Annotated in this window: 51 protein-coding genes (2 of these 51 cut by a window edge); 12 read left to right on the forward strand and 39 right to left on the reverse strand. The window is 46.4% G+C overall.

Features of this window, described 5'->3' with window-relative positions; translation table 11 throughout:
* The 3 genes from NE638_RS00590 to NE638_RS00600 all read right to left on the reverse strand — a co-directional run.
* Nucleotides 1-816 carry the 5' portion of an ABC transporter permease gene (locus NE638_RS00590; protein ID WP_092071774.1) on the reverse strand. The gene continues 177 nt to the left of window position 1, outside the view, so 816 of the gene's 993 nt are visible here — the first part of the coding sequence; the start codon lies at nucleotides 814-816; its stop codon lies off the left edge, out of view.
* Nucleotides 817-1,232: 416 nt separating this feature from the next.
* Complete coding sequence (locus NE638_RS00595) at nucleotides 1,233-2,150, reverse strand: LysR family transcriptional regulator (protein WP_161209158.1); 918 nt, start codon at nucleotides 2,148-2,150, stop codon at nucleotides 1,233-1,235.
* A gap of 4 nt (nucleotides 2,151-2,154) precedes the next feature.
* Nucleotides 2,155-4,596 carry a methyltransferase domain-containing protein gene (locus tag NE638_RS00600; RefSeq protein WP_173745607.1) on the reverse strand — a complete coding sequence of 814 codons (2,442 nt, stop codon included), beginning with the start codon at nucleotides 4,594-4,596 and terminating at the stop codon, nucleotides 2,155-2,157.
* A 256-nt stretch (nucleotides 4,597-4,852) separates the two neighbouring features.
* Between NE638_RS00600 and NE638_RS00605 the strand changes: the two genes are divergently transcribed.
* Together NE638_RS00605 and NE638_RS00610 are read left to right on the forward strand one after the other, a co-directional pair.
* Nucleotides 4,853-5,488 (forward strand): endonuclease III domain-containing protein, encoded by a 636-nt coding sequence (locus tag NE638_RS00605; RefSeq protein WP_022427162.1) that lies wholly within the window; start codon nucleotides 4,853-4,855, stop codon nucleotides 5,486-5,488.
* A gap of 47 nt (nucleotides 5,489-5,535) precedes the next feature.
* The gene (locus NE638_RS00610) at nucleotides 5,536-6,069 is read left to right on the forward strand and encodes a DUF3877 family protein (RefSeq protein WP_161209162.1); all 534 of its coding nucleotides are present in this window, start codon (nucleotides 5,536-5,538) and stop codon (nucleotides 6,067-6,069) included.
* 142 nt (nucleotides 6,070-6,211) lie between these two features.
* Here NE638_RS00610 and NE638_RS00615 read toward each other — a convergent pair whose 3' ends face one another.
* The 5 genes from NE638_RS00615 to NE638_RS00635 all read right to left on the reverse strand — a co-directional run bounded on the left by NE638_RS00615 (nucleotide 6,212) and on the right by NE638_RS00635 (nucleotide 11,375).
* Nucleotides 6,212-8,023 carry a DUF6320 domain-containing protein gene (locus tag NE638_RS00615; protein WP_059086220.1) on the reverse strand — a complete coding sequence of 604 codons (1,812 nt, stop codon included), beginning with the start codon at nucleotides 8,021-8,023 and terminating at the stop codon, nucleotides 6,212-6,214.
* A complete protein-coding gene (locus NE638_RS00620; protein WP_330383264.1) occupies nucleotides 7,989-9,278 on the reverse strand; it encodes an alpha/beta hydrolase in 1,290 nt (429 codons plus the stop codon). The genes NE638_RS00615 and NE638_RS00620 overlap by 35 nt, the downstream gene beginning before the upstream one ends.
* 19 nt (nucleotides 9,279-9,297) lie before the next feature.
* Entirely contained in the window at nucleotides 9,298-10,104 is an 807-nt protein-coding gene (locus NE638_RS00625; protein ID WP_021652785.1) for a DNA-3-methyladenine glycosylase family protein, read from the reverse strand.
* Complete coding sequence (locus NE638_RS00630) at nucleotides 10,101-10,637, reverse strand: AraC family transcriptional regulator (protein ID WP_147603203.1); 537 nt, start codon at nucleotides 10,635-10,637, stop codon at nucleotides 10,101-10,103. The genes NE638_RS00625 and NE638_RS00630 overlap by 4 nt, the downstream gene beginning before the upstream one ends.
* 294 nt (nucleotides 10,638-10,931) lie before the next feature.
* Nucleotides 10,932-11,375: an HD domain-containing protein gene (locus tag NE638_RS00635; protein ID WP_161209168.1), complete on the reverse strand. Its 444-nt coding sequence runs from the start codon at nucleotides 11,373-11,375 to the stop codon at nucleotides 10,932-10,934.
* Nucleotides 11,376-11,840: 465 nt separating this feature from the next.
* Between NE638_RS00635 and NE638_RS00640 the strand changes: the two genes are divergently transcribed.
* Complete coding sequence (locus NE638_RS00640; protein ID WP_015525547.1) at nucleotides 11,841-12,119, forward strand: type II toxin-antitoxin system HicB family antitoxin; 279 nt, start codon at nucleotides 11,841-11,843, stop codon at nucleotides 12,117-12,119.
* 141 nt (nucleotides 12,120-12,260) lie between these two features.
* On the opposite strand, the gene NE638_RS00645 is transcribed toward NE638_RS00640, so the two are convergent.
* The 14 genes from NE638_RS00645 to NE638_RS00710 form a co-directional block, all read right to left on the reverse strand.
* Entirely contained in the window at nucleotides 12,261-12,701 is a 441-nt protein-coding gene (locus tag NE638_RS00645; RefSeq protein ID WP_022427168.1) for a MarR family winged helix-turn-helix transcriptional regulator, read from the reverse strand.
* A 135-nt stretch (nucleotides 12,702-12,836) separates the two neighbouring features.
* The gene (locus tag NE638_RS00650) at nucleotides 12,837-14,591 is read right to left on the reverse strand and encodes an acetyl-CoA carboxylase carboxyl transferase subunit (protein ID WP_015525546.1); all 1,755 of its coding nucleotides are present in this window, start codon (nucleotides 14,589-14,591) and stop codon (nucleotides 12,837-12,839) included.
* On the reverse strand, nucleotides 14,581-15,945 hold the full coding sequence (locus tag NE638_RS00655) for an acetyl-CoA carboxylase biotin carboxylase subunit (protein ID WP_015525545.1): 1,365 nt from the start codon (nucleotides 15,943-15,945) through the stop codon (nucleotides 14,581-14,583). Before NE638_RS00655 ends, NE638_RS00650 begins: the two co-directional genes overlap by 11 nt.
* Nucleotides 15,946-15,954: 9 nt before the next feature.
* Complete coding sequence (gene fabZ / locus NE638_RS00660) at nucleotides 15,955-16,383, reverse strand: 3-hydroxyacyl-ACP dehydratase FabZ (protein WP_015525544.1); 429 nt, start codon at nucleotides 16,381-16,383, stop codon at nucleotides 15,955-15,957.
* 57 nt (nucleotides 16,384-16,440) lie between these two features.
* Nucleotides 16,441-17,022 carry an acetyl-CoA carboxylase biotin carboxyl carrier protein gene (gene accB / locus NE638_RS00665; protein WP_110925794.1) on the reverse strand — a complete coding sequence of 194 codons (582 nt, stop codon included), beginning with the start codon at nucleotides 17,020-17,022 and terminating at the stop codon, nucleotides 16,441-16,443.
* 4 nt (nucleotides 17,023-17,026) lie between these two features.
* Entirely contained in the window at nucleotides 17,027-18,268 is a 1,242-nt protein-coding gene (fabF, locus tag NE638_RS00670; RefSeq protein WP_114001521.1) for a beta-ketoacyl-ACP synthase II, read from the reverse strand.
* A 32-nt stretch (nucleotides 18,269-18,300) separates the two neighbouring features.
* Nucleotides 18,301-19,041, reverse strand: a complete 741-nt coding sequence (fabG, locus tag NE638_RS00675; protein WP_015525540.1) for a 3-oxoacyl-[acyl-carrier-protein] reductase — start codon at nucleotides 19,039-19,041, stop codon at nucleotides 18,301-18,303.
* Between the two features lie 115 nt (nucleotides 19,042-19,156).
* Nucleotides 19,157-20,077 (reverse strand): ACP S-malonyltransferase, encoded by a 921-nt coding sequence (gene fabD / locus NE638_RS00680; RefSeq protein WP_173745608.1) that lies wholly within the window; start codon nucleotides 20,075-20,077, stop codon nucleotides 19,157-19,159.
* Between the two features lie 3 nt (nucleotides 20,078-20,080).
* Nucleotides 20,081-21,025 (reverse strand): enoyl-[acyl-carrier-protein] reductase FabK, encoded by a 945-nt coding sequence (gene fabK / locus NE638_RS00685; protein ID WP_173745609.1) that lies wholly within the window; start codon nucleotides 21,023-21,025, stop codon nucleotides 20,081-20,083.
* 121 nt (nucleotides 21,026-21,146) lie between these two features.
* Complete coding sequence (locus tag NE638_RS00690) at nucleotides 21,147-22,112, reverse strand: beta-ketoacyl-ACP synthase III (RefSeq protein ID WP_015525537.1); 966 nt, start codon at nucleotides 22,110-22,112, stop codon at nucleotides 21,147-21,149.
* Between the two features lie 277 nt (nucleotides 22,113-22,389).
* Complete coding sequence (locus NE638_RS00695) at nucleotides 22,390-22,662, reverse strand: DUF1294 domain-containing protein (RefSeq protein WP_022427174.1); 273 nt, start codon at nucleotides 22,660-22,662, stop codon at nucleotides 22,390-22,392.
* A 56-nt stretch (nucleotides 22,663-22,718) separates the two neighbouring features.
* Entirely contained in the window at nucleotides 22,719-23,285 is a 567-nt protein-coding gene (locus tag NE638_RS00700; RefSeq protein WP_015525535.1) for a class I SAM-dependent methyltransferase, read from the reverse strand.
* A gap of 23 nt (nucleotides 23,286-23,308) precedes the next feature.
* Nucleotides 23,309-23,800, reverse strand: a complete 492-nt coding sequence (locus NE638_RS00705) for a GNAT family N-acetyltransferase (protein ID WP_021652772.1) — start codon at nucleotides 23,798-23,800, stop codon at nucleotides 23,309-23,311.
* A 14-nt stretch (nucleotides 23,801-23,814) separates the two neighbouring features.
* Nucleotides 23,815-24,453, reverse strand: a complete 639-nt coding sequence (locus NE638_RS00710; protein WP_173722343.1) for a Crp/Fnr family transcriptional regulator — start codon at nucleotides 24,451-24,453, stop codon at nucleotides 23,815-23,817.
* Nucleotides 24,454-24,744: 291 nt separating this feature from the next.
* On the opposite strand from NE638_RS00710, the gene NE638_RS00715 reads away from it, so the two are divergent.
* A complete protein-coding gene (locus tag NE638_RS00715; protein WP_173745610.1) occupies nucleotides 24,745-26,538 on the forward strand; it encodes a flavin reductase in 1,794 nt (597 codons plus the stop codon).
* 227 nt (nucleotides 26,539-26,765) lie between these two features.
* On the opposite strand, the gene NE638_RS00720 is transcribed toward NE638_RS00715, so the two are convergent.
* Nucleotides 26,766-27,896: a glycerate kinase family protein gene (locus tag NE638_RS00720; RefSeq protein WP_147603195.1), complete on the reverse strand. Its 1,131-nt coding sequence runs from the start codon at nucleotides 27,894-27,896 to the stop codon at nucleotides 26,766-26,768.
* Nucleotides 27,897-28,097: 201 nt separating this feature from the next.
* Between NE638_RS00720 and NE638_RS18170 the strand changes: the two genes are divergently transcribed.
* Nucleotides 28,098-28,250, forward strand: coding sequence for a helix-turn-helix domain-containing protein (locus NE638_RS18170; RefSeq protein ID WP_255363779.1), 153 nt, complete (start codon nucleotides 28,098-28,100; stop codon nucleotides 28,248-28,250).
* Between the two features lie 13 nt (nucleotides 28,251-28,263).
* On the opposite strand, the gene NE638_RS00730 is transcribed toward NE638_RS18170, so the two are convergent.
* Entirely contained in the window at nucleotides 28,264-28,536 is a 273-nt protein-coding gene (locus NE638_RS00730; protein WP_015525529.1) for an acylphosphatase, read from the reverse strand.
* 249 nt (nucleotides 28,537-28,785) lie between these two features.
* On the opposite strand from NE638_RS00730, the gene NE638_RS00735 reads away from it, so the two are divergent.
* Complete coding sequence (locus NE638_RS00735) at nucleotides 28,786-29,304, forward strand: nitroreductase family protein (protein ID WP_110102715.1); 519 nt, start codon at nucleotides 28,786-28,788, stop codon at nucleotides 29,302-29,304.
* A 184-nt stretch (nucleotides 29,305-29,488) separates the two neighbouring features.
* Here the strand turns inward: NE638_RS00735 and NE638_RS00740 are convergent, their stop codons facing one another.
* Both NE638_RS00740 and NE638_RS00745 read right to left on the reverse strand, forming a co-directional pair.
* Nucleotides 29,489-30,400, reverse strand: a complete 912-nt coding sequence (locus NE638_RS00740; RefSeq protein ID WP_015525527.1) for a LysR family transcriptional regulator — start codon at nucleotides 30,398-30,400, stop codon at nucleotides 29,489-29,491.
* Nucleotides 30,401-30,477: 77 nt separating this feature from the next.
* Nucleotides 30,478-31,431: an SH3 domain-containing protein gene (locus NE638_RS00745; protein ID WP_242981812.1), complete on the reverse strand. Its 954-nt coding sequence runs from the start codon at nucleotides 31,429-31,431 to the stop codon at nucleotides 30,478-30,480.
* A gap of 364 nt (nucleotides 31,432-31,795) precedes the next feature.
* Here NE638_RS00745 and NE638_RS00750 point away from each other — a divergent pair, with 364 nt between their 5' ends.
* On the forward strand, nucleotides 31,796-32,887 hold the full coding sequence (locus NE638_RS00750; RefSeq protein ID WP_059086226.1) for a DnaJ C-terminal domain-containing protein: 1,092 nt from the start codon (nucleotides 31,796-31,798) through the stop codon (nucleotides 32,885-32,887).
* Nucleotides 32,888-32,978: 91 nt separating this feature from the next.
* Here the strand turns inward: NE638_RS00750 and NE638_RS00755 are convergent, their stop codons facing one another.
* Both NE638_RS00755 and NE638_RS00760 read right to left on the reverse strand, forming a co-directional pair.
* The gene (locus NE638_RS00755; protein ID WP_015525523.1) at nucleotides 32,979-34,070 is read right to left on the reverse strand and encodes a PTS transporter subunit IIC; all 1,092 of its coding nucleotides are present in this window, start codon (nucleotides 34,068-34,070) and stop codon (nucleotides 32,979-32,981) included.
* 49 nt (nucleotides 34,071-34,119) lie between these two features.
* Complete coding sequence (locus NE638_RS00760; RefSeq protein ID WP_021652764.1) at nucleotides 34,120-35,244, reverse strand: aldo/keto reductase; 1,125 nt, start codon at nucleotides 35,242-35,244, stop codon at nucleotides 34,120-34,122.
* A gap of 362 nt (nucleotides 35,245-35,606) precedes the next feature.
* Here NE638_RS00760 and NE638_RS00765 point away from each other — a divergent pair, with 362 nt between their 5' ends.
* Complete coding sequence (locus NE638_RS00765; RefSeq protein ID WP_044962271.1) at nucleotides 35,607-36,452, forward strand: AraC family transcriptional regulator; 846 nt, start codon at nucleotides 35,607-35,609, stop codon at nucleotides 36,450-36,452.
* Between the two features lie 15 nt (nucleotides 36,453-36,467).
* Here the strand turns inward: NE638_RS00765 and NE638_RS00770 are convergent, their stop codons facing one another.
* On the reverse strand, nucleotides 36,468-38,099 hold the full coding sequence (locus NE638_RS00770) for a glycoside hydrolase family 36 protein (RefSeq protein ID WP_243164922.1): 1,632 nt from the start codon (nucleotides 38,097-38,099) through the stop codon (nucleotides 36,468-36,470).
* A 515-nt stretch (nucleotides 38,100-38,614) separates the two neighbouring features.
* Between NE638_RS00770 and NE638_RS00775 the strand changes: the two genes are divergently transcribed.
* Both NE638_RS00775 and NE638_RS00780 read left to right on the forward strand, forming a co-directional pair.
* Nucleotides 38,615-39,067, forward strand: coding sequence for an Hsp20/alpha crystallin family protein (locus NE638_RS00775; RefSeq protein WP_015525518.1), 453 nt, complete (start codon nucleotides 38,615-38,617; stop codon nucleotides 39,065-39,067).
* A 368-nt stretch (nucleotides 39,068-39,435) separates the two neighbouring features.
* Nucleotides 39,436-40,080, forward strand: a complete 645-nt coding sequence (locus NE638_RS00780) for an orotate phosphoribosyltransferase (protein WP_118607879.1) — start codon at nucleotides 39,436-39,438, stop codon at nucleotides 40,078-40,080.
* 69 nt (nucleotides 40,081-40,149) lie between these two features.
* Here the strand turns inward: NE638_RS00780 and NE638_RS00785 are convergent, their stop codons facing one another.
* Nucleotides 40,150-41,091 (reverse strand): hypothetical protein, encoded by a 942-nt coding sequence (locus NE638_RS00785; RefSeq protein WP_118607880.1) that lies wholly within the window; start codon nucleotides 41,089-41,091, stop codon nucleotides 40,150-40,152.
* A 749-nt stretch (nucleotides 41,092-41,840) separates the two neighbouring features.
* On the opposite strand from NE638_RS00785, the gene NE638_RS00790 reads away from it, so the two are divergent.
* Entirely contained in the window at nucleotides 41,841-43,055 is a 1,215-nt protein-coding gene (locus NE638_RS00790; RefSeq protein ID WP_092072040.1) for a DUF4317 domain-containing protein, read from the forward strand.
* Nucleotides 43,056-43,065: 10 nt separating this feature from the next.
* Nucleotides 43,066-43,863, forward strand: coding sequence for an HAD family hydrolase (locus NE638_RS00795; protein WP_244091937.1), 798 nt, complete (start codon nucleotides 43,066-43,068; stop codon nucleotides 43,861-43,863).
* A 106-nt stretch (nucleotides 43,864-43,969) separates the two neighbouring features.
* Here NE638_RS00795 and NE638_RS00800 read toward each other — a convergent pair whose 3' ends face one another.
* From NE638_RS00800 to NE638_RS00840, 9 genes are all read right to left on the reverse strand, one after another.
* Complete coding sequence (locus tag NE638_RS00800) at nucleotides 43,970-45,229, reverse strand: hypothetical protein (protein WP_049946995.1); 1,260 nt, start codon at nucleotides 45,227-45,229, stop codon at nucleotides 43,970-43,972.
* 213 nt (nucleotides 45,230-45,442) lie between these two features.
* Complete coding sequence (mfd, locus tag NE638_RS00805) at nucleotides 45,443-48,769, reverse strand: transcription-repair coupling factor (RefSeq protein WP_173745612.1); 3,327 nt, start codon at nucleotides 48,767-48,769, stop codon at nucleotides 45,443-45,445.
* A 7-nt stretch (nucleotides 48,770-48,776) separates the two neighbouring features.
* Nucleotides 48,777-49,355 carry an aminoacyl-tRNA hydrolase gene (gene pth, locus NE638_RS00810; protein WP_173745613.1) on the reverse strand — a complete coding sequence of 193 codons (579 nt, stop codon included), beginning with the start codon at nucleotides 49,353-49,355 and terminating at the stop codon, nucleotides 48,777-48,779.
* A gap of 79 nt (nucleotides 49,356-49,434) precedes the next feature.
* Nucleotides 49,435-50,385 (reverse strand): TIGR03943 family putative permease subunit, encoded by a 951-nt coding sequence (locus NE638_RS00815; protein ID WP_092072052.1) that lies wholly within the window; start codon nucleotides 50,383-50,385, stop codon nucleotides 49,435-49,437.
* A 122-nt stretch (nucleotides 50,386-50,507) separates the two neighbouring features.
* Nucleotides 50,508-51,650: a CobW family GTP-binding protein gene (locus NE638_RS00820; protein WP_173745614.1), complete on the reverse strand. Its 1,143-nt coding sequence runs from the start codon at nucleotides 51,648-51,650 to the stop codon at nucleotides 50,508-50,510.
* A 212-nt stretch (nucleotides 51,651-51,862) separates the two neighbouring features.
* Entirely contained in the window at nucleotides 51,863-52,096 is a 234-nt protein-coding gene (locus NE638_RS00825) for a hypothetical protein (RefSeq protein ID WP_015525508.1), read from the reverse strand.
* A 136-nt stretch (nucleotides 52,097-52,232) separates the two neighbouring features.
* Nucleotides 52,233-53,345, reverse strand: a complete 1,113-nt coding sequence (locus tag NE638_RS00830; protein WP_173745615.1) for a DUF3878 family protein — start codon at nucleotides 53,343-53,345, stop codon at nucleotides 52,233-52,235.
* The gene (locus NE638_RS00835; protein ID WP_173745616.1) at nucleotides 53,329-54,261 is read right to left on the reverse strand and encodes a GTP-binding protein; all 933 of its coding nucleotides are present in this window, start codon (nucleotides 54,259-54,261) and stop codon (nucleotides 53,329-53,331) included. The genes NE638_RS00830 and NE638_RS00835 overlap by 17 nt, the downstream gene beginning before the upstream one ends.
* A gap of 225 nt (nucleotides 54,262-54,486) precedes the next feature.
* Nucleotides 54,487-57,671, reverse strand: the 3' portion of a protein-coding gene (locus NE638_RS00840; RefSeq protein ID WP_173745617.1) for a TRAP transporter large permease subunit. 148 nt of this gene lie beyond the right edge of the window; 3,185 of the gene's 3,333 nt are visible here — the last part of the coding sequence; its start codon lies off the right edge, out of view — the gene reads right to left on this strand; the stop codon is at nucleotides 54,487-54,489.

Below are 57,671 nucleotides of genomic sequence, written 5' to 3' on the forward strand. Positions count from 1 at the left end.
GAAAACAGCTTCCACAGTTACAGTCCCACCCGTTACATGGGGTACCGAAACTGCCATAATACTCACGATCGTCGGCATTACATTTCGAAGACAATGCTTCCACAGGATCTTTCTTTTGGAAAGTCCCTTGGATCTGGCAAGAAGTACATAATCCTTCCGCACCTCATCCAGGAATTTGTTACGTATCATATATGCGTAATACCAGAGATGGCTGAAGATCATTACTACCAGCGGAAGGATCATATGCTTCATACGATTGCCGATACTATCTGCCATTCCCACATCATAGGCACCGCTGCTTGGAAACCATCCAAGATTTACACTGAAGATCAGGATCAGTACCACACCAAGCCAGAAAGCCGGCACATAATAGGCTGCTGTTCCGATCTTGCAGATCAGCCGGTCGATCCACTGATTCTCATGAAGCGTACAGAATATGGCGATCAGAACTGCCAGTATAAAGATCACAATATAAGCAATTCCTCCCAGCACCAGAGTATTTCCGATCAGCGGTCTAATCACATTCATAACCGGCTGCCTGTATTTCAGCGACAATCCGAAATCACCATGGACTACATTGGTAAACCACCTTACATACTGTACCCCGATCCCCTGATCCAGTCCTAGTCTCGTTCTGGCCGCAGCCACCTCATCGCTGGTCATCATTTCCAGGGAATCTCCGTAAAAGGACTGCAGGGGATCTCCCGGTGCCAGTCTCGCCAGCCAGAACACCACCACAGACAGCAGAAACATAACCACAGCAAGCAGAAGGATCCGCTTCAGGATCCGGATGACGAGTTTATTTTCTTTGTTCATAATTTTCCTTTCCCACTGCCCTTTACAGTTCAGACAGACATTCGCATTCCGCTCTGCTGCATGCTCATGAACACAAATCGTGGAGCGATTTGTGTTCATATTTCAAAAGCAGTTATGGCATCCAAAACCATAACTGCTTTTGAAAGGGTCGTGTTATTATTCGACAAAACATTTGTATGCACAAATAGGAGTGCGCGGAGGTTATGTGCATCACAGTGTTTTTATATTCAGCACGCGGAGTGTGCTGCTGATATTATTTTATCATTTAACAGCTTTCGGACAACCCCGGTACGGGGATATTGGACAGTCGGTTTTAGCATGGATGTGTATTCCATATAAAAAACGGGACTTTTCTGTATCAGGAACCTGTGTCCCGTGCAGAAAAATCCCGTCTGGTCTTTTGCTTTATTCTTTTATCACTTCCCGGAAATCTGAAGTCTTTCCTTCACGAATCCCAGAAAATCCTTTCCCTGTTCACTGAGCTCTTCACCTCTCCGGCAAATGCACCCGTAAACAAGTTTCTGGCCTTCTCCCGGAAATGTATATTTCACGGAGGAATATCCCGGATCACGGCCGGAAAGATCCGCACCACTGATATTACACAACTCTCCGGACCCAAGAAGACGTTCCACGATATAATCACTGTTTGTTACGACTACGGTCTCTGCCTCCACTGCGGAATGACCGTTTTCCTCTACAAGGTTCCGGTAATTATCCGGGGAAAATTCATCGGGAAATCTCTGGATCAGCCTGAGCTGGGACATATTAAAAGCTCCCTCATCTGCTGTATCTGCTTTCCTTTTCCCGGTATAAATATTTACCTCGGTTTCCGTCAGCAGCTCAAATTCCAGGTAATTCCGGGAAAGAAAATACTGGAACGCTGCCAGCTGATTCTGCATCACATAGGCGAATCCCATATCATCCTGTCTGGCTTTCACACGTTTTATGATCTCATGGGTATCTGCTGCGTAAACCTGATAATGAAGATCATCGCACTTATGTGCTTCATAATACGTTACGAAGGTATCCGCAAACCAGGAGCTGGGATGAAAGCATACACACAGGTTGCTTTTTGCAAGTGGCTGTGCCTGCATTTCCAGTTCATCTATATTTTCCAGGATCCTCTGCACATGGATATATGCACGCTCTCCTTCCGGTGTCAGCTCTATGCCCTTTGCATGACGGACAAACAGCTGGGTACGCATATCATCTTCCATGGAACGGATTACCTTGCTTACATTTGACTGCGTGGTAAAAAGCAGCTCTGCAGCCTGGCTGAAGGAGCCTGTTTTGGCACAGGCCGCAAAATACTGGATCTGTTTTATATTGAGCATGATCCTACCTCGGTTTCTTCGCAAAGATCAAAAACATCGGGGTCGGATTATAAAACTCGTCTTTTTCTGTATAAATACGTTTGCTGATACCAAGATCAAAGAAAAATTCTTCCACACCTATACGGCTCAGCGTTTCCAGATCCCATGCCGGACGCAGAAAAGAACTGATGGGCAGCTGCCGCTTGATATCCTCGCATTCCTGCATCAGCTCATCCTGGATCTGATGATGGGCATGATTCTCCGGAAGATCCGCAGTGTCCGCAAAGTCTGCTGCTCCGTAGTTTGCATCCAGATTGATCATCACTCCGCCCGGTTTCAGTACGCGGAACCATTCCTGATAAGCATGCTCCGCGTCCGGAAGTGTCCAGGTAAGGTTTCGTGATACGATCACGTCAAATTCCTCATCCGGAAAATCCGGAGCTTCTGCATCCATCACCATAAACTGACAGTCTGCTTTTTCTTCCTCCGCCAGCTCCTTTGCATGAGTGATCATATCCGGTGTCAGATCGATCCCGGTTACCTGATGGCCTTCCTTTGCAAGAAGAATGGTAAAAAATCCGGTTCCGCAACCTACATCCAGGATTCGGAGATTCTTTTTCTCAGGCAGATACTTCTTAAGCTCAGTCATCCAGCGGCCTGCAAGTGCACTGTGAAGCTCTGCTCTTCTCTGTTCCAGAAAGCTGTCGCTGCGCCTGGTCCAGTACTGGGCGATCCTTGTTTTCCGCTCGTCTTTTTCTCTTACGATATTTCCGTAGGTGATCACAGGGCCGCCTTCCACAACCTGAAGACTGGATACCTGATAAAGGATCACACCATCCATGTCTGCACGACAGATTTCCTGTACATTTCCCTCATAATCACGGATCTCGCCAAGATACTCATCCTGATGAACAATATCGCCTGGTTTCTTCACCGGGTACCAGAGACCGTTGACACTGGCGCACTGATAACGCACATCATCCATTTTCAGCGGATAGTACGTACTGTGGGAACGGATTCCGTTATAGGCTCCGATGCTGCAGAGGATATTTCTTACATCTCTTCGCATGGAATCCACTTCCTCCCGTTCCCAGGTTCCCATACAGCCGCGTTCCAGAAGGACCGCCGGAATATGGAAGGTACTTGCCGCATAATTGTAGGCGCCGCCTGTACTCACATTTGACTGTACCATATATGGGACATCAACCTGCTCTGCCATTTTTCGGGAAGCTTCCACGATCTCTGGCTTTGCCACGCCTGCAAAATATACATACGGAGTCAGCTCCTCATAATCATCACCGCCGTGAAGATCGATATAATAATCTGCCTTCCGGATCAGGGATTCTGTGATGGCCGCTGCCAGTCGTTCCATTTTTGTGCCATCTTTTCTGCCAGGGAAAACACGGTTCAGATTTTTTCCGTCTTCCCAGCTGATGCTGCCTGCACGCTTCTCAAAGTCTTCCCGGTTCAGTACCTTTACCAGAACCAGCTGGCCCTTTACCTTTTCCGGTTTCAGCCGCTTCGACAGCTCGATCAGAGTCTGGATCCCTACATACTCTCCTGCATGAAGACCTGCTGTGACGAGAACGGTTTTTCCAGGATCTTTTCCACGGATGATGGTTGCAGGAAGGACAAATTCTCCATCTCCGAGCTCAAGAAAGCCTTCTGTTTTTTCTCCTGCCGCAACCGGAAGATTCAGGAAATGATCCGGCTTTACACCAGTTACCATAAACATTGGTGTGGACTGATAATTTAATCTCTCCTCCTCACTCCAGACCGTTTTCCATATTTCTGTGTCTGTGCGAATCCCAAGAAGTCCTGCTTCTCTGAGAGTTTTTACATCCCACTGGGGACGACTGATCTTTGACAGCGGTACCTGGAGGGCAATCCGCTCCATGCGCTCAATATCCGTACAGAGATAGTGATCATCCAGGCTGTTGTTTTCCACATTTTTCCGGTCGTTTTCGTAGGCCTTACGCTGCTCTTCCTCATAAAGATAACCGTACCAGTTGGCATCAAAATTCAGAAGTCTTCCTCCTACCTTCAGTACACGGACCCACTCTCTGTAAGCAACATCAGGATGCTCCAGATTCCAGGTAAGATTTCGGGAAATGACCACGTCAAAGGTATTATCCTCAAAATCCAGCTTCTGTGCATCCATCCTCAAAAAGCGGATATTCCGGCAAAGGTCTCCTGCATTTTCCTTTGCCTTTTCCAGCATTCCTTCCGTATAATCCACTGCATCTACATGATATCCGGCTTCTGCCAGGATCACAGGAAAAAATCCGGGGCCTGTTCCGATATCCAGGATACGGATCTCTTCCTTGGGTTTGTCCGGAAACTGACTGGTCAGCACCTTAAGCCATGCGTTTTTCTGCGTTCCTGCAAGCTCTTTATGATTCACTTCGGAGTACCCTTCTGTACGGGTGCTCCAGTAAGATTCGATTTCATCGAGAAGTTTTTCCACGTTGATTCCTCCGCACTTTTCTATTCACGTGAGGGAGATCAGGTCCCTCACAGGTCACGTTTAATGTACCAAATTGTCAGGGTATTAACAAGCCCCTGGGGGGGATTCCCAAAATTGCTCTGCTGATAAAATTCCCAAATGCCACACACTGCTTCTGTACTCCTGTCCACCTTGTAATTCTCCGAATGCTGTGGTATCATCCTGGCTGTAGTAATTCAGTAATATAACCGAAATTGAAAGGATGGTTCATATACAAATGACAACACAGGAACTGGCCTATGAAGTTATCAGCCGTTTAAAAAAGGAATATCCGGATGCAGACTGTACACTGGATTATGATGATGCCTGGAAGCTTCTTGTAAGTGTCCGTCTGGCAGCTCAGTGCACCGATGCCCGGGTCAATGTAGTTGTTCAGGATCTCTATGCAAAATACCCAGATGTGGCAGCCCTGGCAGCAGCAGAGCCGGAAGCGATCGAAGCCATTGTACGTCCCTGCGGCCTTGGAAAAAGCAAAGCCCGGGACATCAGCGCCTGTATGCGCATTCTCCACGAACAGTATCACGACAAGGTGCCGGAAGACTTTAACGCGCTTCTGAAACTTCCCGGTGTGGGCCGAAAAAGCGCAAACCTAATCATGGGTGACGTATTCGGCAAGCCCGCCATTGTAACAGATACTCACTGTATCCGCCTTTCCAACCGCATCGGCCTTGTCCATGACATGAAGGATCCAAAAAAGGTGGAAATGGCTCTCTGGAAGATCATCCCTCCGGAAGAAGGCAATGATCTCTGCCACCGTCTTGTCAATCATGGAAGAGAAGTCTGTACAGCGCGGACAAAGCCTTACTGTGACCGCTGCTGTCTCAATGATATCTGCGAAAAAAATGGGATCTGAATGTATGCAGTTCAATAAACCTTCAGACCCCGGAAAGGAAAAACATAATGAATTTCAAAAAACTGGAAAATAATCTCCTGGATATGATCCAGGAACAACAGGTAAAGATCGGATACATGAGCGGAGTTACCCGTTTTTATTATCCGCTGCAGTCTCTGAACCGCCTTCTTGGCACAGAGCTTACGGAAGAAGAAATGCAGCATGCAATGGAAGAATTCTCAGATCATGCCTGTGACCGTCTTGGAAAAGTAACGGCTTCTTCCAAAAACGGGCGTTTCTGCATCACCCTGCCGCCTCAGGCCTCGGACTACGTTCACGAAAACCGGAAGCCGAGTGAATTTCTGGTACGCTTTATAGGCACGGTTGCCCGTCATGGCTGTACTCTGGATGAAGTGATGGACGTTTTTCATGCTTATTCCGACCATGTACACATGGAAAAAACAACCGGAACCGGATTTGATTATCTTGTATATTTCGAAGACGGGATTCCGGATGACTACCGGTATTGTCTGTCCCTGGAGGGTGAGCATATGATCTATCATAAGTTCACACCTGAGGACTATGAGGACTTCGGATTCTGATCTCCGAACACCGGGCAAGTTTTCCCCTCTGCTTATTGCTTTTCGCAGCTCTGCAGGGAACTTCCTTTATTTGCTAAACAACCGCCGGTCTGCAGACAGATCTTCAAAAAGTCCTCTGCAGATCGACGGTTGTTTTTATTTTCTATGCACGGAATTTCTTCTGCATCTCCCGCACCATATCTTTCCTCTTAAACAGGAACAGCCATACCAGCATCAGAAAGCTGACGCATATACAGATCAGCGACGGATACAGCACCGTTACCACACCGGCAGCCAGCAGGATCACAGGGATCACTCCTCCGAAAGCTCCTGCTTCCAGAAGATAGATCATATATTCCGCCACCTCCAGCTTCTGTACCGCAGTGATCACCCACATGGAGCAGATCACAGCAAGCGAAGCCAGAGGAAGCAGATAATCCACAGACCAGCCACGCCAACCGGTAAACACATCCCAAAGCACTCCTGCAACAGCTGCGATCACCAGCTGCCACATCTCATTCTTCAGAAGATTCCGCCGCTTCACATAAGCCACTGAAACCATCAGCCAGGTGCAGAACGCCCCTGCAGTCACAAACCAGGCCCAGCCTATATGACTATCCAGCAGATAATCGATCAGATTACATACCACAGCCAGCACAATACACAGAAATGTAAAGCTCTCAAAAAGCTTCATCTGCTGTTTCTGCTCCTCTTTTTGTCCCGGAAGATCATTCTCCCGAATTTTACAGGATACCTGCTCATTTTTCAGTCTCTCCACAAAATTCCGCTCAATATTTCCATTGGGGATCTTGGACGTAAAGCTTAAAACCATCTCATCTCCAAAAGAACAGGAACACAGCTGCAGACTGTCCGTGCTTGCAAAAAGTCCGAATCTCTGAATATATTTCCGATATTCCTCCGGCATCCGGATGATCCCCACATTGGAATAGATCGCCGTGATAGACCTCCCTCCGAGAGTTGTCCCGGCAAGAAGGAACGGGGTTTTGATCTCCAGTGGTACCAGACGCAGGATCGGATTTTTCTCCAGGCTTACCAAATCATTCAGCTTTGCTTCGATCACGTCCTTACTCAGTTCCTTTGCAAACTGCTCCTTTACGGAGCTCAGAATATCCTCAAAGGCTGTATCAGGCTGAAAATAACAGCTGATCTCGATCCATCCGAAAAAATTTGCCATAGACCGGGACGGAAAATAATTTCTCAAATTTACCGGGATCATCAGACCAATGGGCTTTTTCGCCTGATTCTGAGGTACTTCTTCATGGATCGCCCAGATAAGTGCTGCCGTAAGGAAAACCGTGATCGATACACCGGCCGCTTTTGCACGGGCGTGGATCTCTTTTACCGGAACACAGACTTCCGTGATATTCATATCCTCCTGCCTGAGCTTCTCGCCTTTTAACTGGAAAGCAGGCTTCTTGGACTCTCTCTTTCTTGGCGCATCGGAGGAATAATACTGGGAAAAGCTGTCCTCCTCCATATCCCTGCCCGTAATGTTTTCATCCGAAAAAAGCTCCGGAAGCTCTGCGGATGGGTGCGTCTCCTGAAGATAATTTTTCACCAGCTCCATCAGAAAATGCATGGCTCCCGTTCCATCCGTCAGCGCATGAAATACCTCGAAATTAATCCTGTTCTTATAATAGCTCACCCGAAAAAGAAGCGTTTTTTTGTCCGGAATATAAAGTCCGCTGCAGGGTGCACCTGCTTCTTTCTTTACCACTGCCGGAATATCACGTCTCTCCAGATAAAACCAGAACAGTCCCTTTCTTAAAACTGCACGGAAAAGAGGATATTTTTCCAGTGTCCTCTCCAGGGCTTCCTGCAGGTTTTCTTCTTTTATCTCTTCTTTAAGTTCACAGTAAAAACGAAATACCCTGGTGTCATTCTTTCCTGTCACCGCCGGGAACGCCAGCGCCGCATTGTCAAGTTTTCTCCACTGTGCATATTCGTTCTTCATGATGCTTTCCTTCTTCCTGTTCCTCTGTTTCCAGAAAACGATTTACATATGCAAAGCTCTCCTGCACATGCAGAAATTTGATCCCCAGTGCAAAATACCCGTGAAACGCACCTGCGATCCTGTGCACTTCCACACGATTTCCCGCTTCCTTCAGTTTTTCACCAAATGCCTCACCTTCATCCCGAAGAGGATCGAACTCAGCGGTAAGTATCAGTGTATCCGGCATATTTCGAAAATTCTTCTCCAGGATCGGCGCAAAATAGGGATTCCTCCTGTCTTCCGGACAACTCTCATAGAATTTCAGATAATCTTCCATCTTCTCCGCTGTGAGAAGATAACCGGTTCCATTTGTTTTTACGGATTCAAAAGGAGAGTCTTCCGTATAACAGTTGTTCAGTGCCGGATAAATAAGGATCTGTTTTTTGGGAAAAAAATCTCCGCGGTCTCTGGCCATCATACATACAGCCGCTGCCAGATTTCCGCCTGCACTATCTCCCATAATGGTGATACGATCCGGATCCGTATTCAGAAGAAAACGATTGGTGTAAAAAGTCTTCGCAGCTGCATAACAATCCATCAGTCCCACCGGGAAACGGTATTCCGGTGCCAGCCTGTATTCAACAGACGCCACGATCTGACCGGTAGACTGTGCCATTCTGGCACAAACCCGCTGATAATTCTCTACACTTTCCGTAACCCAGCCACCGCCATGGAAAAACAGGATCACCGGTGGTTTTTTTCCGGAGGCGGCACCGTTTTCCATGTCCTCTTCTGTTGGAAAAAACAGACGGATCGGCACTTTATAGTCTCCGTTATAAACTTCCGCATCCAGTGTCCTGTAAAAGATCCTCATAGGATCCATCTTCTTAAGATCTGCCAGCTTTCTGGAAGCCTCCACTTCGATCCCGCCATAGGAAAGAGCATGGAGCACTGTCCGCACGGCACGTGGCATAGCCGCTTCTCTCCCGGTCGGAATGCCCGGAACTATGACTGGGCGGCTTCTTCTGTTTTCTTTTCTTGTATAGATATATTTTGTTTCTGTTTCGTATCTTCCAGGAATGCAGACTTGTTTCACGCAGGTACGCCTGTAGGCAATCCTCTTCAGGATCTCATGATCTGTACGGATGATCACTTCCGTTCCCTTATAGCCCCGGATATAATATCTGTTTTCTTTCTTTTTTATACGTGGTTGTCTCAATCGCAGTAAATATTTTTTGATTACTTTTTCCTCCGTGGATTTTTCCTTTATTTTCACCTATGATAGCATCCGCAGTCTATGAGTACAAGTCATAGTAAAAAATATACTGCTGCATGATCCCACGCATTCCTCTGTATCTGCGGTTGGGAAATCCTCTTTTGTAATGCACGTCCATGACCTGACGGATGTGGGTATCTATGGGAAAAGCATCCATATGATGCAGTGCAAACAGGCAGATACATTCAGCTACCTTTTCTCCCACACCACAGAGCTTCATCAGCTCCTTCTTTGCCTGAGGGTAACGCATATCATAGATTTTTTCCAAGGAGATCTGACCGGATGCAATGGTCCTGGCCGTTACTGCGATATATTTTGCCCGGTATCCCAGGCCGCATCCTCTTAACTCCTCTTCCGTTGCCTGACTCAGCGCCTCTACAGTCGGAAAAGCGTAGTATTCCACACCTGCAGATGAATTTTTTCGCTCTCCGTACTTCCGGCAGATGGTTTCGATACATTTGCGGATACGCTTGATATTGTTCTGCTGAGATATCAGAAACGTAACGATCATTTCCCAGAGATCCTGTCTTAATATCCGTATCCCGTCTCCTGCCTTTATTGCGGCACCCAGATATTTATCCCGTGGATTAGCAGCATTCATGTAAGCTTCATAATCCGTATCCAGATCAAAATAAAGCACCCAGTAACAGATAAATTCCTCCTGAGAGCAGCAGAAATCCACCACTCCGTCTTTCTGATACATTTCCAGATACTGGTCTCCCGCCACCATGGAAAAATGTCCGTCTCCAAGCTTTCTCATCCGGAAGCACTGTCCGGAATCGCATATTTTATCAAGGCTGAAATGTTCCAGCTCTACTGTGATCATGTCTGTTCCTCTCGTAAATATTTTTCCTTATATAATATTCTGTATTCTCTTGGTGTCATCCGGTACCGTTCCCGGAATACCCGGTTAAAAGTCCTCTGACTTTCAAATCCCGGGATCTGCACATACGCCTGTTCCACTGCAAGATTATCATCCTTCTCCTTGCGGTTTGCCCTGAGACACCGTACCGCATTTACAATATCCGGATGCACCTGCTCCTTTTTTATAACCGGGTCTTCCGGACAGCTGTTCTGAATGATATCCGCAAACTGACCAGTCAATACCGGCTTTGCCCAGAGATAGACTGCTTTGTTTTCTCCCGTAGAGAACACCTGATAGTGATGGATCACATCCGGAAAGATCACTGCAAAATCTCCCTCTTCCATATGATAAAGCTCCTGTCCCATACCAAGCTCCAGAGTTCCCTCTGTGATATAGATAAACTCTATGGAGTTATGAAGATGGGGTGAAGCATGGGCTGAGGTCCGCAGATGAATATGGAGATTCTTCTTTTTTTCTTCGTATACTGGAAACATGGATTTTTCTCTCCGCAATATTTGACTACTTTTTCTGTGTTTTTGGCACGTAATATTTCCGAGAGTTTATTATAATGCATTTGTAAGTTAAAGAAAAGAGGAGGAAAATAAAATGAAAAAAATCATAGAATTTATCAAATATGCGATCAAATGCTACGTGGAGATCAATGCAAGAAATCCATATTTCCGCTAAGAAGATCCTCAATAATATCTGAGGTCACGGATATTTTGTGTGGATCATGCGCATGAAAAAAACTGAATAAAAGTCAATAAATGACTTGTGCGAAAATAATATCACCTGGCATCATGAAGTATCTCCAAAGCCCGTTTATATCTTCCATGCAGCCGTGATATCTGTTCAGCAGACATATTTTCGCAGTCAGAAAGACGTGTTACATCAGAATTGTGGAGCAGATCAGCCTGCTTCACTTTTTTTGCGATCGGATTCTTCCGGAGCTTCCGGATATAATCGAAATAATTCATATTCTTATCTCTTGTAAGACAACGTAAGGCCTCCACAACCTCTTCCGGAAATTCTCCGGCAAGATCCTCAAATGTGATCTCTGTATCTTCTATCACATCGTGCAGAAGTGCCGTACATACACTGAGTTCATCATCCATCTGCTCCGCTACGTGAAATGGATGAAAGATATAAGGTGTCCCGCTTCGATCTGTCTGTCCATGATGTGCCTCGTACGCCACCTTCATAGCTTTTTTCGTCAAAGCTGTATAAATCATAGCTGTGCCTCCCGTCAGGTCTTTCGAACCCCCGTTCATACTCTGTATTACACAGTATAGCATCTATATTTCCTACATACAAGGATAAAAAGTTTTATATATCTATCATTTTTACTTATATACGACAATTTTCTGATTATAATATTCCCCAAATTCTGCTGTTCTTATTTGGAGCTTTCATTCGATCATGAACTCGCTTGCCCTCATTCTGAAATTAGTATATACTTACTAGTACAGCGAAAATTAAGTTTCTGCCATATTGACGCAGGATGATTTCTTCATCTGCAAGGCGGAGGAATGAGGCGTAGCGGTGGCTACGACGATTGACGACAACGCAGCAGATGAAAAATCAGACAAGTCAATATGGCGGTTACTTAATATTCGCTGTACTAGGTCAGGTAAAACTATCCATATTCATGGTATTACACGGATCACTTCATTTTAAAAAAGAAAGGAATCTTACCTATGAAATTTATATATCCCGCAGTTTTCCGTCCCACAGAGGACAAAAAATACAATGCTTTTTTTCCGGATCTTGCCTGCTGTGAAGCCAACGGTGACACGCTGGATGATGCCATCGAAAATGCCAATGCAGCTGCATACGACTGGATCTACACAGAGCTTATGGAATTTGAGGGAAAGCTTCCTCCGGTTTCCGATGAGAGCGATCTGGAGCTTCAGGAGGGAGACGTTGTCCGCAATATCTCTGTAAATATCCGCTTCCAGGATGGCTGGGACGAATAAACTCTCGTATCACAAAAACAAAGGCGACATTTAATATCATTTTCAATAAATGTCCGTGTCGAAAATGCCTGTTATGCAAAAAGCATCCGGATCGGTAATTGTCCTTTATTACCGATCCGGATGCTTTTATTATACATTTCTTCATTGTTCGTGATACTGTCTGAAAAATTTACGCAGTCCGTCCAGTGCTTTTACCAGCACTTCTGTCTCATTCTCATTCAGCTCTGCGATCACCGCTTCTGTCATCTGCCTATGAAACTCCGCATGATGATGATATGCCATACGTCCCTTATTTGTAAGCTGGATAAATACCACACGCCGGTCCTTCTCACTTCGCTCTCTCTTCACATAGCCTTTTTTTACAAGACTGTTCATAGATGTTGTGAGGGAGCCTACGGTGATCTTAAGCTTGGCTGCAATGGAGGACATGTTCCCCCCTCCAAGGCCTACAGCCTCGATAATGTGCATATCATTGTTGGAAATATCTTTATATTTATCTGTGATGATGGCTTCCTCCTCCAGTCGGAGGATCTCATTGAACAGATTCACCAGCACGTCATTTATAACTTCCCGATTGTCCACTCTACCCGCTCCTGTTTCTCCGGAGCAAAAAGGCTTCTCCGGTTCTCTGTTTATGAAGCCATCGTAACATAAATATGGCATTTTTTCCACTGGATTTTTACTTTGCGGGCTACAAAATCACTGCCCTTATTGCTTCTACATTTTCCGGAAACGTTCATAGCGATGTTCCAGAAGCTTCTCCGGCTCTTCTTCGCCATATTTCTCAAGAAAATCCGCAATTCCGTTTTCCAGATAACCTGCGATATCATTTATGTTCTCACGGCTTACAGGCTCTGCTTCCGGAATCACATGCTCGATCATCCCCATCTGGTAAAGGTCTGCAGCTGTGAGCTTCATCACTGCTGCTGCTTCCTTTGCCTTTTTGCTGTCTTTCCAGAGAATGGAGGCAAAGCCCTCCGGGGACAGGATGGAATAAACGGAATGCTCCAGCATCCATACCTCATCTGCCACCGCCAAGGCAAGGGCACCTCCGCTTCCGCCTTCACCGATCACAACGGAAAGCACCGGCACTGTGAGACCTGCCAGTGTATAGAGATTTTTTGCAATGGCTTCACCCTGTCCACGTTCCTCTGCTTCCAGCCCGCAGAATGCGCCTGGTGTATCTACAAGGCAGATCACCGGACGGTGAAATTTCTCTGCCTGCTGCATCAGGCGCAGGGATTTCCAGTACCCCTCCGGAGATACCATTCCGAAATTCCGGGTAATGTTTTCCTTTGTACCCTCTCCTTTTTCCTGTGCAAGGACAGTTACCGGCTGTCCGTGGAAAAATGCCACACCACCGATCACTGCCGGATCATCCCCGCAGTGACGGTCTCCGTGAAATTCCATGAAATCGTCAAAAAGCGCTTCGATGTAGTCCTTTCCTGTAGGACGTGTTTTGGCTCTGGCAAGCTGAACATGTTCCCAGGGAGTGAAATCTCCGGATGGAACGAAGTCCGGCCAGATCCTATTATCTTCCTCAACAGTTTTCATCGATTCCTGATTGTCAGACTTGAACCCATTTTTAATATCCGTATTATCGGACTGTACATTATTCAGGACTTTATCCTGATGTAATCTCAGAATATCCGCCAATACGATCCTCTGCTCCTCACGCTTTACGATCTTGTCCACAAAGCCGTGTTCCAGAAGAAATTCCGCTCTCTGGAAGCCTTTGGGAAGCTTTTGTCCGATGGTCTGTTCGATCACTCTGGGACCTGCAAAACCGATCAGCGCTTTCGGCTCTGCCAGGATAATATCTCCCAGCATAGCAAAGCTTGCCGTCACGCCGCCTGTTGTCGGGTCTGTGAGGACCGGCACATAAAGAAGTCCAGCATCGCTGTGCTTCCGGATGGCCATACTGGTTTTTGCCATCTGCATCAGGGAAACCAGGCCCTCCTGCATTCTGGCACCGCCGGAACAGATATAGAGGATTACCGGCAGCTTCTCCTCTGTGGCACGTTCAAAAGCCCGCGTGATCTTTTCCCCCACGACTTCTCCCATACTGGACATCATGAAACGGCAGTCACAGACACCAAGTGCCACAGGTGTCCCTTTTATAGTACATTTTCCGGTAACTACAGCCTCATCAAGCCCTGTCTTTTCACGAAGCCCCTGAAGCTTTTCTTCGTAGCCTCTGTACTGAAGGGGATTCTTTTCTTCCATGTGAGCATCCCACTCCACAAAGCTCTTTCTGTCTGCGATCAGTTTGATCCGACGATAAGCGGGTACATGGAAATAATTTCCGCAGTGGGGACAGATGTATTGATTCTGCTTTACCTCGTCTACAAAAACCGCCGCTTTGCAGGCGTTGCATTTACGCATCAGGTTATCCGGCACCTCCGGAATGTTTTCCTGTTCCTCACCCCGGATATCCCTGACTGTTTTTTTGAACATGTGCTTAATTCTCATTGATCTTCACTCCCGCAATGATATGGCTGGCAAGAAAGCCAGTGTCAAAGTTTCCGGACTGATAATCCTCATCTTTCAGGATTTCGTACTGATAGTCAATATTTGTATCGATTCCGTCAATGATCACCTCACCAAGAGCACTCTGCATTTTTGCAATGGCTTCTTTTCGGTTACCTGCATGAACGATCAGCTTCGCAAGCATGGAATCATAATATGGCGGGATCTTACAGCCGTTATACACACAGGTATCCACACGGATCCCGTTTCCTCCCGGAAAATGCGCTCCCTGGATAGTTCCCGGCGAAGGACGGAAATTTTTTTGAGGATTTTCAGCATTGATCCTGCACTCAATGGCGTGTCCCTGGATCCGGACATCCTCCTGAGCGATCTCAAGAGGCATTCCGGAAGCGATCTTCAGCTGCTCCTTTACAAGATCGATACCTGTTACCCACTCTGTCACCGGATGTTCCACCTGGATCCTTGTATTCATTTCCATAAACCAGAATTTTCCATCCGGTTCCAGAAGAAATTCAATCGTTCCCGCATTTACGTAACCGGCTGCTTTCGCCGCCGTCACCGCCGCATGCCCCATTTTTTCTCTTAATTCCGGAGAAACTGCAGCACTTGGAGATTCCTCGATCATCTTCTGATGATTTCTCTGGATGGAGCAGTCACGCTCTCCCAGATGGATCACATTTCCGAAGCTGTCTGCAAGGATCTGAAACTCAATATGTCTCGGATTTACCACGAAATGTTCAATATACATGGTACCGTCGCCAAAAGCGATCTCAGACTCTTTTCTGGCGGTTGCATAGGCTTCTGGAAATTCCTCCGGTGTGTTTGCCACACGCATGCCTTTTCCGCCGCCGCCAAGAGCTGCCTTGATGATCACCGGATAACCGATCCTCTCAGCTTCCTTAAGACCGGTTTCAATATCCTCCACATCCCCTTCGCTGCCCGGGACTACCGGAACACCAGCTGCGATCATGGTGCTTCTTGCAATTTTTTTGTTGCCCAGCATACGGATGACCTTTGATGGAGGACCCACAAATGTGATCCCGCATTTTTCACAGAGCTCCGCAAATCTGGCATTTTCAGAAAGAAAGCCAAATCCCGGATGAATGGCATCCGCACCGGAAACCATGGTTGCACTGATGATCTGTTCCATATTCAGATAGCTCTGTGCAGATGGTCCCGGTCCGATACAGATTGCTTCGTCCGCCAGCTGTGTGTGAAGGCTTTCCTCATCTGCCTCAGAATAAACCGCCACTGTGGCAATTCCCATTTCTCTGCAGGCACGGATAATACGCACCGCGATCTCGCCTCTGTTGGCGATCAGTAACTTTCGAATCATACAATCACCTTACCCGATCATAAATGTAAGCTCAGCCTCTACGGCAACCTCGCCATCCACAGATGCCACTGCAGAACCAATGCCTACAGGACCCTTTCTGCGGATGATCTTTGTTTCAAGACGGAGCTTGTCTCCCGGAGCTACCTTTCTGCGGAATTTACACTTGTTGATACCTCCGAAATAAGCGGTTTTTCCCTTCATGTCCTCCAGGGAAAGAATGGCTACCGCACCCACCTGTGCCAGCGCTTCTACCATCAGAACACCCGGCATTACCGGCTCCTGGGGAAAATGTCCCCGAAAAAAATCCTCGCGGAAGGTCACACATTTATATCCGACAGCAAATTCACCCGGCTCATAATCTTCAATATAGTCCACAAGCAGAAACGGATGTCTGTGTGGAATGATCTCCTCGATCTGTTTTACATCAAGATGCTTCATTCTCTATCCTCCTGAAACAATAATTTTTCTTATTCTCTGATTCTGATCTGAAGGTACTTATCGGATACGGAAAAGCTTCTGACCGTATTCTACCGGCTGTCCGTTCTCCACATAGATCTCTGCGATCTCGCCGTCAAAATCACTTTCGATCTCATTCATCAGCTTCATAGCTTCCACGATTGCAAGAACCTGGCCTTTTTTTACCTTGTCTCCCACCTGAACGTAAGGAGGAAGATCCTGGGACGGTGCAGCATAGAAGGTTCCTACCAGCGGAGATGTTACCAAGCTGCCTGTCTGATCTTCCCCGCTCTGTGGTACGGTTTCCGACTGCTCAGTACCTTTCACTCCCTGTGCTTCTGCCACAGTTTTTCCTGTCACTGTCACTGCCATTTCATCTGTTGAAGCCGGTACCACAGGATCTTTGCCTGCCACCGGTGCTGTATTCACTGCCCTGCGGACTTTTCCACCGGTCATTCCTACTGCCGGAATGTTTTCCACAGTTTCTCCCATAACCCCCTGGATGATCTGTGGCTTTCCATGCTCCATACTTAAGGTCAGATCTGCTGTCTCATATGTAAAGGCAGTAAGCTCTGATGCAGATACGTGATCGATCAGTTCAAGAATCTGGTTAAATTCCATAGCTTCAGTCCTCCTCATACTTCTTTACAAGCAATGTTCCGTTGTGTCCTCCAAATCCAAGGGAATTGCTCATTGCATAACGAACTTCCTGTTTTGCCGGAGCGCCGATCATATAGTTCAGATCAAGCTCCTCCTCTGTTTCTGTTGTTCCCACTGTCTGATGGATAAATCCGTCCAGAATGGATTTTACGCATACGATAAACTCAACAGCTCCTGCTGCGCCAAGAAGATGGCCCACCATGGATTTTGTGGAATTGATCTTTACATCCTTGGCAGCGTCCTTAAACGCAAGCTTGATAGCTCTTGTTTCAAACAGGTCATTGTGATGTGTTCCGGTTCCGTGTGCATTGATATAATCCACCTGCGCCGGTACAACACCTGCTTCCTTCATGGCATTTTCCATAGCACGTGCGGCGCCGCTTCCGTCCTCGGCCGGAGATGTGATATGGAAAGCATCTGCAGTTGCACCGTATCCCACAACCTCTGCCAGGATATTGGCATTTCTCTTTTTGGCATGCTCAAGCTCTTCCAGAACAACCACACCTGCACCCTCGCCCATAACAAAACCGCCTCTGTCTTTATCAAACGGAATGGATGCACGCAGCGGATCCTCACTTGTGCTCAGTGCAGTAAGGCTTGCAAAGCCTGCGATACCGATAGGGCAGACAGCTCCCTCTGTACCACCGGCAAGCATTACATCTGCATCACCATACTGAATGGCACGGAAAGCATCTCCGATACAATGTGTTCCTGTCGCACATGCCGTTACCACGTTGGTGCATTTTCCTTTTGCGCCGGTAGCGATAGAAACATTTCCGGCTGCCATATTTGTGATCATCTTCGGAACAAGAAGCGGATCCACTCTTGAAGGACCTTTTTCCATAAGCTTCTTCTCATTGGTCTCGGTAGCCTGAAGACTTCCCACACCGGAGCCGATGATAACGCCTACCATGTACGGATCTTCCTCTTCCATCTTAAGCCCGGAATTTTCCACTGCTTCCAGTGCAGCTGCTACCGCATACTGGGAAAAAGGCTCCATTCTTCTTGCAGTTCTCGGATCCATGCGATCCTTTGCCACAAAATCTTTAAGCTCTGCTGCCAGTGTTGCCTTGTATCCGGTCGTATCAAAACGGGTGATCGGTCCGATCCCCACCTTTCCTTCTTTTACTCCGTTCCAGAAGCTTTCCACATCATTTCCGATCGGTGTTACTGCTCCAAGTCCTGTTACTACTACTCGTCTTTTCATCAATCTATCCTCCTGACTCCGGGGAGCCTTCTTTACATTGCCATTCCGCCGTCTACGCGAAGTACCTGTCCTGTGATGTAACGTGCACCGTCTGATGCCAGAAATGCAGCTGCCTTTGCCACGTCTTCTGTTGTTCCCATGCTTCCCATGGGGATAGATGCCGCAATATTTTCTTTTACTTTGTCAGAAAGCACGTCCGTCATATCTGTTTTGATAAATCCCGGTGCAATGGCGTTGACCGTGATCCCTCTGGATGCCAGCTCCTTTGCAGCGGATTTTGTAAGACCGATGATCCCGGCTTTGGATGCCGCATAATTGGCCTGTCCTGCATTTCCACGAAGGCCTACCACCGATGAAAGGCTGATGATCCGGCCGCTTCTCTGCTTCAGCATCATTCTGGACACATGACGGATGCAGTTGAAGGTTCCTTTCAGATTGATGTCAACAACTCTGGAAAAATCTTCCTCACTCATTTTCATGAGAAGTCCGTCCTTCGTAACTCCGGCATTATTTACCAGGATATCAACACGTCCGTATTTCTCTGCAACAGCTTTGAAAAAAGCTTCACATGCATCAAAATCTGCCACATTGCACTGCAGGATATCTGCCTGGCCGCCGGCTGCCTCGATCTCTGCTTTTGTTTCCCGGGCTTTTTCTTCTGAGCCGTTATAATTGATCACTACAAGGTTTCCTGCTTTTGCAAGCTCCAGGGCGATGGCTTTCCCGATCCCACGTGCACCGCCTGTTACAACTGCGATTTTTTTCTCTGACATATGAATTCCTTTCTGATGTTATGCGGTCATCCGTGATCCGCATTTGTTACCTGGCATTTCTGTCTGTTGCACTATGCCTGCTTTATTTTTGATTCTTTATCTTTTTTTCCAATATTTATACTAGTTCCTGGCAGACCTTCTCTGCATCTTCTACGGTCTGGATGTTATATACTTTTACATTTCTGTCGATCTTTCTCATAAATCCGGCAAGGGTTCTTCCCGGTCCGATCTCAATAAATGTATCTACTCCCTGACGGATCATATTTTCCACACTCTGCTGCCAGCGCACGGAAGAAGAAATCTGTTTTTCCAGAAGTGCTTTTGTTTCCGCCGGATCTTCCACATACTCTGCGGTCACGTTTGTCACATACGGGATTTTAAGTTCATGAAGTGTGACACCCTCCAGAACCTTTCCCAGTTCTTTTCCTGCAGTGGCAAGCATTGCGGAGTGGAACGGTCCGCTGACATTTAACGAGATCACTCTTCTTCCTCCGGCTGCCTTCAGCTTTTCAGAGGCTTCCGCAACAGCCTCCGCAAGGCCTGTGATCACGATCTGGCCGGGACAGTTGTAGTTTGCAATGCTTACATCTGCAATGTCTGCAAGCACTTCCTCGATCTTCTCTGTCTCCATTCCCATAACTGCTGCCATGCTTCCCTTACCTGCCGGAACTGCCTGCTCCATAAGGATTCCCCTTTTTCTCACGGTAGTAACAGCATCCTTCAACTCCATGCCGCCGGCAGCTTCAATAGCGCAGTACTCGCCAAGGCTTAATCCTGCAGTTACATCCGGATGAAGTCCCATCTCCTCTACCACCTTCTCCATGGCAAGACAGGTAGTGACCAGTGCAGCCTGTGTATATTCAGTCAGGTCAAGCCTGTCATTTTCTTCAAAGCAAAGTGCTTTCATATCCAGATCCAGCCACTCACCGGCAGAGTCGAAAACATCCTTTGCTGTATCGTATTTCTCATAAAAATCTTTTCCCATTCCGGCCTTCTGTGCACCCTGGCCCGGAAAGATGAATGCTGTTTTTCCCATTTATTATTCCTCCACAAGAAAACTGTTTTTCTTTACAGTCTCTTTTGTCTCTCTGATCAGTCTTGCCATCAGCTCCTTACAGGTCGGTACATCCTTTACCATACCTGCGATCTGTCCGGACATAACGCTTCCGGTTTTTACATCGCCGTCAACAACAGCCTTCCTGAGGCCACCAAGTGTCAGCATTTCCAGTTCTTCAAAGGATGCACCTGCAGCTTCTTTCTCCAGATATTCCTTTGTCATAGGGTTTCTTAAGGTACGGACCGGATGACCTGTGGTACGGCCGGTTACTCTTGTGTCGATATCCCTGGCTTTCAGAAGGAATTGTTTGTAATTCTCATGTACGTGACATTCCTCTGTTGCCACAAATCGGGTTCCCATCTGTACGGCTTCTGCACCCAGCATAAAGGCTGCCGCGATCCCACGACCGTCTGCAATTCCACCTGCTGCAATTACCGGGATCTTTACTGCATCCACGACCTGCGGTACCAGCGCCATAGTGGTTGTCTCACCGATATGTCCGCCAGACTCGGTTCCCTCTGCTACCACTGCATCTGCGCCACAGCGCTCCATTCTTCTTGCAAGAGCTACAGATGCAACAACCGGGATCACCTTTACTCCGGCAGCTTTCCATGCTTCCATGTATTTTTCCGGGTTTCCGGCACCGGTTGTTACTACCTTGATTCCTTCTTCTACTACGATCTTCGCAACCTCATCGGCACTTGGACTCATCAGCATGATGTTTACACCAAAAGTCTTATCTGTCAGTTTTTTCGCCTCACGGATCTGCTCACGCACCCACTCTGCCGGTGCGTTTGCCGCTGCGATCAGTCCCAGGCCGCCTGCCTCGGATACTGCTGCCGCAATGTGATGATCTGCCACCCAGGCCATACCGCCCTGGATGATGGGATATTCAATACCAAGTAATTCTGTAACTCTTGTTTTCATCTTTTACCTCCGGAAAATTAAATCAAGCGGATAAAAGCATCCGCGGTTTATTTGGATCAAGCGGATAAAAACATCCGCATTCACTACGTAGCCTTATTTTAACAATTCATTAACAGGGGCTTTAATACTCGATCAGGCTTGCTCCGTACGTCAGTCCGCCGCCGAAGCCTGCAAGGACCATTCTGTCACCCCGCTGCAGTTTTCCGCTTTTTTTCATCTCATCCAGGAGGATAAGAAGACTTGCGGAAGAAGTATTGCCGTATCTGTCCATATTCATAGGGAACTTGGAAATGTCTTCTCCCAGCCGCCTTGCTGCGGAACGGATGATCCGCTCATTTGCCTGGTGGAGAAGATAATAACTGATATCTTCACAGGAAACCTGCTCTCGGGAAAGAAGCTCCTTCACAGCCTCCGGTACCTTGCTCACGGCAAAGCTGAACACTTCCTTTCCGTTCATCTGTATGTAGGTTTCCTTTGCCTTCGGATCATTTTCATAACGGATCTGATTTCTGCTCTGTAAAGTAAGTGCACCGCCTTTTTTTCCAATGGAATGGGTTACCTGTGCATAGCTTCCACCCTCTTCTGCTCTCAGCACGACTGCTCCCGCACCATCCCCGAAAAGAATGCAGGTGCCACGATCTGTCCAGTCCGTTAAACCGGACAGCTTTTCCGCACCGATCACAAGGGCATTCCTATATATTCCCTGGGCCAGGTATGCCTGCGCAGTGTTCAGTGCCAGAAGAGATCCTGTGCAGGCGCCGTTCAGATCAAAACAGGTAGCCTTTTCCGCTCCGAGCCGCTCCTGCACCCCACATGCCACACAGGGCATGATCTCTGTTGGAGAAATGGTTGCCACAAGGATCAGATCGATTTCTTCTGCCTTCATTTCTGCGTCTTCCAGAGCTTTTAATGCTGCCCCCGCTGCCATCGTCACAGTATCTTCGTCCTCTTTTGCAATATGTCTCTGTACCACACCGGTTCTTTCCCGAATCCACTGATCACTGGTTTCCACCATCTTTGCCAGATCGTTGTTATCCCACACTCTGTCCGGTGCCCACGAACCGGTTCCACATATTTTACCTGTCATATTTTTCTCCATGATATCTGTCTTAAATCAGTCTGTATAAATCTGTACTGCTGTTCTCTGAATTATCTTTTATCTTAAAATATTTTGATTATCAAATTATATCATCATAAAAGTATTTGTCAAGAAGGAATTTTTGAGCATCCTTTTATGAAAAAAATAACAGCTGCCCCAGGCGTGGAGTATTGGTCTCTCCTCTGTCCTGTGACAGCTGTCTTATTTTTTTCAGACAGGTATTGTATTTATGGTTATTGCATTTATAGTTATTGCCTTCATAGTTTTACTTCATCGCCCACTGTACCAGGCACACCACACCAATCTGCACCAGCAGTATCACCGGTACACCAATTGCAAATCTGGCTTTTCGGGTTTTGTGGTGAAAAAATCTCATGCCAAGGATCGCCCCGACGCTGCCACCGATGACAGCACTTAAGATCAAGGTCTTCTCCGGGATCCGCCATTTATTACGACGGGCTTTCTGCTTGTCAACTCCGAAAAGCACAAAGGCCAGGATATTGACTGCAAGCAGATAATAATATATGTAATCATTCATGATAGCTCCCTCCGGGCTCTGTGTCCTGTATTTCGGACAGTAACCGATTTATGTATTCATTGCAGTTTGATGATCAGCACCGGTATGGGCGGATCATTAGGCCGGTTTGCATATTCCGACAGGATCACCAGATATTTATGAGGATCCAGCTGACGGATAAACGCAAGCATCTCATCCCGTTCCTGATATCCCGTATCCCCGCCACTGTAAATGCAAAGTGTCATAAGTCCGCCTTTTTTCAGAAGCTTAAGTCCGCTTTCTACCGCTCTTTTGCTGCTGTCTGCTCTGGTCGCCACCGAATGGTCTCCGCCGGGAAGATATCCCAGATTAAAGGTGATGCAGGACACGGTTTCTTCTTCTGCATAAACATCCATATTCTCATGAGACTCCAGAAGAAGCTGATAATTTTCCGGACAGTTATCTCTTTTCAGTCGCTCCTTCGTATGTTCCAGTGCCTGCTTCTGAATGTCAAAAGCCAGAACCCGTCCCCTTTTTCCTGCAAGCTGGCTTAACAGAGCCGTGTCATTGCCATTTCCCATTGTTGCATCGATACAGATGTCTCCCGGCATGACCTGCTGCCGTATAAAATGCTGCATGTATGCAGTGATCTGAAGATTTTTCATTTAAAAATCCTTTCAAAATTCTCTTACAGTTCATGATAATACGGACAGATATCCTCATAATGTCCATCCTTCATACGGAACCCCTTCGGGATCACGCCAAGCTGGGTAAATCCAAGTCTCTCATAAAGATGTCTTGCAGGAACATTGCAGGCCACAACCGCATTAAACTGCAGGACACCAAAACCATGCTCTTTTCCCCGGGTCAGACAGTCGGATACCAGCTTTTCTCCTATGTGAAGTCCTCTGGAATCTCTGCTTACCGCATAGCTGGCGTTACAGATATGACCGCATCTTCCGATATTATTCGGATGAAGAATGTAAAGTCCGTAAACTTTTCCGCTTTCCGCATCTACTGCTGCAGCTGTATAGGTCTGTTCTGAAAAAAAAGCTTTTCCTGTCTCTTCGTTAAGGCATTCTTCCTGTGGAAAAGCCACACCGTCTTCTACAACCTCATTCCATATCCGGATCAGATCCGGAAGATCTTTTTCTTCGTATTTTCTTACTGTAACATTCATGATGATCTTCTCCTCTATTTAAGCAGCTCCACATTCCGTCCATTTCTTTGGATCACACCCTCATCCGAAAGATTTTTGATCTCCCGCATCATGGCACTACGGTCCACACTTAAGTACTGGGCCAGTGCAGTATAGGACATGGGCAGCTTGAATTTCCCGGCATTTTTTTCCGCAGCCAGAGAATGCAGATAGGCTATCAGCTTCTTTCTGGTGGAGGATCGTGAAAGCATGTATATCCGATCCGTCTGCTGCCTGGAACGGAGGGCTGTCATCTGCAGAAGATTACTGACCATCTGGCTGTGATGATGACAGGCATTTTCACAGCGCTTGATCACATGCTCATAATCAATAAACAGCACCTTCGTCACGGTAGTAGCACATACATAATAATGCTGGGAATCTGACGGAAGCAGAAACGGTTCGCCAAATACACTGTCCCTATTCAGTTCATCGATGACATACTCATTTCCATCCTCGTCACAGCAGTAGAGAACTGCTCTTCCCTCCTGGATCAGACCGATCTTTTTCATGGAGCTGGAATATTCCATGATGGTTTCTCCATTCTGAAAAACTTTCTCCCGGACTTTAAAGCAGACACGCATTCTTTCCTGTTCTTCGGGCAAAATATCCGTAAATAAAGTGATATGCTCCATAAATTTTCCTCCCACCGGCAAAATACTCTTCCGCATATCTGTACTTTCCTCTTTGTATACAAGACTATGTAAGAGGACTCTCAAAGCAACTATCCGCATTTTATTTTGCTGCATGTTTCTGATTTTATACCAGCACGAAAAAAATGTAAAGTCTGGAAATTTTTCCTGTTTTGTTGTATTTGCAACAGTTTTTGCCATCAATTTCTGTTATATTTTTATCAAAGTTAAGAAACAAACAAATCACTGAAGCATATAAATAAATCCACCATAGAAAGAAAAGAGGAATCGCTCATGAAAATCACAGATACCATCAAATATGTAGGCGTTAATGATCATCAGGTTGACCTTTTTGAGGGCCAGTACAAAGTTCCGAACGGCATGTCCTACAACTCCTATGTGATCCTGGACGAAAAAATTGCGGTTATGGATACGGTAGATGCAAATTTTACTCACGAATGGCTTGATAATATCCAGAAAGTTCTGGGTGACCGGAAACCGGATTATCTGATCGTACAGCATATGGAACCGGATCACGCAGCCAACATCGCAAACTTCCTGAAGGCTTATCCGGACACCATCGTTGTTTCCAACAAAAAAGCCTTCGCCATGATGCAGAACTTCTTTGACCTGGATCTGGAAGGTCATCAGATCATCGTAGATAACGGCAGAACCCTTTCCCTTGGAAAACACGATCTGACTTTTGTATTTGCACCGATGGTTCACTGGCCGGAGGTTATGGTCACTTATGACAGCACAGAAAAGGTTCTTTTTTCCGCAGACGGCTTCGGAAAATTCGGCGCCCTGGATGCAGAGGAACCATGGGACGATGAGGCAAGAAGATACTATATCGGCATCGTTGGAAAATATGGTGTGCAGGTGCAGAACCTTCTGAAAGTAGCCGCAGCTCTGGATATCCAGACCATCTGCCCGCTCCACGGACCGGTTCTTACTGAAGATCTTGGACATTATATTAGCCTCTATGATACCTGGTCTTCCTACACACCGGAGGATGACGGAATCGTGATCGCCTACACTTCTGTATACGGTCATACAAAAATGGCCGTTCAGCAGTTGGCCGATAAATTCCGCAGCAAAGGATGTCCAAACGTTGTTGTCTATGATCTTGCAAGAGACGATATGTCCCAGGCACTGAGCGATGCTTTCCGTTACTCCAAGCTGGTTCTCGCAACCACCACATATAATGCAGGCATCTATCCGTTTATGAACGACTTTATTACCCGTCTGACAGAGCACAACTTCCAGAACCGCACGGTAGGACTGATTGAAAACGGAACCTGGGCACCGCTGGCAGCGAAGGTTATGAAAGAAATGCTTTCCAAATGCAAAAAGATCAGCTGGCTGAATACCACAGTTAAGATCATGTCTGCAGTAAACGAAGAAAACCGCAGGCAGATGGAAGCTATGGCTGATGAGCTCTGCCAGGAATACATTGCAAAAAGCGATGATCTTGCCAACAAGAATGATATGACTGCTCTGTTCCGCATCGGTTACGGCCTCTATGTGGTAACCTCCAACGATGGCAAAAAGGACAACGGTCTGATCGTCAATACCGTTACACAGCTTACCGACAACCCATATCGCGTGGCTGTCAACATCAACAAGGCAAACTACTCTCACCACGTGATCCAGCAGACCGGTATCATGAACGTAAACTGCCTGTCCACAGATGCTCCGTTCTCTGTTTTTGAGCAGTTCGGCTTCCAGTCCGGCAGAAGCACCGATAAATTTGCCGGACAGAAAGTAAACCACTCCGACAACGGCCTGGTATTCCTGGACAAATATATCAATGCTTTCATGTCCCTGAAGGTAGAAAACTATGTGGATCTCGGCACTCACGGAATGTTCATCTGCAGCGTCACAGAGGCCCGTGTCATGAGCGATCAGGATACCATGACTTACACCTACTACCAGAAACATGTAAAGCCAAAGCCACAGACCGAGGGCAAAAAAGGCTGGGTATGCAAAGTCTGCGGATACATCTATGAAGGCGATGAACTTCCGGAAGATATCATCTGCCCGCTGTGCAAGCATGGCGCTGTGGATTTTGAGCCGATCGAAGGATAAGACTGAAATCCCCATAACATAAATTGATTTAATCCGGTTACAGCTCCCTTATTTTTACAAATTATAAACCACAAAAAAGACAGGCTTCTGAGGTGGCCTGTCTTTTTTGTATTATCATCCAATGTCTTCGCAGCGTCTTTCACCAAATTTATTCTTACAGCAGATCAGACACTCACGCTCTGTATTTCTGCAGGAATCCTGAAATTTACGGATCATATGCCTTTTATTTATTTCATCAGTCTGATAACCTGCTCTGCAGTATCTGCCAGATTCTGCTTGGCATTCTCATTTTTCATGGCCTCCTCCAGAGTTACCACTCCGCGGAGGATCGGGAAAAAGGCATCGATCCCTGCATCGTTGCAGGCTCTTGCGTCACGCTGTACGGCACCTGCAAAGGCGATCACTTTTTTGCCATATTTCTTTGCAAGCTTTGCAACACCTACCGGCGCTTTTCCCATGGCTGTCTGTCCATCCATACGTCCCTCACCTGTGATCACAAGATCCGCGTCTTTGATGTAGTCCTCAAGTTTTGTCTCATCCAGCACGATGTTGATCCCGGATTCCAGGACTGCATCGGTAAAGGTCAGGAATGCAAATCCCATTCCGCCGGCAGCACCTGTTCCCGGATACTTTGCATCTGCTTTCGGAAAACGCTCCTTTGCAAGCTCTGCGTAAGCACCCAGCCACTGATCCATGTCCTGGATCATCTCCGGCGTAGCACCCTTCTGCGGTCCGTAGATGGAACTGCATCCAAGCTCTCCGCAAAGAGGATTTGTGACATCACAGGCAACACGGAATTTACATTCTGCAAGCTCCGGGATCACATAGGCAGCTGTGATCTCTGTGATGTCTTTCAGGCCCCTTGCTCCCGGAAGGACCTGCTTTCCGTCTTTATCCAGAAATGCATAGCCAAGTGCCTGAAGCATTCCCACACCACCGTCATTGGTGGCGCTTCCGCCGATACCCACAATAAATCTGCGGCAGCCTTTTTCGATGGCGTCCTTGATCACCTCACCGACACCGTAGGTTGTGGTATAAAGAGGATTTCTTTTTTCGTCCGGCACCTGCGTGATCCCTGCTGCACCAGCCATTTCGATCACTGCGGTCTTTGTGCTTTCGATGATGCCATACTCACAGATCACCGGCTCGCCAAGAGGCCCCGTAACCTTTACGTGCTCTGTTTTTCCGTTCATTCCTGCGACAAGGGCTTCCACGGTTCCCTCTCCACCGTCTGCCAGTGGTCTTACCTGAACTTCTGCGTCCGCATCCACACGATGGATACCTTCAGCAGCTGCAAAGCCTGCCTCCATGGATGTCATACTGCCCTTAAAAGAATCGATCGCTGTTACTACCTTCATTTTATTTTCCTCCTGTATGATTTTTATGTAAAGCTGATATCCGTACTCTCCGTTCTATCATTCCGTGTACCGGAAACGTGAAATGTTCATTTACGTGTCAGGCGGATATTTTCTGCGCAGCTCTGCAGCCAAATAACTGTTCTGCTGTTTGGTTATCAGCTGTCCCCGGATGAAAAGAACCTTCTGTGAACTTATTTTTCCCTGGAAATGTCTCTGGCTGATGCCGCAGAGAAGCTTTTTCTCCACAAAAATACTCTTCAATATAAATTAAACCACATTTATAAAAAATGTGGTCTCAATCCCCGAAAATTCCGGGACGCTGTTCTGTTGTATCTGGCACTGGAGCTGGAATGAACCGGCTATTTCACTATTCTCTCACATGAAAGCCAAACTCCTCCTCCAGTGGGATTTCCCTTGCTTCAATCCCCTCGATCTCCACAAAGCTCTGCTGAGAAAGGCGTTCTACCATCTCCCGGATTTCTTCTCTGGTTCCCTGTACTTCCATTTCCACACGATCATCCCAGAGATTCCGTACCCAGCCGGTCAGTCCCATGGACTGTGCAATATAATAGGAGCGGTAACGAAAGCCTACTCCCTGTACTCTTCCTGAAAAATAAAAATGTTTCCGAATCTTTTCCATCTGGCACCTCATATTTTCTGTCTTAACTATTCTGTCTCTGTATCTCCACCCGAAATTCTCCCGCATCCGCCGCAGGAATATCATAACCAGATTATATAATATTTCTTTATAAATTGTAAAGTTATATCCTTCTATCTATTGGAAACTATAATCATCTGCGTTATAATGGTTTTTATCAGAATAAAAAGAAATTTACTTTCTTTTGCAGAAAATATTTTCAACAAAATTTAACATCAGGAGGTAATGATCATGAATGAAAGCATCAAAAACCTGTTAGAACGCAGAAGCATCCGCGCCTACAAAAAAGAGCTTGTTCCGAAAGAAACTCTGGATACGATCCTGGAGGCGGGAGAATATTCCCCCAGCGGCATGGGACAGCAGAGCACTCTTATGGTAGTGACACAGGATCCGGAGCTGGTTGCAAGGCTTTCCAAAATGAACGCAGCTGTTATGGGCAGCACCTCAGATCCGTTCTACGGCGCCCCAACTGTGATCATTGTCTTTTCCGACAGCAAAATGGGCACCTGTGTGGAAAACGGAAGTCTTGTGATGGGAAATCTCATGAATGCCGCACATGCTCTCGGCGTGGACTCCTGCTGGATTCACCGTGCAAAAGAAGTTTTTGACTCCGAGGAAGGAAAAGAGCTGAAGAAGCAGTGGGGTGTTCCGGAGGAATATATCGGCGTGGGCCACTGTGTTCTTGGATACCGTGACTGTGAGTATCCAACAGCCAAACCGCGTAAAGATGGTTTTGTGATCCGTGTGTGATCGGCTTGCAGAATAAAATTTCCACTGCCAAAAACTTTTAATGTAAATAAAGATCTGACAGATTCCTGCATGATACGCATCGCTACGTATCTGAGAATACACAGGGAAACAACCCTCCGGTATCATAAATACCAGAAGCTTTTCCCGTCTTCTCCGGCAGTGATCTGTCAGATTTTATTTTCTCTTATTTCAGTGCTTTATCCTTATATCTGGAAATCTCCTCCAGATATTTTTTCCCAAGGGCACTGATGTTAACACCCTTTCTGGCAACATAACCGATTGTCATGATCTCATCGGAATCCAGCTTCACAGCACAGTAATCGGAACCATTAAGATCCTCACAGATAATACCGGAGCATAAGGTATATCCATTCAGTCCTACCATCAGGTTCAGCATAGTAGCCCTGTCATCGGCTTTGATCAGCCGTTTGTATTCATAGGTGCTCAAAACCTCCTCAGCAAAATAAAAAGAGTTATTTCCTCCCTGTTCAAAGGACAGACACGGATATTCCTTCAGTTCTTCCAGCGTGATCTTCTCACGCTTCGCCAGAGGATGCCCCTTCCACATATAAACGTAGATCCGACAGTTGAGAAGTTCGTGAAACTCCAGACCATACTCGTGAAACATTTTTGTAAGTACCTTACGGTTAAAATCATTTACGTAGAGGATCCCGATCTCACTCTTGAAATTACGGACATCCTCGATGACCTGATGCGTCTTGGTCTCGTGGACCGCAAATTCGTACTCATCCATGCCGAATTGCTTTACCAGCTCCACAAAGGCATTAACTGCAAAGGTATAATGCTGCATGGAAACACTGAATTTTTTGCGTGACTGTTCCTTGGAAATATATTTGGCTTCCATCAGTTCGTACTGTTCCACCACCTGCCTTGCATACCCCAGAAATTCTTCGCCTGCAGGCGTTACGGCGATTCCTCGGTTCGTTCTTCGGAAGATCTCAACACCGGTTTCTGCTTCCAGCTCCCGGATTGCCGTGGAAAGACTGGGCTGAGAAATATAAAGGCTTTTTGCTGCCTCGTTCATAGATCCGGCTTTTGCAATTGCTATGGTATATCTGAGCTGTGCCAGAGTCATCTTTCTGCCTCCCCGTTTCTTGTTCCGGCTTTCTGTTCCTCTTCAGGCAGATCCGGCAACAAGCATCCTTTATCTTTTTATTTAAGGTAGTTCTTATCTACATATCCTTCTTTTCCAAGCTTTGGAACATATACATACCAGTAAGTACTGTCTTTCTTCTCAATGACTTCTACCGTATCTCCGTTATTCAGCTGGGCAATCTCATTGTCCTTGTCATACGCCTTTGTACTGCGCAGAGCCAGATATCCGCTTTCCACTTTAACAGTCATGGATGGAGTTGTCGTACCTGAGCCTCCGGTAAGATAGTTCCTGTCAACATAACCGGTCTTATCCAGCTGCGGAACATATACATACCAGTACTGATCGTTGCTGGTGTCCTTCACCTGAACCGTGTCACCGGTATTCAGCTGTCCGATCTCATTGCTTTCATTATAGGCTGCCTTATTGCGAAGGGCAAGATAACCAGTTTCTACTTTAACTGTCCACAGACCACTGTTGTAAATATACCGGTTATCCACATATCCGGATTTATCAAGCCCCGGAGCATATACGTACCAGTAAGTAGAATCACTGCTGTCCTTTACAAGAACGACATCTCCGGTATTCAGACGTCCGATCTCGTTACTGTCATTGTAAGCTGCGGTACTTCGAAGAGCCAGATAGCCTTTTTTTACCTTTACTGTCCAGGAATCGTTGGAAGCTGTGGCGTTCTCTGCTATCTGGATATAGTTTTTGTCCAGATATCCGGATTTATCCAGTCTTGGCACGTATGCATACCAGTAGGTAGCGTCCTTCCGATTTGTAACTTCCACAAGATCTCCTGTATTCAGCTGTCCGATCTCATTGCCTTTGTCAAAAGCCTTCTCACTCCGGAGAGCCAGGTATCCATCTGTGACTTTGACTTTAAAAGTGGTTCCTGCTGCTGCCTTTGCCTCCCGGATCGTCGCCGGAAAAGCTGCTGCCAGTATAAGTGTCAGAAGTACCAGCCTTTTTACTGCCTTTATATGGGACAGAAGAGTTCTTTTTCTCATATTATACGCCTCCTTTTCTTTTTTGGATCTTTCTCTGATCTGCGGCTCTCTCTGTTTTTTATTTACTGAGCAGACCGCACCGGAATTTATGGTAGTATTATATCATATTTTCAGCTGATAGCTGTAAGAATCACATCTCTTATTGCAGTCCAAAATGTTCTTTTCCACAATGCAGGTATTGACACTTTTAATTAGTAGTGTTATATTACATGTAGAACAAGATAAAAGTAATGCCCCGGGATTTTTCCCGGGGAATTTTATACGCATACGTTCAATATATGACAGTCCGGGAGATCTGTCCTCTGAGAGGACAGATCAATCATCCGGGACGCTGCAGACTATAATATAAGGGAAGGTGAATACCATGGCAGTAAAAAGAGATTATTACGATGTTCTGGGCATTGACCGGAACGCAGATGAAAAAACAATAAAAAAAGCCTATCGTAAACTGGCCAAAAAATATCATCCGGATACAAACGCCGGTAATGCAGATGCCGCAGATAAATTTAAAGAAGTAAACGAAGCCTACGATGTCTTAAGTGATCCAAAGAAGAAAAAAATGTATGATCAGTTTGGTCATGCCGCATTTGAAGCAGGAGCTGATCCTGGAGCCGGCGCAGGTGCCGGTGGATTCGGCGGATTCCAGGGTGGCGGCAATGGCAGCTATCAAGAATTTCATTTTAACGGTGAAAATATGGACGATATTTTTGGTGATATCTTCGGAAATATGTTCCACGGCAGTCACGGCGAAAGCCGCGGTTTCGGCAGCAATGGCACATATGAGCATTTCACCGGTAACGGTGGCGGCTTTCACAGTGGATTTGGCGGAAGTGGCTTTCACAGTGGCAACGGCTTCGGCGGATTCCATCAACAGGATTTTCCGCAAAAAGGCTCTGATGTGAAGGCCAGCATCAACGTTACCTTTGATGAGGCAGCTTTTGGTGCAGATAAAAGGATCTCTCTGTCCGGTCCGGACGGAAGCTCCGGTGCACCGCAGACACTTCAGATTCATATTCCGGCAGGTATTGATACCGGCAAGAGTATCCGTCTGAAAGGAAAAGGCATGCCCGGAACCGGCGGCGGTGAGCCTGGTGACCTTCTTCTGAAGGTTACCGTAGGAACACGTCCTGGCTATGAACGAAAGGGATCGGATGTTTATACCACCATTTCTATTCCTTACACAACCGCTGTTTTCGGCGGTGAAGCCACCGTTCCCACCCTTTACGGAAATGTTATCTGTAAGATCAGGGAAGGTATGCAGTCCGGTTCCAAGATCCGCCTGAGAGGAAAAGGCATTGTTTCCATGAAGAACCCTTCCGTCCGCGGTGATCAGTATGTAACCATTCAGATCCAAGTTCCTCAGAATCTGAATTATTCCGCAAAAGAGAAACTCCATGAATATGCAAAGGCCTGTGGACTGGAACGGAGTAATGCCACCGGATCACATGTAGCATAAAAGTTAAAATAAAAGAGTATCACAAAGCTCATCACTATCAATGAGTTCCTGTGATACTCTTTTTTGATTTTAAAGTAAGATCTGATATAGCTTATGACAGCGTCATATCTCCATCTTTCACCCATCCGAGCTTACGTACAAACATATTGATCAACGGGCAGAGAACTGCCGGGAGAATAAAAGAGATCAGGAAAAGTCCTGCCCAGTCCATAGCTGTAACAGCTGTCTTGGTTCCTTCTGCAATATCATTCATCCATCCTGTATACACACCGATCTGACCTACAAAACCGCAAGTACCCATTCCTGAGGATACAGCAGTTCCGTTCATCTGAAGCCTGAACAAGCAGGTTGCAATAGGTCCTGTGATAGCAGATGTTACGATCGGAGCGATCCAGATCCTTGGATTTCTGACAATATTACCCATCTGGAGCATGGAAGTTCCAATTCCCTGAGAGACAAGACCACCCCATTTGTTTTCCCTGAAGGACATGACCGCAAAACCTACCATCTGCGCACAGCAGCCCGCTACTGCAGCGCCGCCTGCCAGTCCGGTAAGTCCCAGAGCCGCGCAGATCGCAGCAGAAGAGATCGGCAGCGTTAGTGCGATTCCAACAAATACAGAAACCAAGATTCCCATAAAGAATGGCTGCAGATCTGTTGCCCACATGATCACGCTTCCTACCTTCATGGCAGCTTTTCCAAGAGCCGGTGCCCACCATGCGGAAAGACCTACGCCCACACCGATGGTTACAAGAGGCGTTACAAGGATATCGATCTTTGTTTCCTTTGAAACTGCCTTACCGATCTCAGCTGCAACAATGGCAACAAACAGTACAGCCAGAGGACCGCCTGCTCCGCCAAGTGCGTTGGAGGCAAATCCAACGGTGATCAGCGAAAACAATACCAGCGGCGGGCAATGCAAGGCGTAACCGATGGCTACTGCCATGGCAGGGCCACTCATGGCAGATGCCAGAGAACCTACTGTATACTGGGTATCATTGACTGTGGCAACTGCCATAGTCAGAAACGGAATGTGAAACTGTGTGCCAATGGTGTTGATGATCGTACCGATCAGCAGGGAACAGAAAAGTCCCTGTGCCATAGCTCCCAGTGCATCGATACCATATCTCTTCAGAGAGATCTCGATATCCTTCCGTTTTAGAAATGCTTTGAATTTTTCCATTTTTAAACTCTCTCCTTACCCTGATCCGCTTCCTGCCGGATCAGTTCCTTTATTTGCAAAAAGCCTCGCTTACTTTCTCAAGTTCCTCGCGGATGGAAATATGCTGCGGACATACTTCCTCACACTGTCCGCATTTTATACATTCATCTGCACGCTTTCTGCCATGACTGACTACCAGCCAGTCTTCCTGATGCGCTGCGGCGGCTTTATTTCCGTACAATGTCAGATAATTCATTGCTGTAAAAGAACCGGAAATTCCGATTTCCATCGGACAGACCTTTGCACAGTAGTTACAGGTTGTACATGGGATCAGAGGAATTTTGCTCATAGCCTCTCTTGCCTTATCAAGAGTCTCCTTCTCACTGTCAGTAAGGCCATTGAAATCCTTCATAAAGGAAAGGTTATCCTCCATCTGTGCAACATTGCTCATTCCGGAAAGTACGGTGATCACGCCTTCCAGATTTGCCGCAAAACGGATCGCCCAGGATGCTGTGGATGCTTCCGGCTCTGCTTCCTTCAGAAGCTTTTCCACTGCTTCCGGCGGAGTTGCAAGCATGCCGCCTTTTACAGGTTCCATGATAATGACCGGTTTTCCATGTTTTCTGGCTACCTCGTAGCAGGCTCTTGACTGGATCACCGGATTTTCCCAGTCTGCGTAATTGATCTGCAGCTGTACAAATTCCATTTCCGGATGTGCAGTGAGAAGTGCATCCAGCTCCTCCGGTGTGGAGTGGAACGAAAATCCTGCATGTCTGATCAGACCGGCTTCCTTCTGTTCATGGATCCAGTCCCATAAACCGTACTCATCAAAATATTTTGTTCTGTGCTCTCCAAGATTGTGGAGAAGATAAAAGTCGAAATATCCTGCCTTTGTTCTCTCCAGAGATGTTTTAAACTGTGCAAGAGCTTCATCTCTTGTCTTGCAGTTGATCCAGGCTGCCATCTTGGTGGCTAACTGATATTTTTCTCTCGGATAACGCTCTACCAGCGCTTCGCGGATAGCATCTTCGCTTCCTGCATAAGCCCATGCTGTATCAAAATATGTAAATCCGGCTTCCATAAATTTGTCCACCATGACTTTGGTCTGCTCCACATCGATCACACCTTCTGATTTCTGCGGAAGTCTCATAAGGCCAAAACCAAGTTTTTTGATCTCTTCACCTAAATATGCCATATCTTTCTCCCTTCTTATTACATACCGGAAAATTCCTCATATCATCTGATATATCACCGGATAAGCAATATTTCTGACACAGATATCTCCCGGACCGTTATATTTTTGCCGCAGAGAAACTGCGTTTCTCCTATTATAACGATATTTTTCCTGGTGGTAAACCTTTTTCTTTTACAAGTGTCAAGACAATGCCTGCATTACGTCTGAATTTTTGCAGAAAACAGAAAAACAGCTGCCACACGTTTATCGCACGGCAACTGTCTTTTGTCCTATCAGTTCATCTTTGTTCTTTACACCTCAGATCAAATATTTTAAACTGATATTACTTATAATAACCATATATCGAAAGGCAGAAAACTCTCATGAAAAACAAGCAGGTCATGAACCGCCAGACTTCATCAAAAGAACTTCATCTTATTTCCTGCGGCTGGGAAAAATGTACACCGGAACAGTCCTACGGCCCTGGTGTCCGGCGATATTACACCATCCATTTTGTGCTGAGCGGACAGGGATATTTCTATATGAACAACCGGAAATATACCTTGAAAGCCGGACAGTGCTTTTTCATTCCTCCTGTGACCAGCTCTCTCTACAAAGCGGAACCTTCTGATCCCTGGACTTATATCTGGATCTGTTTCAACGGGGAAAACGCTCCAACGCTTTGCGAACACTGCCATCTTACCGGGGAAACTCCGGTCCAGCAGCTGAATTCGGTTCTTCCATATCAGGAAACTATTCTTGAAATGATGGCTCATCCACAACTGACGCCTTCCGGTGAGGCCTATATCCAGAGCGGTCTTTACCGGATCATTGCCCTGCTGGAGGAAGAATTTCATGCTTCCTACACCACCATGGAATCCAATGAGAATTTTTACATCACACAGGCTGTTGATTACATCAAAAAAAGTCCGCTACAGAATATCACTGTGACAGATGTTGCTGACTATCTCCATATCAGCCGCAGCCACCTTTACGGACTTTTTAAAAAACATCTTGGAACCACACCCCAAGCATTCCTGACTTCAGCCAAGATCATCAACGCCCGGGAGCTTCTGACCATCACGGATATCCCTGTCTCCAGCGTGGCGTTCTCCTGCGGATATCAAAATCCATTTGCCTTTTCCCGTGCCTTCAAAAAAGAAACCGGCATGACGCCACGGGAATACCGGGAAAAATATCATCATGCCGAGGATCTTCTGGATTGCTGAACCACTTTTCCTGATTTACGGAACAACTACCTTGGCATTATAGTACTCCACCGTAGCATCCATGGTCGGACCTTCGTTGTCAAACCAGTCATAAGTGATAGTTTCGCCGTTTTCTCCCCATACCTCCGGGCAGTCGATTTCTTCCCAGTCAAGCGGAACAAAATGCTCTTCCTGTTCTGATGCACGCAGCATGATCTGATGCAGCTCCTCAAATTCCTCCGGATTCAAAACTCCAGGTTTTGCGGATACAAACAGTGGTGTACCGCTCTTTGCAAGAACGTCTGCCCACTGACGATTTTTCTCCCATGGGATCATTCCGAAAATACCGACACAGTCTGCATCAATATGGTAAAACGTATTGTGCTGCGGAAGACGGAATGCCAGCGTATTTACGCCCATTCGTCTGGTACGCTCCCAGATACGTCCGCTGGTATCGTCACCGGTCCGGTTCAGATGCATCAGGCCTGCGCCGAGATGTCCGATAGTATTGCAGCCGATGATCACTGCGTTGTTGCTCCGGGAAGCATCATAAATCTCCTGATAAAGCATTTTTACGATTTCTGCGCTGGTTTTGGTCTGATCATAAAAATGCCATTTCTCCATGGAATTGTCTCTTAAATTCGCCTCAAATCCCCATTTTCCAAAGAGATCAAAGGTAGAAAAATCATGCTTGATCAGCGTGTATCCCCAATCACAGATCCTCTCGATATCTTTACGGATATATTCCAGTGCATCCGGGTGGGACGGATCGAGACAGTCATTATAGGAAATCCTCCACTCATTCGGGATATTCTCATCTTCATTAAGAAGCAGACGGACCCAGATACCCGGGCGGACACCTTTTTTCTCCAGCTTGTCTGCAAGACCTTTCATATCCGGAAATCTGTCATTGCCTTTTGTCCATGGTCCACCGTTGTATTCATCCAGGCGGTGATGCTCCTGCCAGCAATCATCAATGACCATGAACGGAGGATTTTTTACACCTTCGGTCAGTTTCAGGATATAATCGGTATCACTTAAGATCTCCTCTTCGGAGCTGTCACCGTAAGCATAGTACCAGTTATTGCTTCCATATACCGGAAACTCCGGGAAGATCGGATCTGTACACATTTTTTCACAGAATTTCTGTGCAGTTTCAAAAGTATCTGCTCCTTCTGCTTCCATGCAGACGATCTGTGCGGCACACAGCTTTCTTCCTTTCAGCTGTACTCCTGTATTTCCGCAGCGAACATCCAGAAACAAAGTAATTCCTTTGGTATCCACCTGCCAGCAGCACATAGCAGAAGGACGGACCTTTACGCCAAAGCAGAGAACCTTCTCAGAAAGCTTCGCCAGAAAATACCATGGCAGATAACGGTTTCCGCTCATTCCATGCCATTCCGCATCACCATAGGTACGTTCCCAGGCATCTCCCAGAAATCTGGCGGATTTCGGGATCTTGTAGTTCCATCTCAGTTTCACACATCTCACTGCATCCTCGGATGTGACAAATATATCCTCATGTTCACCTGCGTTCTGAAATTCCACAGTAGTTGCACCGGCAGCTACTGTCGTCTGCCCTCCCTGGCACACAAGTCTCTCCTCTTCTGTTTCCACTGTTACATAATCCGGTACCCCAAGCTTAAAATCTGCATATTTTTTCTGCATTATTCTCTCCTCCTGTACTTTTTCATTTACATTTTGCTTTACCTGCATACTCATGAATACTGTCTTTCTATCGTCTGTTCAACTCAGAAGAATGTACGAAAAATTTTTTTAATACATTTTGTCTATATGCCTTATTATATTGATTTTTTTGATTTTTTCTATGCTTTAAAGTTATTATAACATTGCAGAATGTTCAATCTGCATAAGATTTTCAGTCCTTGTCCGATTCGCTTTTTAATATAAGAACATAAGGGGCTAAAGGTGGAAATTAGTTTTTCATTTTACTTAACACAAATTCTTCACAATTTTTTAGCACTCACCTCTTGACTTTGCTAGCAACAAGTGTTATATTACATATAGAACAAAGAAGGAGATAAAAAAGAACTTCCAGATGTTCAGAATAAAACCAAACGATCACCACTGCGGAATAACCCGAAGTGGTAACTATATACCGGCAACAGTTGGATTTCTTGATCCACCGGAACGGCTTTTCAATTTGAAAGGAGAAATGACTTATGATGTTCCCGAGTGTATTTGGAGAAAACTTATTTGATGACTGGATGGATGATTTTGGATTCAGAGATAATTTCTTTAGCGGAAAGAACCCTCTTTATGGCAAACATGCAAAAAATATCATGAAAACTGATGTACGTGAAACAGATAAAGGCTATGAGCTGGATGTAGATCTTCCAGGATTTAAGAAAGATGAAGTACAGGTACAGCTGAAGGATGGTTATCTTACCATCTCCGCTGCCAAGGGTCTTGACAAAGACGAGGAAGACAAGAAAGGCAATTATATCCGCCGTGAACGTTATGCCGGCAGCACAAGCAGAAGCTTCTATGTTGGTAATGGTGTAAAAAACGAAGATGTCCATGCAAAATTTGAGAACGGTGTTCTGAGACTTTCTATTCCGAAAAAAGCAGCTGAAGAGATTGAAGCTGATAAATATGTATCTATTGAAGGCTGACATTGACTCACTCTCACAGGGGGAGGATCCATAGGGATTCTCCTCCTCTTTTTTATACTCAATAATACATATGACACTCTCTTTCCAATTTACTACGTACTCACAAATACTTTCACTCTATAGTAATGATCCTTTTGTCAAAGTTTTCATGATATTGGATATTTTTTAACAAATATGCTTGATCTTTTGAATATTTTTTATATATTTTGTATTATATTATTTCATTTTTTTGAAATTAATGGTATAATATGCACAGCTAATCGGATATTTGCAATCCGCATTCGGTTAAATAAATCTGTTTCGTAATCCTTCAGGATAATTCTCCTGAACAACCACGTAAAACATGATCACGACAGGAGGTTTTTATTATGGATCAGGACAACATCATAAAAATTTATGCACGCAATGACAACCGCATACAGCTTAAAATGATTCCGGGACACTTCGTAACATCCCAGTCCCATATCACACACTACCTGGATCTCACTACTATGAAATCCAGATGCGCTGAAGCACAGCGTATTGCATCCGCTCTCGCAGCAAATTACGAAGCATCCATTCCGGTAGACACCATCGTCTGCATGGACGGACTTGAAGTGATCGGTGCTTATCTCGCCGAAGAACTGACCAAAGCCGGCGTCCTTTCCATGAACGCACACCAGACCATCTACGTCATCACCCCTGAGTTCAACAGCACCGGGCAGATGATCTTCCGCGACAACTATGAACCAATGATCAATGGAAAAAACATCCTCGTCCTAAATGGTTCCATCACCACCGGATCCACATTGAACCGAGCTATCGAAAGCGTTCTGTACTATGGCGGTAAGATCCGCGGCGTGGCAGCCATCTACAGCAGTGTAGACAGTGTAGCCACACTCCCTGTCCACTCTATCTTTCAGGCCAGAGACATCCCGGACTATCACTCCTACCGCTCTGACAACTGCCCACTGTGCAAAAACCGCCAGAAGATCGATGCTATTGTCAGCAGTTACGGATATTCTGTATTATAAGATTCAGATCAATCAACGAATCCCCCATGGATAGCAAAACCAGTGGGGGATTCTCTTTATCTTTTCTTATTATAATTGATATTCTCTGTACATAGCTTCACGCATTTCTTTATCTGTAACAACCTTCTGAATCTCATTACCACGATTATCAAGTATAAGCCTGTTGATCAGAACACTAAGTCGTTCTTCCCCCTGGGCCATTCCCTGGGCCATTCCCTGTTCTCGCCCCTGTTCTTTAGCTTCCGCCATCAGTCTTGCCCTTTTCTCAGATTCCAGTTCCAGAACATGTCCACCCATAATCTCACCTATTCCTTTCCGGACTTTCTCCTCATTTCTGAAAATATGATCAGATATCCGAGTTATCAGTCCAATCAGATCACTGAACAGTTCGGACCTTCCAGATTCAGTGATCTCTACCTCCAGTTTACTCCGGATCACTTCATATTCATTCAGTAATTCCTGAAAAAGTTGTGGATTCTCACTCATCTCATGCCCTCTTTTTTCATATCGCATGATATAAAAAGGAAGCAGCATAAGAAGACTCTTTTCAAATATATTATCTTTTGTATAATTCTCTACTTTAATGGCAGGCACTCTGTACAAATGACATCCTCCATCCGGAAAAACCACATCCACTTCCAGAAAATCCGGCGTATTCCTACTATTTCTCAGATACAACACACAAGAACGTGGAAACTCCATCCGATACCTCCGTCCCTGCTTTCTGGCAAACTCAACAGCAGTTGCAAAATCATACTCTATCATCCGTACAGCCATTGTCGTGTCATCCGTACTCTGACATTCTATATGATAAATCCTGTTTCCGATCAACAGCCGAGAATCCGTAATAATCTCACCATCCACCCGCTGATACTCATTACGCAGCTGCACAATCTCCACATCAGCCGGGTATGATGTATGAAAAACATCATTGATCAAAGGCACGACCAGAAACGTCATTTTCTCCATCATAGTACGAAAAACATCATCAAAAATCGTATTATCTCTCAAACAATACTCCTTCTGGTATATACAATTATACCATCAACCAAACACTTCAGAAACCCTGTATACAGTTTTTATAAATATTTTTGAAAAAACGCTTCAGACATTGAAGCAAAAAGAAACCAAATAAATGGATAGATCTTATAAGATATACAAATCATACCACACATCCCACCACAACACCACAAAAACCCATCTCCAAATTTCGACACCACCTTCCAGCGTCCAGCAACACGCCGACATTCACAATCTCCCTCCAAACCACATGGAATCTCAACCTTCCAAACTACAGGCGTCCAGCAACGCGCCGACGCTCACAACCTCCCCGGCAAACCACAAGGAAACTCAGCCTTTCCTCCCAGCCATCCAGCGCAGCGCTGATGGCTCATCCAACTCCCGTCAGACCACTCTATCCCTCCCAACATGACCGCACAGTGTGAGGTTTGCAGCAGAAGTCCGGGTGCTTTGGAGTGAGCCTTGGTCCATACTTAGCGTCTGAGGTGGTTCACGGAGAGGTATCCGGCGGCCACAAGCCGCAGGGTAAGGCCCATCTGTCTGAGCCAGGTACGCATCAGCGTACATGGCGAGTTATGGGCCGGCCGCTCCGTGAGACACCTCAGACGCTTAGTATGACCAGGCGAAACGACGGCACCCGGACTTCTGCTGCAAATCTCACACGTCCGTCCGCGTCATCTTGCCCCCACCAAACACCTGTGCTATAATCAAACTAATTAAAAAACCGAGGTAAACCACACATGAACAAAAAAGAAATCGCAGAAATAAAAAAACAATTCACCCCTGACCGCTGCTCCATCACCCGCATCTGCGGCTGCTACGTAGACGGTGAAAAAAACAAAAAAACCGAACTCAAAGAAGCCTTCTTATCCTTATCAGAGGAAGAAACCTTCAAATACTTCGACATCTTCCGAAAAACCCTCACCGGCACCATCGGAAAAAACCTCATCAACATGGAATTTCCCCTGGATCAGGAAGCTGAAGGCGGAACCCAAAACTTCCTCATGAAACTCCGCAAAAGCAAACTCACCGACGACACCCTCACCGAAGCCTTCTACGACAGAATCATAGAAAACTACGACTACGGTGAAAACTACTACATCATCCTCATCCACGCAGTCTACGACATCCCCGGCAAATCCTCCGACGGTGCCGAAATGTTCGACGCTTCCGATGAGATCTACGATCACATCCTCTGCAGTATCTGCCCGGTCAAGCTCTCCAAAGCAGGCCTGCATTACAATGCAGAGACAAACAATATTGAAGACCGTATCCGGGACTGGCTGGTAGAAATGCCTGACTGGGGCTTCCTTTTCCCACAGTTCAACGACCGCAGTACCGATATCCACGGACTTCTCTACTACACCAAAAACGCCGAAAATCTCCGCTCCACCATGATGGAAGAAGTCTTCGGCTGCACCACACCACTATCTGCCGGAACCCAGCGTGACTCCTTCAATGCTCTGGTGGAAGAAACCCTTGGTGATGACTGTGCCTACGACACAGTCCTTGAGATCCACGAAAAGCTCAACGATCTCATCGAATCCCAGAAGGACGAACCGGAACCTGTTGTCCTCACCAAATCCGAAGTCAAACGTCTCTTCGAAGAATGCGGCGTAGAAGACGAAAAGCTCCAGAACTTCGATGAACAGTATGAGCTTGCCGCAGGAGAAAAATCAGCTCTGGTAGCATCCAACATCACCAACACCCGGAAATTCGAGATCAAAACCCCTGACGTGGTGATCCATGTAGCACCGGACCGGGCAGAACTGGTAGAAACCCGCATCATCGATGGTCGAAAATGCCTTGTGATCCCCATGGAAAGTGAAATAGAACTCAACGGTATCCGTGTCAGCACACTGAACTCTGTTGAAGATACATCCGCAGAACCGCTTCCTGTTAATGATATTACTGACATTGATAACAGTAACACCGAAGAAGAAATCCCATTTTAAAGGAGACCTTATGAACGATAAAAAAATCCTGTTCTTCGACATAGACGGCACACTGCTTACGCCTCACCCCTTCAAGGTTCCGGAGAGCACCAGCCGCGCCCTCACAAAAGCCCATGAAAACGGTCATCTTCTTTTCATCAACACCGGCCGCACCAAAGTAATGATGCCCTCTGCACTCTCAGAGCTTCATTTCGATGGCTATATATACGGCTGTGGAACCCACATTTACATGGACAACAAATTGCTTTTTTTCCGCACAGTCCCAAATCTTCTGTGCAAGGAAACCGTAGACCTTCTCCGCAAATGCAAGATCGAGGCAATTTTTGAATCCAACACTGAGATCCTGTATGATGGCGCATCTCCGGCCCAGTCCGAATTCGGAGTCAAAATGCGAAAAGAAATTCCAATGGTCGACATCACGAAATTCAATCGGGAGGATGCCTGCACTTACTCTTATGACAAATTCCTGGTACATATGCTGCCGGATTCCGATGTCGAAAAATTCCGCAGCTTCTGTAATGATCATTACACCTATTTTGATCACGGAGACGGAATCTGGGAAGTCACACAAAAGGGTACCAGCAAAGCCACAGGCATGGAATTTCTCCTGGACCGCCTTTCCATCCCCAAGGAAAACTGCTATGCATTCGGAGACAGTCCCAACGACCTTCCCATGCTGAAAGCTGCCGGAGTCAGCGTTGCTATGGGAAATGCTTACGGAGGCATCGAAAAGCACTGCACATACCAGACAAGCGCAGTAGACAGGGACGGGATTCTTCACGCACTGGAGCATCTCGATCTAATCTGACGATCCATAAAGCAGGCATGAGCATTACAAAAAACGAGCCGTGTACGATAAACCCGTACACGGCTCGTTGTCTTTTCTCTTATCATTCCATTGTAAACATTGTATCTTATTTCTCAGCTTCCGGTGTAGCAGCTGCCTCAGATTCTGTACTGTCTGCAGTCTCCTCATCAGCCTTTGCAGAATCTCCCTCTGTCTCCGGTGTCTCGGTCACATCGGTCTGCTCCTCAGCTGCCGGTGTCTCGGTTGCCTCAGCCTCTGCAGAATCTGCTGTCGGTGTCTCAGTTACATCCGGGTCCGGTGTCGGAGTTGGAGTCTGGATCGTAAAGCTGTGATTATCTGTGATCTTGATCTTCTTAATCAATTTTTTCTCTTCTTTGATATCAGCTTTCTTCTTCCAGCCATCTGTTGTATCATTATAGAAATCATCCTTCTTGGTGTTTGTCAGAGACTCTTTCTTACTCTCCGTTGCAGTTTTATCATTCTTGGAATCCAGTCTCACAACATACCATACGGAATCTGTCTTTATGATCTCCTCGTTCAGTGCACCCTCGTCCAGCTTTCTTAAAGCGGTACGAACCTCATCCGGATAAGTAGTTCCGTTGGCAGCACTGTCATCACCTTCCTCATAGGTAGGGCATGTTCCGGTTGTTGCGGTCATATCCTTGGAGATCTCATCTCCAAGAGTATTGAAATCTGCAGCCGGATCCTCTTTAACCTTGTCATAGAACTTCTGAAGATTCTCTTTATTCTTCTTGATATCATCATCGGAAAGATCATCTCCGCTGACCTTTGCACTTGCATAGCTGAAGGACATCTGCTGATATTCTTTCTCATCCAGCTTCACGTCCGCTTTGGCTTCAATGGCATCCTTCATCTTCACATCGTATGTTTCAAGCTCGAGGAAAGTCTTCACCATATCTTCATCAACTGCAAGCTCTGCAATTGTCTCATCAGAATTGGCAGCCATGAAGTTCTTGGCAGCTTCCTCAAGAGCCTTCTGCTCGTCATCTGTGATTTCAACATCATACTCGGAAGCGTGTTCTTTCTCCAGACACATCTTTTCAACAGTTTCAACAGAAGTTGTTACCGCATTTTCACCGTAAGTCTCATCGGAATCATCATCCATTTTGGTACTCCAGATAGACATATCGCTTCCGCCGCCAAGATACATCTTGTACATTGCCTCAGCCTGTGCCTGCTGCATACGTGCTGCCAGACTTACAACGCCAAACGGGATTTCCTGCTTATTGACTGTCACTGCGATCTTTGTACCATCGAGTTTTTTATTTCCGCAGCCTGCCATCATTCCTGCCGCTGTAACGCAGACAAGAGCAGTAACTGCCGCTTTCTTTACTGAATTTCTCATTTCATCCTCCATCTATCCGTCCATAAGAATCACGGTCCGGCTCTTATTCCATAATACTTGATTATAAACGTTTTCACCTTTAAGAGCAAGGAATTTCACGAACTTACACGACATTTCACAAATTATCCACAAGTCTTTCCGGGAAAATATCCGGTATCCACAAACCGGATGTTTTTTCCCGTGGATAACCCTAAGCTTAGCTGATTCTTCCCTTTACTCCAGTGGCTCTGCCAGTTTTGCCAGCTTCCCCGCAAACTTCATCAGCTCTTCGATCAGCCTTCCCTGTGGTGTCAGGATAAATTTCGGCTCATGATCAGCCTTAAACTGCAAACCTCTCCGGTACTGCGCCATAATAGCCGGGATACCTGCGGGATCCAGCTTAGCCTTTTCATAGAGCGTGATCCGGACATCTTTTCCAAGCTGCTTGATCTCCGTCACATATCCCTGATGGGCAAGAGCCTTCAGCCTTGCAATAGCAAGAAGGTTCAACACAGCTTTTGTCGGCTCACCAAAACGGTCGATCAGCTCCTCCAACATATCGTCATATTCCTGCTGGCTTTCAATACCGGCAATACGCTTATAAATATCCAGCTTCTGGAACTCGTTGCCGATATAGGAATCCGGGATAAATGCATCAATGTTGAGATCAATGGTCGTCTCAAAATCATCCATAGTCCGGATTCCCTTTGCCTCCTTGACAGCCTCACTGAGCATCTTACAGTAAAGGTCATAACCAACTGCGTTCATATGCCCGTGCTGCTGAGCACCAAGAAGATTTCCTGCTCCACGAAGCTCCAGATCCTTCATAGCTATCTTAAAACCGCTTCCAAGGTCTGAATACTCCCGCATGGCGCTGAGCCGTTTCTCCGCGGTCTCCTGGAGCATCTTGTTTTTGGTATACATCAGGAATGCATAAGCAGTCCTGTTGGAACGTCCTACACGCCCACGGAGCTGATAAAGCTGGGAAAGGCCATATCTGTCCGAATCATGGATGATCATAGTGTTTACGTTGGAAATATCCAGTCCTGTCTCAATAATAGTGGTGGAAACCAGTACATCCACATCTCCATTGATAAAATCATACATTACCTGCTCCAGTTCCCTCTGACTCATCTGTCCATGTGCAAAATCCACTCTGGCCTCCGGCACAAGTCTGGATATCCGAAGGGCTACTTCGGCAATGTCATTGACTCGATTATATACGTAATACACCTGTCCACCCCGGCGAAGCTCCCTGCGGATGGCTTCCCGAACAGTCTCCTCATCATACTCCATAACGTATGTCTGGATCGGCACACGATCCATCGGCGGCTCTTCCAGAACGCTCATATCACGGATACCGATGAGACTCATATGAAGAGTTCTCGGAATCGGCGTTGCCGTCAGCGTCAGTACATCCACATCTTTTTTCATCTGCTTGATCTTCTCCTTGTGAGTAACACCGAAGCGCTGCTCCTCATCAATGATCAGAAGTCCAAGATTTTTAAATTCCACATCTTTTGAAAGAACTCTGTGGGTGCCGATCACAATATCTACCTGCCCCTTTTTGATCCCTTCGATGGTCTTTTTCTGCTGGGCAGATGTCCGGAAACGGCAGAGAAGCTCCACCTTCACCGGAAATTCTTTCATACGCTGTACAAAGGTATTGTAATGCTGCTGGGCAAGAATGGTAGTAGGGACCAGATAAACCACCTGCCGGCTTTCCTGTACTGCCTTAAACGCAGCTCTTAAAGCCACCTCCGTCTTTCCGTAACCAACGTCACCACACACAAGACGGTCCATGATCCTGGTGCTTTCCATGTCTCTCTTGGTATCCTCAATGGCTGCCAGCTGATCCTCTGTCTCCTCATAGGGAAACATCTCCTCAAATTCCTTCTGCCATACGGTATCCGGTCCGCAGACATACCCCTCTTTCTCCTGGCGGACTGCATAAAGCTCTACCAGCTCTTTTGCGATATTTTTTACCGCACCCTTAACACGGCTCTTGGTCTTATTCCACTCCTGACCGCCAAGCTTGTTCAGCTTAGGCGTTTTTGCATTTTCGGAGGATCCTGAATATTTCTGTAAAGCATCCAGCTGGGTTGCCAGGATATAGAGATTACTGCCGCCCCGGTATTCGATCTTGATGTAATCCTTCACAACACGGTCAACCTCTACCTTTTCGATTCCACGGTAAATACCCAGTCCGTGCTTTTCATGAACAACAAGATCACCAATGGAAAGCTCTGCAAAATCCTGGATCCTGTTTCCGCTGTACTTTTTCTTTTTTTTACGCTTTTTCTGCTCTTTGCCGAAAATATCGGTTTCCGTCATCACTGCAAATTTGATCAGCGGATACTGGAAGCCACGTCTTGCGTGACCATAGACCACCATGATCTCCCCGGGACTGATGATACGATCCATGTCCTGGCTGTAAAAAGCATTCAGTCCTTCCTCTGAAAGATCCTTTGCCAGACGCTCCGCCCTGGTCCTGGAACCGGAGAGCAATGCGATCCGGTATCCCTGACTCTTATACTGAATGAGATCCTTTACCAGAAGTTCAAAGCTGCTGTTATAAGAATCTACAGACTTCACCGTAAGATCAAATTCCTCATTGATCTTCCATCCGGAACGTCTGGGAGAAAGTGCGGATACAGCCACACAATTCCGCCTGTTCAGCTTCTTCTGCAGTTCCTGAAAGCCACATAGCCACTGCTCCGGAAGATTTGCCTCGCCTTTTTCCTCTCTGTGCATACGACTCTGACGGTACTCTTCCTCCACACCCTCGCCGTTTTCTGCCAGGTGGTTCAGTTCATCCAGAAACACCAGTGTTTTTTCTTCCGGAAAATAATCCAGAAAGGATACCATATCTTCTCCGTCCATCTTTTCTGCGGCCGGATAAATCGTAATTTCATCTACATTTTCCAGAGATCTCTGACTTTCCGCATCAAAGCTCCGGATAGAATCCACCTCATCATCCCACAGTTCGATACGCCAAGGATTATCCTCTGTCAGCGGATAGATATCAATGATTCCTCCACGCACAGAAAACTGCCCCGGAAGCTCTACCTGACCAGTGCGTTCATACCCCAGCTCTACCAGCTCTTCCTTCAGCTGATCCAGATCGATCACACTGTCACTTTTAAAATGAAGAAGTCTGCTTCTGATCTTTTCCAGCGGCATCAAGAAATCCATACATCCGTCAATGCTGGTAACAACGGTCACTTCTTCCTGTTCCAGAAGTGCCCGGATCACACGCATCCGCTGCCGGATCAGAAGATTTCCGTGAATATCTGCCTGAAAAAACAGAAGATCCTTTGCCGGATAAAAATATACATTTTTGTCATAGAAGCGGTAATCCTCATAGATTTCCTTTGCGTTGCGCTCATCATCCGCAAGGATCAGATGATATGGAAAAAGCCCGGAAAGTCCATACATCAGATGGACCTTCTGGGACTCCATGCATCCGGAAACATTAAGAATTCCGCAGTTTGCGCCACAGCGCTTTTTTATTTCCTCAAACTCTGCAAGACCCTGCAGAGGATGCAAAAATGCTTCCATACAAACCTCAATTCTTAGGCTTTTTCCTGTTATATTTATTCATCGCCGCATCTACGCCCTCGGACAGGATCATCTCCACAGCCTCTGCCGCATCATTGATCCCTTCATCCACAAGCTTGCGGTCACTGTCCGAAAAATGACCCAGCACAAAATCTGCCAGATCCCATTCTTTCGGTTTTGCACCGACACCAACACGGATGCGGATAAATTTTTCAGTTCCAAGGCGGCGGATGATATCCTTGATCCCGTTATGTCCGCCTGCACTGCCTTTTTTGCGGATACGAAGCTGCCCAGGCTCCAGATCGATATCATCGTAGATCACGATCAGCTCTGTCTCCGGATCGATCTTGAAATAGCCGGACATCTCCTGGATCGGACCGCCGCTTAAATTCATATAGGAAAGCGGTTTCATCAGAATAGCTTTTTCACCGCCGATAATACCTTTTCCATACATGGCATTAAATTTTACGCCGCCCTGCGGGATATTATGCTTCTCCACAAGACAGTCAACGGTGTCAAAGCCCATATTGTGGCGTGTAGCCTCATACTGCTTTCCCGGATTTCCCAAACCTGCAATTAAATACATAAAAACTCCTCAGCTGTAATCTACCTGGTTCAACGCCAGGCCTTCTTATGCCTTAAGGCATACAAATGCTCTGATCGTATCAGTTGAAATATACCATCTCATCAGCAAGTGGCTCACAAACTTCTACATGCTCTGCGTAAAGTACGACTCCCTCTCCCTGATATTCCATTCTCTTCTCAAACGCAACCTTCGCAGTAACATCCACCCACTGGCCTTCTGCGATCTTCGGAGCAAAAGCGCTCTTGCAGATGTAACCAAGGAATGTGGTATCATCTGCACAGCAAGTCATGGCTGTTCTTCCGGGAACAAAGAATTTGCTTCCCATTCCACGCGGCTTCAGGGCACGTGCTTTAAAGTGAACGGTTTTTCCGACATAGCGGTCCGGATGATCCATGGAATCCACAAACCAGATACCATAATCCTCCGGAAGGATATCGATCACCGGCGCATCAATATCAAATGGCATCTCATCCTCAAAAAGATCACCAAGCTCGCCCTCTTCATCCTCAAAGATGATCTCCGCACGCTGGTTCACCACCTTGATGCTTCTTCTGTAAGAAGGAAGCGGATCGTTCTCCTGGCAGCGGTTAAAGATAACCATATCCGCATTGCGGACCATGTCCATAAAAAGGGACTTCATATTCGCCATATAGACCTGGAATGTGCTTGCATCCACACAGGTGATATGCTGCTCCACGCCCCAGCCTTCCGGTTTTTCCATTTCTTCGAATTTACTTACCAGCCACATGCCATTATACTCAATGATCACCCGCTCCGGCTGATGCAGGATCTCCATTGCCGCAAGTCGTTCCGGTGTAAGCTCTTCCTCACTGTCAATGCTCTCCACAACGGTATTGCACTGTTTCAGTGCTTCCTCATCATATTCTTCCTCACCCTCTTCGCAAAGGATCAGCAGTGTTTTTCCATCGATCTGAAAGTAATCCTGCTGCAGGGTAAAGCTCAGGAAAGAGGTCTTGCCGCTTTCCAGAAAACCTGTGATCAGATAAACGGGTACTCTGGTCTCTTCCATAAATCCATCCCATCAGATACTGTACGATTTAATGTACAGTATCTGTTTCCTTTCTGTAACAATCTATATCTGTATTCCGCTTTGGCTTTGCGTCAAAACGAACATTTATTTTATCATATGCTTTATGCGATCCCGAAAAGCTCCTCCAGTGCATGCTCGTCAAGCTTAGAACCGATCACGCACAGACGGCCTGTATATTCCGGTGCACCCTCACGGATCTCAGTTTCTTCCGGAACCATATCAAAATAGATCCATGTTCCGTCTTCTGCCGGAAGCATTCCCTTTGCACGGAGGATGATACCGTATTTATCAGACTCGGAAAGTGCCTCAAGGATCTTCTCAAGTCCCTCACGTGTATATTTTTTAATAGTCTCACGGCCCCAGCTTGTGAAGACCTCATCTGCATGATGATGGTGGTGGTCATGTCCACAGCCACACTCTCCGTCGTGGTGATGGTGATGCTCATGCTCTTCATGATCATGGCCGCAGCCGCACTCTCCGTCATGGTGATGGTGATGCTCATGCTCTTCATGATCATGGCCACAGCCGCACTCTCCGTCGTGGTGATGGTGATGCTCATGCTCTTCATGATCATGGCCGCAGCCACACTCTCCGTCGTGGTGATGATGATGCTCATGCTCCTCCTCAAGCATCTCCTGCTCCAGGGATACCGGATGCTCCATAACCTCTACCAGCTTCTTACCGTCAAGATTCTCGATCGGAGTTGTAATGATAGCAGCATCCTTATTCAGGCTGCGGAGAAGCTCCAGGGACTCCTGAACCTTTTTCTCACTTGCAATATCAGTACGGCTCATGATGATAGCACCTGCATACTGGATCTGATTATCAAAGAACTCACCGAAGTTCTTCATATACATTTTGCATTTTTTTGCATCAACAACAGTTGTATAGCTGTTCAGTTTAATGTCAACCTCGTCCTGAACACCCTGTACAGCCTTGATAACATCAGAAAGCTTACCAACTCCTGACGGCTCGATCAGGATCCTGTCCGGATCATATTTGGTAACAACCTCTTTCAGAGAGGTTCCGAAATCTCCTACCAGAGAGCAGCAGATACATCCGGAGTTCATCTCACGGATCTGGATCCCTGCCTCTTTCAGGAAGCCGCCGTCAATACCGATCTCACCGAACTCGTTCTCGATCAGCACTACCTCCTCACCCTGAAATCCATCCTTCAGAAGCTTTTTGATCAGAGTTGTTTTTCCGGCGCCAAGGAAACCGGAGATAATATCAATTTTAACCATTTTGTATACACTCCTTTTAACGTAGTTTGACCAGGAAGTATTGTACCCCCTGGTTGTATCCTGTTATGCTCATAATGACAGAGAAAAAATTACCTGTTTCTGTATCTGCTGTCATTATATCCATTTTACAAAACAGACATTCCTATTCTGCTTTATATTCAGATTAATAGAGGGATGTGAAAAGCTCACATCCCTGAAAATCGTTCTTCCTATCAGCCGTTGATCATAAAGTTCATAAGCTTGTCGATATCCTCTTTCTCTGCTGCAACGATCTCAAGCTCCGGGATCTCACCAGCGGAAAAGATGTTTGCAAGAGATACATACTGGGAAAGCTTGGATTTCAGGTTCAGTCTGTCTCCCTCTCCTGTTACAAGCTCTACTCTACCCTTGCAGCTGTCAATTACCTCAAAAAATTTATCAATATCTGTAATATGTGTTACTTTCATTTTAAAAATCTCCTTTCTTATTAAAGGGCTGTTCTTAACTCTTTCCGTTAGATTATACCCCAGTGTTTTTAAAAAAGCAATCCCTGCCGGGCAAAAACACTTCACAGATATTCTCTACGGATCTATATATATTTCGTCATATTTCTTCAATTTCAACGGTACAGTCTTTTCTTCCTTTGTTCCATTTCATGAGATAAACCTTAAATCCCAGAGAATCTCTGGCAATGGTAAACGGTTCTTCCCTGAGTACTTCGGATCCCATACCCTGCTCGTTCAGCTCTGCCTGCTTTGTCCTGGCTTTTTCTGTAAGAACTCTAAGTTCTTCATCGGCTTCTTTTCCAAAAGAACGATTCCCATATCCGGATGAAGCTTCCCGCAGCTTTTCAGAAAGGCACATCGTTACCTGGATGTGTTTTGTACGGTGAAGCATTCCTGCCAGTTTCCGTGCTACCCATTTAAACCGAAGTTTCCGGTAAATTTCAAGCCACCTGACAAAGGTACGGTCTCCTGCCTGCCTTGCGATCTCTCCCATTACCTCAAATGCCTTTTCCGAGGGAATCCACGGATTTTCCCTGGGAACAATATACTTTTCCGGAACAGCCGGATAACAGCAGTAATTCAATGGCGGAAATTCCACCAGTGCAGAAAGCTTCTCCTCCAGAGCGTTGCAGCTGTCCCCGCCTATATAATCATATTTGTCGCGGAGGATCGCCAGCCGATATTCCAGCTGCCGTAAGTATTCATACCCTTCTACCCAGAAATGACCGATCCGGCTGTAATCGTAGAGATGTTTTTCCAGAGACAGGGTTTCAAAAAACAAAGTCACCACCGAATCATCCTGGTGAACCACAAGGATGTATTCTCTGCCCTGCCGGCTTAAATCTGCCAGGATCTCGCCCTCGTAATCCGGTTTGTATACACCTGTCATACGGGCATTTCCAAAAACAAGAAAGCTTTCTACCGCATCATTCATAAGATACACTAGACGGATTTCGCCGTTTTTTACATAAGAATCCACTCTGTACATATTGTCATCGGGCTTTTCCGCAATTGCTTCCGAAAAAGCACTTTCTGAAGCTGCTTTCTGATCCTGCGGATCTTTCTCATCATTCACTGCCACCAGTTCAAACTGATCTTCTCCAAGCAGCTCTGCTAGCTTCTGAAAGGTATCTGGCAGCTCTTCAAAGGCCTTCTCTGAGACATATCTCTCCGGTGCTGTTTTTCCTGCAGTATTATTTCCAGTATCCATCAATTACCTCTTTATTCAGTTTCTCCCCAATAACAATCATAATCTCCTGTCCCAGCTTTGCCGGCCGGATGCAGATCTCATGGCGGGTAGCATTCAGCTCCAGCCACTGTCCATCTTCTTTTCTGAGAAAACCTTTTACGCGAAAAACATCTCCGCAGGATGGATCATTTAGGATCCTTTCTGCAGTTTCATGAAGTTCCTCCTCGCTTTTATGAACGTTCATAAAAAACAGAGAATCAAATCCGCCGCCTTCCGCATAGGATTCCTTCACGTAATCCTCTGCCACATACCCGCAATCCAGGATCTTTTCCAGGTCTGCGTCCGTAAGATCATTCCAGTTTCCGGTGAGGATCTCACTGTCCAGACAGCGCCTGCACTGGATCTGGCCAAGTGCACGGTTGAGATGCTCTTTTGTGCTGCTGATCTCTTCCACCGTGGCTTCCTGGCTCCTGCTCAGTAATACACAGCCTGCATCTGCCACCTCGGAAGCCAGCAGATAATCCGCTTCCGCTGAAAGATCCTCTGACAGCTTCGCATCCACAATGGCGATCACATTTCCGATCTCATACCATTTATCCAACGGTTCCTCATGGAGGGCGTCAAAGAACTCATCCACATCAAAGATTCCGGATGGTTCTACGATGACACGGTCGTAACCGCACATTCCCATGGCGATCAGCTTTGTCTTAAATCGCCGTCTGTGACAGTCCGCATCACAGCCCCCGGAAACCATCTCCAGCTCACAGTTGTCTCCCATCAGATCCTGAAGCAGCATCATATCCACATTCACTGCCCCGAAATCATTTTCCAGGATCCCGATGTTCATGCCTTTTTTCAGAAGATAGGAGGCATATTTTTTTATAAATGTTGTCTTTCCGGATCCGAGAAATCCGGTTATCAGATCGATCTTTATCATATTTCTTCCTTTACTTTATCAACTCTCCGGAGCATACAGTAAAATAAATGCGAATATATGCTTTACTTATGTTCCGGTCATATTTCAATAATCTCCTGCCCGACAAATGCCGGACTGCTATCAGTATATAATCTTTTTTCCGCAAAGAAAAGAGGCGGTCCTGAAAAATCCTCTCAGAACTGCCTCTTTCCGGCTATTTTATCTTTTTATAAACATATATGAAGATTACTTTGTAAACAGATCTACCAGATCCTGACCATCATTATAGCCCTGTTTTTTCAGTTCCTGAACAAACCAGTCATCTACACCGTCTACTGCTTTCTTAAAGGAATCGATATCCATGTCCTTTTTCTCTGTGAAGGTCACACCGTTTTTGTCTGCCCAGCGTGCTTTGATCTCATCATCACTGGAACGGTTGATGTAACGCTCATACTCAACAGCTTTCTGACCACACTCGTCAACAACAGCCTGCTGCTCCGGTGTCAGCGCATCATAAATATCCTGGTTGATACAGAAGAACAGGCAGTCATAGATTGCATCCCACATGGAGCAATATGGCTGTACCTCCTGTACACTGGCTGCATCGATGGCGGGCAACGGATTCTCCTCGCCCTCTACCGTATTCTGCTGAAGTGCTGTGTAGGTCTCGGACCAGTTCATATTTGTAGCATCTGCCCCCCATCTCTTATAACACTCCATAAGAAGATTAGAGCCGGCTACACGAACCTTCAGATTCTTCATATCATCTACAGATTTTACCTCATGCTTGCTGTTTGTCAACTCACGGAATCCGTTCTCTGCAATACCCATGCAGTGAAGTCCGTAGCCGTTAAGGATCTCCTTCAGCTTGTCTCCGGCCTCTCCGTCAAACTTCGCATCTGCATCATCGTAGGAATCATAGATGAACGGCAGGGATACCACATTGAAGCGTGGATCAAATGCAGAATAGATCAGATTGGAATGCATGGAGATCTGTACCGGGTCTCCGTTCATCAATGCCTGGATTCCCTCGGACTGATTTCCGTTTGTCAGCTGATCCGCTGCGTAAATGTTAACCTTGACCTTTCCTCCGGTAGCCTTTTCCATGAGTTCACCGAACTTACGTCCTCCATCAGCCCAGGTACTTGTCTCCGTTGTGGAGCATGCAAAGTTCCAGGTTGTCTCAGGCCAGTTCAGATCACTGTAATCCTCCACGGTATCTACCGAATCCTCTGTAAACAGATCTACAAGATCCTGTGCATCGTCATAGCCTGCACTCTTAAGCTCCTTTACAAACCAGTCGTCGATTCCGTCTACTGCTTTCTTGAAGGAATCGATATCCATATCCTCTTTCTTTGTAAAAGTCACACCGTTGCTCTTCTCCCAGCGGCTCATGATCTCCTCGTCGCCGGAACGGTTGATATAACGCTCATACTCAACAGCCTTCTGGCCTGCCTCATCAACAACCTGCTGCTGTTCCGGTGTCAGGCTGTCATAGATATCCTGGTTGATACAGAAGAACAGACAATCATAGATTGCATCCCACATGGAGCAGTACGGCTGTACCTCCTGTACACTGGCTGCGTCAATCGCAGGCAACGGGTTCTCCTCACCCTCTACCGTATTCTGCTGAAGTGCTGTGTAGGTCTCAGACCAGTTCATATTTGTGGCATCTGCCCCCCATCTCTTATAGCATTCCATAAGAAGGTTGGAACCGGCCACACGAACCTTCAGGTTCTTCATGTCGTCTACTGTTTTTACTTCATGCTTGCTGTTTGTCAGCTCACGGAAACCATTCTCTGCGATTCCCATACAATGAAGTCCGTACTCACCAAGGATCTCTTTCAGCTTTTCTCCGGCCTCACCGTCAAATTTTGCATCTGCGTCATCGTAGGAATCATAGATAAACGGCAGGGATACTACATTGAATCTCGGGTCAAATGCAGAATAGATCAAATTGGAATGCATGGAGATCTGTACCGGGTCTCCGTTCATCAGTGCCTGGATTCCCTCGGACTGATTTCCGTTTGTCAGCTGATCTGCTGCGTAAATATTAACCTTGACTTTTCCGCCGGTTGCTTTTTCCATAAGCTCACCAAACTTACGTCCTCCGTCAGCCCAGGTACTTGTTTCAGTTGTAGAGCATGCGAAGTTCCATGTCATCTCCGGCCAGTCAAGATCACTGTAATCCGCGATGGTATTAAAGGAATCACTTCCGTCTCCGGAATCCTTGGAACTCTGGCTTTCTGTGTCAGAAGACTGGTCTCCTGTATAGGAGCCCTCTTTTGCAAGAGCCTTCGGAAGAGCTGTGGAAACAGCCGGAATATAAGTGATGATCAGAAGAACTGCAACGGATGCAGCGATCATCGGCATAACTGCTCTGGAGATCTGCTGAAGAGTAACCTCCAGACCTTTTTTGATCTTGATACTGATGGCAACGAAAAGGTTTACACCTACCGGAGGTGTTACCTGTCCGATGGCAAGGTTAACTGTTGCCATAACACCGAATGCTACCACATCATAGCCCAGAGCCTTACATACCGGAAGCATGATCGGTACAAAAATGTACATCGCAGAGTTTGCATCAATGAAGCATCCTGCGATCAGGAAAATAATGTTTACGATCAGAAGGAAGGTAAACTGATTATGTGCAATGCCGGCAAGAAGCTCAGATGCCGCATTTGCAATACCAAACTTGGTACATACAAAAGAGAACAGGGAAGCACTCGCTACGATCAGCATGATTCCGCCAGTTGTCTTTGCAGAATCCACAAGAATGTCAAACAGATCTTTGAGCTTAACCTCACGGTAGATCACCATACCAACAAACAGACCGTAAACAACAGATACGGCTGCAGCCTCAGTTGGTGTAAAGATACCGCCGTAAATTCCTCCGAGGATGATAACCGGCATCAGGAATCCCCAGAATGCATCTTTAAATGTATCCCAGCGCTCTTTTGCGGAAGCTTTTTCACGGGATGGCTGAATGTTATGTTTCTTTGCCTCAATCATAACGATGATCACAAGAGCAACACCCATCAGAAGTCCCGGAACGATACCAGCCATAAACATATCTGCAATAGATACACCTGTGATGGAAGCGTATACAACGAATGCGATACTCGGCGGTATGACAATGGCGATGGAACTGGAGGTTGCCATCAATGCCGTGGAAAACGGTGCGGAAAAACCACCCTGCTCAACCATAGCCGGGATCAGAACTGCTCCAAGTGCCGCAACCGTTGCAGGACCGGAACCGGAGATTGCTCCGAAGAAGCAGGCTACGATAACACATACAATGGCGATACCGCCCTTTTTATGTCCTACGCAGGTATCTACGAAGTTGATCAGTCGTTTGGAAATACCGGCTTTTGCCATAATGTTTCCGGACAGAACAAAGAACGGGATAGCAAGAAGCAGGAATTTACTGA

It is taken from the genome of Blautia sp. MSK.18.38 (genome assembly GCF_024460535.1).
Lineage (GTDB): Bacteria > Bacillota > Clostridia > Lachnospirales > Lachnospiraceae > Blautia_A > Blautia_A fusiformis.

What these genes read in the sequence shown, in the direction of transcription:
- NE638_RS00765 (WP_044962271.1), top strand. Translation starts at nt 35,607, where the DNA reads ATGAAAAACAAGCAGGTCATGAACCGCCAGACTTCATCAAAAGAACTT.
- NE638_RS00820 (WP_173745614.1), bottom strand. Translation starts at nt 51,650, where the DNA reads ATGGTTAAAATTGATATTATCTCCGGTTTCCTTGGCGCCGGAAAAACA.
- NE638_RS00780 (WP_118607879.1), top strand. Translation starts at nt 39,436, where the DNA reads ATGGATCAGGACAACATCATAAAAATTTATGCACGCAATGACAACCGC.
- NE638_RS00815 (WP_092072052.1), bottom strand. Translation starts at nt 50,385, where the DNA reads ATGGAAGAGACCAGAGTACCCGTTTATCTGATCACAGGTTTTCTGGAA.
- mfd (WP_173745612.1), bottom strand. Translation starts at nt 48,769, where the DNA reads ATGGAAGCATTTTTGCATCCTCTGCAGGGTCTTGCAGAGTTTGAGGAA.
- NE638_RS00800 (WP_049946995.1), bottom strand. Translation starts at nt 45,229, where the DNA reads ATGAGAAATTCAGTAAAGAAAGCGGCAGTTACTGCTCTTGTCTGCGTT.
- NE638_RS00720 (WP_147603195.1), bottom strand. Translation starts at nt 27,896, where the DNA reads ATGAAGGTAGTAACAGCGATCGATTCTTTTAAGGGCAGTATGACATCC.
- fabF (WP_114001521.1), bottom strand. Translation starts at nt 18,268, where the DNA reads ATGAAAAGACGAGTAGTAGTAACAGGACTTGGAGCAGTAACACCGATC.
- NE638_RS00735 (WP_110102715.1), top strand. Translation starts at nt 28,786, where the DNA reads ATGAATGAAAGCATCAAAAACCTGTTAGAACGCAGAAGCATCCGCGCC.
- NE638_RS00715 (WP_173745610.1), top strand. Translation starts at nt 24,745, where the DNA reads ATGAAAATCACAGATACCATCAAATATGTAGGCGTTAATGATCATCAG.
- NE638_RS00610 (WP_161209162.1), top strand. Translation starts at nt 5,536, where the DNA reads ATGAATTTCAAAAAACTGGAAAATAATCTCCTGGATATGATCCAGGAA.
- NE638_RS00790 (WP_092072040.1), top strand. Translation starts at nt 41,841, where the DNA reads ATGAACAAAAAAGAAATCGCAGAAATAAAAAAACAATTCACCCCTGAC.
- fabD (WP_173745608.1), bottom strand. Translation starts at nt 20,077, where the DNA reads ATGGGAAAAACAGCATTCATCTTTCCGGGCCAGGGTGCACAGAAGGCC.
- NE638_RS00710 (WP_173722343.1), bottom strand. Translation starts at nt 24,453, where the DNA reads ATGGAGCATATCACTTTATTTACGGATATTTTGCCCGAAGAACAGGAA.
- NE638_RS00830 (WP_173745615.1), bottom strand. Translation starts at nt 53,345, where the DNA reads ATGGATACTGGAAATAATACTGCAGGAAAAACAGCACCGGAGAGATAT.
- NE638_RS00835 (WP_173745616.1), bottom strand. Translation starts at nt 54,261, where the DNA reads ATGATAAAGATCGATCTGATAACCGGATTTCTCGGATCCGGAAAGACA.
- NE638_RS00700 (WP_015525535.1), bottom strand. Translation starts at nt 23,285, where the DNA reads ATGAAAAATCTTCAGATCACTGCATACATGCAGCATTTTATACGGCAG.
- NE638_RS00775 (WP_015525518.1), top strand. Translation starts at nt 38,615, where the DNA reads ATGATGTTCCCGAGTGTATTTGGAGAAAACTTATTTGATGACTGGATG.
- NE638_RS00705 (WP_021652772.1), bottom strand. Translation starts at nt 23,800, where the DNA reads ATGAATGTTACAGTAAGAAAATACGAAGAAAAAGATCTTCCGGATCTG.
- accB (WP_110925794.1), bottom strand. Translation starts at nt 17,022, where the DNA reads ATGGAATTTAACCAGATTCTTGAACTGATCGATCACGTATCTGCATCA.
- NE638_RS00690 (WP_015525537.1), bottom strand. Translation starts at nt 22,112, where the DNA reads ATGACAGGTAAAATATGTGGAACCGGTTCGTGGGCACCGGACAGAGTG.
- pth (WP_173745613.1), bottom strand. Translation starts at nt 49,355, where the DNA reads ATGTATTTAATTGCAGGTTTGGGAAATCCGGGAAAGCAGTATGAGGCT.
- NE638_RS00625 (WP_021652785.1), bottom strand. Translation starts at nt 10,104, where the DNA reads ATGATCACAGTAGAGCTGGAACATTTCAGCCTTGATAAAATATGCGAT.
- NE638_RS00825 (WP_015525508.1), bottom strand. Translation starts at nt 52,096, where the DNA reads ATGAAAGTAACACATATTACAGATATTGATAAATTTTTTGAGGTAATT.
- NE638_RS00605 (WP_022427162.1), top strand. Translation starts at nt 4,853, where the DNA reads ATGACAACACAGGAACTGGCCTATGAAGTTATCAGCCGTTTAAAAAAG.
- NE638_RS00770 (WP_243164922.1), bottom strand. Translation starts at nt 38,099, where the DNA reads ATGCAGAAAAAATATGCAGATTTTAAGCTTGGGGTACCGGATTATGTA.
- fabG (WP_015525540.1), bottom strand. Translation starts at nt 19,041, where the DNA reads ATGTCAGAGAAAAAAATCGCAGTTGTAACAGGCGGTGCACGTGGGATC.
- NE638_RS00595 (WP_161209158.1), bottom strand. Translation starts at nt 2,150, where the DNA reads ATGCTCAATATAAAACAGATCCAGTATTTTGCGGCCTGTGCCAAAACA.
- NE638_RS00750 (WP_059086226.1), top strand. Translation starts at nt 31,796, where the DNA reads ATGGCAGTAAAAAGAGATTATTACGATGTTCTGGGCATTGACCGGAAC.
- NE638_RS00655 (WP_015525545.1), bottom strand. Translation starts at nt 15,945, where the DNA reads ATGATTCGAAAGTTACTGATCGCCAACAGAGGCGAGATCGCGGTGCGT.
- NE638_RS00635 (WP_161209168.1), bottom strand. Translation starts at nt 11,375, where the DNA reads ATGATTTATACAGCTTTGACGAAAAAAGCTATGAAGGTGGCGTACGAG.
- NE638_RS00730 (WP_015525529.1), bottom strand. Translation starts at nt 28,536, where the DNA reads ATGGAAAAGATTCGGAAACATTTTTATTTTTCAGGAAGAGTACAGGGA.
- NE638_RS00640 (WP_015525547.1), top strand. Translation starts at nt 11,841, where the DNA reads ATGAAATTTATATATCCCGCAGTTTTCCGTCCCACAGAGGACAAAAAA.
- fabK (WP_173745609.1), bottom strand. Translation starts at nt 21,025, where the DNA reads ATGAAAACAAGAGTTACAGAATTACTTGGTATTGAATATCCCATCATC.
- fabZ (WP_015525544.1), bottom strand. Translation starts at nt 16,383, where the DNA reads ATGAAGCATCTTGATGTAAAACAGATCGAGGAGATCATTCCACACAGA.
- NE638_RS00745 (WP_242981812.1), bottom strand. Translation starts at nt 31,431, where the DNA reads ATGAGAAAAAGAACTCTTCTGTCCCATATAAAGGCAGTAAAAAGGCTG.
- NE638_RS00695 (WP_022427174.1), bottom strand. Translation starts at nt 22,662, where the DNA reads ATGAATGATTACATATATTATTATCTGCTTGCAGTCAATATCCTGGCC.
- NE638_RS00650 (WP_015525546.1), bottom strand. Translation starts at nt 14,591, where the DNA reads ATGAGAATTAAGCACATGTTCAAAAAAACAGTCAGGGATATCCGGGGT.
- NE638_RS00795 (WP_244091937.1), top strand. Translation starts at nt 43,066, where the DNA reads ATGAACGATAAAAAAATCCTGTTCTTCGACATAGACGGCACACTGCTT.
- NE638_RS00740 (WP_015525527.1), bottom strand. Translation starts at nt 30,400, where the DNA reads ATGACTCTGGCACAGCTCAGATATACCATAGCAATTGCAAAAGCCGGA.
- NE638_RS00760 (WP_021652764.1), bottom strand. Translation starts at nt 35,244, where the DNA reads ATGGCATATTTAGGTGAAGAGATCAAAAAACTTGGTTTTGGCCTTATG.
- NE638_RS00630 (WP_147603203.1), bottom strand. Translation starts at nt 10,637, where the DNA reads ATGTTTCCAGTATACGAAGAAAAAAAGAAGAATCTCCATATTCATCTG.
- NE638_RS00755 (WP_015525523.1), bottom strand. Translation starts at nt 34,070, where the DNA reads ATGGAAAAATTCAAAGCATTTCTAAAACGGAAGGATATCGAGATCTCT.
- NE638_RS00615 (WP_059086220.1), bottom strand. Translation starts at nt 8,023, where the DNA reads ATGAAGAACGAATATGCACAGTGGAGAAAACTTGACAATGCGGCGCTG.